We start from the raw sequence: 57,139 nt of genomic DNA on the forward strand, positions 1-57,139 counted from the left end.
CACCTTCTCGGCCAGCTCGACGCTCGTCGCGGTCACGGTGACGTCCGCGCCCCTGTTCCAGCGCGACACCAGAAGGGTCCAGCCGTCGCCCTCGGCGAGCGTCGCGCTGCGGTCGTCGTCCCGCGCGGAGCGCAGCACGCGGGCGCCGGGCGGGAGCAGGGTGGCTCCGGACCGTACACGGTCGATGTTCGCGGCGTGCGAGTGCGGCTGCTCGCCCGTCGCGAAGCGACCGAGGAACAGCGCGTCGACGACGTCCGACGGCGAGTCGCTGTCGTCGACGTTGAGCCTGATCGGCAGAGCGTCGTGTGGGTTCGCAGACATGCCGCCATGATCCGTCACCCGGGCGTCCCATGCACCCGGTTTCCGCAGTGCGTCGCGTGTGTCGCGTGGGTCCCGCTCTTCCGGTGTATCCCTTCCATCCTGTTACAGGGCTGTACGACGACAGACCTGTCGCGCGCCCGATTCCCCCCGTTACTGTTGCCCATGATGGGACGTCATGGGTGGAATTCGGGGGAACGACGGTGGCGCCTGACCGCGCTGCTCGGTGTGGGCGCGGCCGTACTCGCCCTGGTCGTGACACTGCTCAACACCCTTCCGGGGGACGGCGGGAGCACCGCCGGCACCACCCGCGACGGCGACAAGGTGCACGGCACGCCGGTCACCCCGCCGCAGACGCCCCGACCCGACGTGGGCTGGGGGTTCACCCACACCCAGTACAGCGCCGACGAGGGCGACGACGCGGCCACCGAGCGGGTCGAGGGACTGCTGGGCCGTGACGAGGTGTCGCTGCCGCAGAACCAGCACATCATGGGCTGGGGTGCGGGCAACCCCGAACCGTCCAAGGGGCGTTACGACTTCTCCGAGATGGACAGCCGCGTCGACTTCGTCCGCAGGTCCGGCGGCACCCCGGTCGTGACGCTGTGCTGCTCCCCGGACTGGATGAAAGGCGGCAGGGCCGGGGCGGACCGCACGAACTGGAGCCAGGCCTCCCTGGAGACGGCCCCGGAGCCCTCGCACTTCGCGGACTTCGCCGCGCTCGCCGCGACGGTCGCCCGCCGCTACCCCGACGTACGCCACTTCATCGTCTGGAACGAGTTCAAGGGCTTCTGGAACGACCGTGAGGGCCGCTGGGACTACGAGGGCTACACCAAGCTCTACAACCTGGTCTACAAGGCGCTGAAGAAGGTGGACAAGGACATCATGGTGGGCGGCCCCTACCTCGTGATGGACAGCTTCGACCCACGCCAGACGCAGGACGCGTCCACGACGGTGAAGGGAGCCTGGGGCGCGATGGACCAGCGGGTCCTCGACGCCTTCACCTACTGGAACGAGCACAAGGCGGGCGCCGACTTCGTCGTCGTGGACGGCTCCAGCTACACCAACGACGACGAGACGCTGCCCGACGAGTTCGCGGCCACCGACAAGTTCACGGCCGTCGGCAGATGGCTGCGCGGGCAGACGCACGGACTGCCGCTGTGGTGGGCCGAGTACTACGTCGAACCGGCCGACTCCAAGGACGAGCGCAAGGGCTGGTCCGAGACCCGCCGCGTCGCGGTCCAGGCGAGCGGCATGATCGCGATGGTGCGGGGCGGGGCCTCCTCCGGCTTCTACTGGAACCCGGAGAAGGAGAAGGGCGCCGGCTGCCCCGGCTGTCTCTGGACCCCGACCGGCACCGCCGGTGGCGGCCGGGACCTGCCCATGTACGACCTGATCTCCCGCTTCGGCAAGGCGTTCCCGCCGGGCACCGCCTACGCGAAGGTGTCCGTCGCCGCGGACGACGTGCCGAACGTGCGGGTCCTCGCCACCGACCGGACCGTCCTCGTCGTCAACACGCGGGACCGGTCGATCAGCGCGAAGGTCGACGGGAGGCGGTTCGAGCTGGGCGCCTACGGGGTGAAGTGGCTCACCCGCTGACCGCGCGGGCCGACGGCACCCGGACCTGGGGAAGTGGCCCGGCCGGCGTACCGACCCGGCCACTTCGGCCGCACGCACCGCTCCCGGGCCGCTACTTCATCGTCAGGAACCGCTGCACCAGCGAGGCCAGCAGGACCGCCAGCAGGGGCAGGGAGAACCAGAAGCTGCTCTGGACCCACCGCAGTTGCCGCACGCCGGGCCGCACCGCCACCCGTACGACCTCCCGTGCCGTCAGCAGCACGATGAGGGCGATCGCTGCGAGACCACCGACGACCGACCACGGTGTCCACGTCACCTGCGGTCCGATCGGCCCCGGCTCGGCCCGCGGGACCGTGCCCTCCGGCCGCACGCGCAGCGCGTACATCGTGACGTCGTCGTTGACCAGGACCTTCCGCAGCTCCGGCCGTTCGTCGAGATGGGTGATCAGCCGCGTCTCCCACGTCGCCGAATAGCCCACGTCCAGCTGCAGGTAGACCACCTGACTGCGGTTGATCATCAGGTACGAGTTCGGCCCCGCGTCCTTGAGCGCCTTGACGAGCCCGGACACCAGCACCGGGTCGGCGGGCGCGAGCGTGGGGACGTACTGCACCTTCTCCATGTCCTTGGCGCCCCAGGGCATCGCGGGCGTCACGTTGTCGACGGTGTCGTTGCTCAGCCACAGCAGCCGGGCCGTCGGATCGTCGTGCGCGTACACGTAGTCCATGGCCGTGACCTCGCCCGGCCGGATCCGCTCGAACGACTCGTTGCCCCAACGGGCCACCAGGAAACCGCCCATGAGGAGCAGGCCCGCCATCAGCGCGGCGACCGGGGCGAGACTCAGCCGGTCCTTCTCCCGTTCCTTCGCGGTGACCCCGGTGCGCGGGAAGAGGGCCAGTCCGGCGAGCAGCGCGGCACCCGGCACGGCGAACATGAAGACGCGCAGCGCCATCTCACCGCCGTAGGACTGCATGCCGAAGCCGAGGAACGGGACGAAGGTCAGGACGAGCAGGGACCGCTCGCGGTACCGGTGCTCACGCCGCCGCCACCAGCCCCAGCAGGCGAAGGCCATCATGCCGCCGGCGAGCAGGACCCGGGTGTACAGCACGAGCTTGTGCGTCGAACTGCCGCCCTGGATACGGCCGGAGACCGACGTCGACACATTGCTGCCGACGCCCCCGACCCCGCCGAACAGGTCGTCGAAGTGGCCCGACCAGTACGGCTCGGCCATGAAACCGACCCAGGCGGCGACCAGCACGGCGAACAGGATGGGCAGACCGCGCAGTTCGGAGCGGCCGACGAGGACGAGGACCGCGAGAACGCCCAGCATCACGAACGGGGTGAGCTGGTGCGCCGGCACGGTGGCCGCGAACAGCCCGATCAGCACCATCAGGAGCACGGCCCGCTGCCGCCGGTCCGTCGGCTCGACCTCCGCCTCGCCCGGCCGGCGCTTCGTCCACAGCACCCGCGGCGCCCGGAACCACACGAGCAGGATCGCCACGAACACCAGGTACAGCAGGTAGGTGAAGCCCTGCGGCGAGAAGTAGTCCTGGCCGACCCAGCCGCACAGCGTGAAGAACCAGATCCCCGTCCACTTGGCGCGCCAGCCGGCCCGCATCGACCGGACCAGCAGGAACATCGGTGCCAGATAGAGGAGTTGGATGGCCGTCGGCCACCAGCGGATGACCTCGGACAGATCGGAGACCCCGCACGCCTTCGCGACGAACGCGGCCACCGCGAAGAAGCCCGGCCAGCTCCAGCGGGCGTCCAGGTCCGGCACGGCGGACCCGGTGCGGTCGATGTAGTCGAGGAAGCCGAGGTGCTGCCAGGCGGTCGCGAACCGCGGCTCGGTCTCGATGACCGCCGGGAGCGCGTGCAGCGACACCACGGTGGCGAGCAGCGTGACCAGCAGCAGCCCCCGGTGCTCGCGTTTCATCCACAGCAGCGAGCTGAACACCGTGACCAGCAGGGCCGCGCCGATCAGCGTCGGCAGCGGGAGCACCGAGATCAGGCCCAGGCCGCCCATGTCCGTGAGCGACTCGTCGTCGAGGCCGAACGCGGGGACCCAGTAGAGCAGGAGCGCCGAGACCAGCAGGAAGCCGAGGACCACACCGGGTCTCGACGGACGCCGGACGCGCTCACGCCAGGACGGGGGAGGCGCGTCCGGTGGTTCCCGGTCCTCCGCCGTCCCGTCCGCCGCGACCGGTTCCGACGCCGGCGCGTCCTCCGCCGAAGCGGTCCGCACGTCGGACCCCCCGCCGTCGGATCCCTCCGTGTCGAACGGGGCGTCGACCTCCGGCACCTCCACCGGACCCAACGAGGCCTCCGAACCCGGCTCGCGCGCCTCCACGGGCAGCCCCACGGACGGCTGCCGCCGCGCCCAGGCGGGACGCCGCTCAACGCCCGTTCCGGTGCGCACCGCGGGGGTGCCGGTCGGCGGCGTGCCCGGCCCGGGGCGCACGTCCGGCCGGCGTTCCAGGTGGTCGAGGTCGATGTGCAGGCGCAGGGCCAGGGTGTCCGAGTCGAGCGCCCGGGCCGGGCCACGCGTCGGCTCGTGCGACGGGACGGCGTCGCGCGGCCCCAGGTCTGCGAGGTCCCCGTCCGGTGCGGCGTCCGCCGGCGGGGCGGCGGGCGGCGCGGTCCGCACGATCCGGAACAGCCTGGGCGCCGCGATCGTCACGATCACGGCGAGGCTGGAGATCTCCGCGACACCCGCGCCCGTCAGCCCCATGCGGGGCAGCAGGATCACCGTGAGGCCGAGCACCAGAAGACACAACAGGCCCTGGAGATAGGCGAGTCCGGACGTGCGGCTCTGTGCGCGCAGCACGGCGAAGTAGGTCTCCATGACCACCCGCAGCAGCGCGCCGACGGCGAACCAGCGCAGCAGCGGTGTCGCCGCGTGCGCGTACCCGGCGCCGAAGACGTGCAGGATGTACGGCGCGCCGAGGAACAGCAGGCCGCACACCGGCAGCATGATCCGGGCCATGCGCTTGAGCGCGGCCCGGGTGTTGGCGGCGAGCCGCGCCGGATCGTGCGACCCCTCCACCGTCAGCGAGGCGCCCATGTTGATGGCGAGCAGGTTGACCGTGCCGCCGATGGTCGTGGTGATGTAGAAGTACGCGTTGTCGGTGGAACTGACCTGCGAGGCCACGATCACCGGTACGAGATAGACGACCGCGAGCGAGAACAGCGACCCGGTGTAGTCACCGGCCAGGAACCGCCCGATCTCCCTCAGGGTGGGCGGCTTGGTGCTGGTCTCCGTCGCCTTCACATGCCGGGGCACCAGCCGGCGGAACACCAGGATTCCGAGCGGCACCACCGACAGGGCGATCGCGGCGACCCAGGAGACGAAGACGCCCGAGGTGGGGACCGCGGCGGCGAGACCGATGAGCAGGGCCAGCTTCACCGCGGAGAAGACGGTGTTGCCCACCGGCACCCACAGCGCGCTGCGCAGCCCGGTCAGCACCCCGTCCTGGAGTGTCAGCAACGACCAGGCGACCACCGCCAGCACGAAGAACGTGCCGTGCAGCGGGCCGTGCAGGAAGCGGTACGACGGCCCCCACAGGTTCAGGGTGAGCAGGAAGATCCCGGCGGCGAACGCCACGACCACCGAACTGCCCGCGTACGTACGGAAGATGAGGCGGGCGGTGGCGCGTCCCGCGACGGGGATGAAGCGGGCGAGGGCGCCGGTCAGTGTCACCGCGGTGACACCCGCGAGGAGTTTCATCGCGGCGATGGCGGCGGAGCCCTGGCCGACCGCCGACTCGGTGTAGTAGCGGGCGGCGATCAGCCAGTACCCGAGGCCCAGCACCGCGGAGATCCCGGTGTTGAGCATCAGGGCGTAGGCGTTGCGGAACAGCGGACTGCCGCCCCCGCCCGTGCGGCCGGTGCCGGGCAGACGGAGACGGCGGGCCGGCCGCCGCTCGGGGGCCTCGGGCGCGGTGGTCGAGGCCTGGGCTGTGGTGGTCGTGTCAGACACGGGAACGGATGGCCTTCCGGCGGACCTGTCGTGCTCTTCGGACCATGGCGTACCCCTTGGTGAGGGCCCGGTCCCGGGCGAAGGTGCGGGCGATCGAACGGCCTTCGATGAGCCGCTCGAACTCCTCGATACCGGTCGTGCGGCGCACGGTGACGCGTTGCAGGGCGTACGGGCCCTGGCGGCGGCGGGCGAGGCCGTTGCCGACGGCGAGCGACTGGGTGAAACCCGCCGCCCGCACCGAACGCCGCACCCGTGCGCTGGAGTAGCCGTAGGGGTACGCGAACGAGGCCGGGGGAGCACCCAGTTCGCCCGCGATGATCTCCCGGCAGCGCAGCAGCTCGAACCGGAGCGCGTCGTCCGTGATCTGGTCGAGCTGCGGATGGGTGTGGCTGTGCCCGCCGATCTCCGCCTGCTCCCCGGCGAGCGCGCGCACCTGGTCCCAGTCGAGCATGGTGTCGAGACCGCCCCCGGTGTCGTACGCGCCCCTGATCCACCCCGTGGACACGAAGAGGGTGGACGCGAAGCCGTACTTGGCGAGGGCGGGCAGCGCGTGCCGGTGCACGCCCTCGTAGCCGTCGTCGAAGGTGATCAGGACGGGGCGCGCGGGCAGCGGGACGCCCGAGCGCCAGGCCGCCGCAAGCCGGGCGGTGCCGACCGGGGTGAACCCGCGGTCGTCGAGCAGCGCCATCTGCTCGGCGAACGCCTCGGGCGCGACGGACAGCGCCCGGGTCGCGTCGTTCGGTGTCCGCGCGACCGAGTGGTACATCAGGATCGGTACCGGTCCGCTCATGCCGCCGCCCCCTCGTCGTCCGGGACCACCTCGACCGCCGCGACGGGGACGACCGAGAACACGGCGCCGCTCCGGCGGGCCCGGACGCTTCCCGCGACATACCCGCCGGCCGCCGTCAGTACCCCGGCGACGATGGCTCCCGCGCGGCCGGCGCCGCCGGGACGGGCCAGGGCCGCGTCCCGCAGCCCGCGCAGCACCCCGACGGGCAGGACCCGGGTGCTGTAGCGACGCTCCGATTCAAGTCCCTTGCCGGCGCCGACACTTCGGGCGACCAGGGCTTTGGAGAGGCCTTCGGCGTAGGCCCGGGTGCGGAAGTAGCCGAAGCGCTCGCGGACCGCGGGCACCCGGTGGTGGATGACCGCGCGGTCGTCGATCAGCAGGACGGCGTCCGGCCGGGCGCGGGTGAGCCGGATGCACAGCTCCGTCTCCTCGCAGCCCAGCGGACGCCTGTCGCCGTCGCGGCCGATCCCGGTCGCGAAGCCGCCCGCCGCGTCGAACGCCGTGCGGCGGAACGAGGCGTTGCCGCCGAGGACGTTGCGGACCCGGACCCGGCCCGGCGGCAGGCCCTTGTACGTGCAGCCCACCACCCAGTCGAACTCCTCGGGGAACCAGGCCGGCCGGCGGCCCGACGCCCAGACGGGCATCGTGCGGCCGCCGACGGCCATCACCCGCGGGTCGGTGTAGCCCTCGGCGAAATGCCGCAGCCAGTCCCGCTCGGCGACGGCGTCGTCGTCGAGGAAGGCGATGACACCGCCGTGCGAGGCCGCGATCCCGGTGTTGCGGCCGGCGGACAGACCGCGGGGGCCCGCGTTGGCGAGCACCCGCACCCCCTCCGTCTTCCTGTACTCCCCGGCCAGCCGCTCCAGCAGAACGGTGTTGTGGTCGACGACCAGCAGTGTCTCCAGGGCGGGCAGGGACTGCGCGCGCACCGAGGAGACCGCCGCGAGGATGTCCTCCCAGCGGTCCTCGGTGTACACGCAGATCACCACGGAGATGTCCCGCGTGCTCAAGACACCTCTCCCCGGCCGGAGTCGAGCTGGTGGGCGTGCGGCGTCCGGCGCAGCGCACGCCGGTTGGACCGCTCCTTGAGGATCACCTTGAGCACCCGGATCCCGTCCCGCACGGCCCGCAGATTGCTCGCGCCGTGGATGCGGAGGTACTCGTGGCTGGGTATCTCCTGCACCTTGAGGCCGGCCTTGACGACCCGGATGTTCATCAGGGTCTCGACCTCGAAACCGGTGCAGTCGAGCTCGATCTTGTCGAGGCAGTGCCGCCAGAACGCGTTGTAGCCGTAGCAGAGATCGGTGTAACGGGCGCCGAACTTGGCGTTGACGGTCGCGCAGAGCACACGGTTGCCGAGCTTGCGGATCGGCGTCATGTCGGACGTGCCGCCGCCGTTGGCGAACCGCGAGCCCTTGGCGAAGTCCGCCCCGGACACCAGCGCGGAGACGTACGAGACGATCTCGTGGCCGTCGGCCGAGCCGTCCGCGTCGACCATGACGATGATGTCGCCGGTGCACGCCGCGAAGCCGGTGATCAGCGCGTCGCCCTTGCCCCTGCCGAGCTGCTTGACGACCTTGACGTCCGGCCACAGCTCACGGGCGACCTCGACGGTGTCGTCGGTGGAGTTGCCGTCCACGAGAACCACTTCGTGGATCCAGGACGGCAGCGTCTTGAAGACGTACGGGAGATTCTCCGCCTCATTCATGGCGGGAATCACGACACTCACCGGTGGCGCGATGGCCAGGTGAGAGGAGATCGGCCGGTAGATCGCGGCCACTGACGGATCGTCGCCCGAGATGGCTGGGCGCAGGACTGAGCTCATGAGTCTGGTCCCTCTCGTCCGGTGGACCGCCCGCCCCTGGGCGGTCCGTCTCTTTGTCCGGTTCGAAAGGGGGGTTACTCACTGACGGCATGCCGGAATGGAACTCCGTCCATGCCGGGTGAGCTGGCAAAACGTGCCGGCTCCGCATTGAGGAGCAGGCTGCGCGGCCCGACTCGGCATACGTCTGGTCACCGAGAACGGCACCCCCCAACCGCGCCCCGCGCCGGCTTCCATCGCGGTCCTGAGCCCTCCCCTGGAGCCGCTGATGATGGACCGATGCGGGTGAGATGTACGACGGTATTGACGATTGCGCCCGTATGGCAAGACCTGAAACGAGGCCTCACCTTTTTGTTGGTTTGACCGTTACCTCGTATCTCGAACGGATTTTCCCCATCCGTTTGAGGGTCCGTGGGTGCGCCGTCGGCGCACCAGTGTGAGCAGCAGAATCAGCGAACTGAACGCCGTCACGGCGACGATGCCGCCGGGGACCGACCAGCGGTGCACGGCGAGCATGCCCTGCGCCACCAGCATGTTCAGGACGACGGCGCCGGCGACGGACGTGAGGACGCGGCCGAACGGGTCGAGTCCGCGCAGTGCGGCCCCGATCGCGGCCGACGGCGCGGCGAGCAGGAAGAAGAGCGTGAAAGGCCCGCGCAGCGGTGAGTTCGCGTCGGCGAGTGCGAGGAACGCGCCCACGGCCCCCACCGTGGTCGCGCCGCCCGCGAGCAACGCCGGCAGGTCCCTCCCCCTGGGCTGCCGCGGCCCCTTCGCGGTGTCGGATGAGGATGCCTTGATCCGTAAGGTCTGCATGGGCGACTTTGCCCCCTGAAGCGCCGGATGCCGGGTTTCAATGTGGCGCAGCCCGTCCGGGGCCGTCAAGGCGCAAAGGGGGCGCGTTCGCGGGTTTCCTGACGCAGTGGCACAGAAGTTTTGGCATGAACACTTCCTGTCAATGCGCGTAGCTGGTACCAAAGTTGTGGCAGAGATCCTGCTAAAGGGAGGTTCCATGAGACGTTCCCGAATTACGGCATACGTGACCTCACTCCTCCTCGCCGTCGGCGTCACCCTCACCGGGGCGGCCACGGCGCAGGCACGAACGGCCGCCGCCACCGGCTATGTGGCCCTTGGTGACTCCTACTCGTCCGGTGTCGGCGCCGACAGCTACATCAGCTCCAGCGGCGACTGCAAGCGCAGCACGAAGGCCTACCCCTACCTCTGGGCGGCCGCGCATTCACCCTCGTCGTTCGCCTTCACCGCCTGCTCGGGCGCTCGTACGGGTGATGTCACGGCGAACCAGCTCGGCCCCCTCACCTCCTCGACCGGCCTCGTCTCCATCAGCATCGGCGGCAACGACGCCGGCTTCTCGGACGTCATGACGACCTGCGTCCTGCAGTCCGAGAGCTCCTGCCTCTCGCGGATCGCCACCGCGAAGGCCTACGTCGCCTCCACCCTCCCCGGCAACCTCAACTCCGTGTACTCGGCGATCCGTGCGAAGGCTCCGTCCGCCCACGTCGTCGTCCTCGGCTATCCCCGCTTCTACAAGCTCAACGGCAGTTGCCTGACCGGACTCTCGGAGACCGAACGGTCCGCCATCAACGGCGCGGCCGACTACCTGGACAGCGCGATCGCGGCCCGCGCCGCCGCCTACGGATTCACCTTCGGTGACGTCCGGGGTACCTTCACGGGCCACGAGATCTGCTCCAGCAGCGTCTGGCTGCACAGCCTGAACTGGCTGGACATCGGCGAGTCCTACCACCCGACCGCGGCCGGACAGTCCGGCGGCTACCTCCCCGTCTTCGGCGGAGCGGTCTGAACTCTCCGGCCTTCCTAAGGTGATGCGGAAGCGGAGGCCCCGTCGCTCGGGGTCTCCGTCGCACAGGTGATCGTGAACGGCACCGCCTCGGACGTCGTCCGGACCGGGCTCCGGACCTCCACGCTGATCCTGTTGGCGAACTCGCCGCTCGTGTCGTAGGTCGTCGCCACCACCGTCGTCTGCCGGGTCCTGCCGCCGCCCGCGGGGAACGAGAGCGTCTTCCAGCTCTTGTCGGTCACCTCGCCGGTCTGCGTGACCCATCGGTACTGGACGTCCACCGGCACCCGCCCGACCGTGAAGGTCGCCGTGAACGAGGGTGCCTGGGTGCCGGGCGGCGGACACGCCCCCGTGTAGTCGGTGTGCCGGCCCGACACCGTCACCCGCACCGACTGGGCCGGCGGGGCGGTCGTCGCTCCTCCGCCCGTGGGGGCGCTCGCGGCGGAACTCCCGCTCGCGGTGGGACTGGTCGCGTCGCTCCCGCTGTGACGCGACCCGCCGTCCGAGGCGCCACTGTTGCCGCTGCCGCCCCCGTCGGTGGTGCTCTGTCCTTCGCTCCCGCCGGTACCGCCGTTCCCGCCGCCGTGGTCGCTCAGCGCGTACGTCAGTCCGCCGACGGCGAGCGCGAGCGCGGCCACACCGGCGATGAGGACGAAGGCCGCCGGGCGGCGACGGTGCGCCTCCGCGGTGGGGGCCGTCGAGGACGCCGTCACCGGAGGCGGACCGAATCCTCCCGAGGGTGTCGGTGGGCCCGGCGACGGCTGGTGGAACGCGGCGATCGTGGGGGTGGCGGAGGGCGGCAGCGGACCGACGGCTCGCGTGGGTGTCCTGCCGCCCTCGGCGACCGCGCGCAGTTCCGCCTCGGCCGCGGCGGCGCTCGTCCGCCCGGCGGGATCCTTGGCCAGCAGCCCCTCGATCACGGGGGTGAGCGGACCCGCCCGGCGGGGCGCCGGCAACGGCTCGTCCACGATGGCCCGCAAGGTGCTCAGCGGAGTGTTCTGCCGGAAGGGCGAGTTGCCCTCGACCGCCGCGTACAGCAGCACGCCGAGCGACCACAGGTCCGACTCCGGTCCCGGCGTCCGCCCCAACGCCCGCTCCGGAGCGAGGAATTCGGGCGATCCGATGACCTCGCCCGTCATGGTCAGCGCGGAGCTGCCCTCGACGGTGGCGATGCCGAAGTCCGTCAGCACGACCCGGCCGTCGTTCGACATCAGGACGTTGGCCGGTTTCACGTCGCGGTGCAGCACCCCCGCGGCGTGCGCGGCCCGCAGCGCGGACAGCACCTCGGCGCCGATGCCGGCCACCCGTCGCGGCGCCAACGGTCCCTCGGCGTCCAGCAGATCGGAGAGCGCGATGCCCCGGACCAGTTCCATCACGATCCAGGGCCGGCCGTCCTGGCTGGCCACGTCGTACACCGTGACCACGTTGTGGTTCGAGATACGGGCGGCCGCCCACGCCTCGCGTTCCAGGCGGGCGTACATCCGCTCGATCTCGGACCTGGCCAGTCCGGCCGGGGCGCGGACCTCCTTGACGGCCACCTCGCGCTGCAGCACCTCGTCGCGGGCGCGCCACACCGTGCCCATTCCGCCCTCGCCCAGGGGCGAGAGCAGGCGGTAGCGACCCGCGATCACCCGCTCACTGCCCGAATCTTCGGACACGTGCGTCCCCCCTTCGCATCCGCGCGATATCTCCCCAAAAGTAGCTCAACCGAGTGCGGATGCCGCCCCCTTGAGCACCAATCCGACCCCGAGCGCCACGACGACCGCCGCCGATCCCAGGGGCGCGGTCCGGCGGACGAACCGCACGGCCCGCCCCTCGGCCCAGCGTGGGCGCCTGGCCAGCGCCCGGTTCATCCCGCTGCCGAGCCGGACGACGGCGAAGCCCGCCGCCGTCAGCGTCAGGGCCAGCCCGACGCCGTACGCGAGGACGAGCAGGAGGCCGAACCAGGCCTGACCGAGGGCCGCGGCCCCGACGAGAACGACCACCGCGGACGGACTCGGTACGAGCCCGCCGGCGAAGCCGAGCAGGATCGTCCCGCGCACGGTCGGCGCGATCTCGTGGGTGTGGGTGAAACCGCCGTGGGTGTGTTCGAGAGCGGGGGAGGGGCGGCCGAGGGGTCGGGAGACCCGGGACCGAAGGGTGGCCGCGGAGGTGGGTGCGGACGGGTGTCGGTGCTCGTGCTCGTGCGGGTGGGCGTGCTCGTGGGGGTGGGCGTGGCCGGGGCTCACGTCCTGTGGGTGGGGGTGTGGGTGCGGTGCGGTCGTGACCAGGGCCTGTGCCCGGGGGGCCGCGGCGGCGTGTGCCAGGACCAGGGGCCGCTCGGGACGTCCGGCGGAGTGCCGGTCCACGGCAGCGGTGGCCATGTCCGGGGCGACCGGCTCCCGGTCGTGCCGACGGGGGCGGGAGGGGACGGCGGCCGGTCCGTGAGCGTGGTCGTGGTCGTGCGGATGGCCCGGCCCGGGCTCGTGGTCGTGGTCGTGACCGTCCGGGTGTTCCTGGTCGGCGGCGTGGTCGTGGTCGTGCCCGTCGGCGTGATCCCCGCCGTGCGGGTGCCCGTGGGAGTGGTCCCCGCCGTCCGGGTGCGTATGGGAGTGGTCCCCGCCGTGCGGGTGCCCGTGGGCGTGATCCCCGCCGTGCGGGTGCGCGTGGACGTGTTCGTCCGTGGGGCGATGGGGCAGGCCGGGTCCCGGCGCCCGGTGGTGCCAGGCCCGGCGCAGGAGCGTGACGCCCGCCAGGGTCACCAGGACGCCGCTGGACACACCCAGCCAGGCGATCACGGACGGAGCCGCCGCCGAACCCGCGGTGACCAGAAGACCGAGCGCGACGACCCCGAGGGTGTGCGTGACCGTCACCGACGCGGCCAGCGGCAGCACGTCCTTCAGCCGGGCCCGGCCGCCGCGCGCCGCCGCGGTCGCCGCCATCAACGTCTTGCCGTGGCCCGGCGCGAGGGCGTGCATCGCGCCCAGGCCGACGGCGATGAGCAGGGCCAGCGCGGCGAAGCCGACGGTGAGGTGGTGCCGGGCCACCAGGTTGTTCAGGGCCTCGGTCCAGCGGTCGGCGCCGCGCGGCAGTACGGAGGCGGCCGGCGCGTTCCGCCGGCCCTCGACGAGCGCGGGGCCGCCCGGCCGGATCCGCAGCGAGGCGGCGGCGGTGTCGGCCGGGGAGGACAGCAGCGCCTTCGGGTAGGTGGTCAGCTCCGCCGACACCGACGCGCGCGGTACGTCCGACGCGGTGAGCGTCATCCGGTCGCCCCGGGCGGTGATCTCCCGCCAGCCCGGCCCGTGGTCGGCACCCGCGCTGCGGAAGCCCACCGCGATGCCGGCGTCCTCGCCCCGGGGGAGCGGCGCCGTCAGCCGGCACTCCACGCGCAGGGTGTTCAGGCCGGCCTGTCCCGGCCGGGTGCGCGCGTGGCTCGCGCCCCGCGCGAGGGCGACCTCGTGCCCGCCGACGGTGACCCTGCTCCCGCGCGCGGCGCTCTCGCACCGTTGCCGGGCCCACTCGGCCATGCCGAGCCGCGTGATGTCCCGCTTCGCCTGGGTCGCGGGGATCTCCGCGAGGTCCTCGACGTGGTCGACGCGCAACTCCCCCGGGGCGGCGACGAGCCCGTCGTACCGGTTGACGGTGAAGTTCCCCAGGGGATGCGCGCCCGCCTGTCCCGCGGGGATCAGCACGAGCGCGCAGGCGGCGGTCAGGGCCGCACCGCACGCGGCGAGCAGCCGCCGCGCCCTCACCGTGCCGCCTTCAGCGCGGCGCGGGCCTCGCGGGCTCCCAGCGGAGAGAAGCCCGGGTTCAGTTCCAGGGCCGCCTTCAGCGAGGCGCGGGCCGCCTTCGTGTGTCCGGTGGCCCGTTCGATGACACCCCGGTGATAGAGGAAGGCCGCGTTGCGGTAGCCCGTCGCCGTGGCCTCGCGGGCGTGGGGGAGAGCCTCCTTGTCGCGGCCCGCCACATGCAGGGCCCAGGCGAGCGCGTCCGCGGTGTGCACGGTGTGCCGTCGCGCCCACTCGTCGCGGGCCGCCTTCAGCGCCGCCCGGTGGTCGCCGTGGTCGGCGGCGGCCAGCGCCGTGTCGAGGTCGGCGTCGACGCCGTTCGCGCGGGCGAGCGAGACCCAGGCGTTCACCAGCGCGTACTGGTCGCGGGCCTGTCGCGCGTCACCGGCCCGGCCGCGTGCCTCGTACAACTCGCCCAGCTCGACGAGAGGTTGCGGCAGCGGATAGCGCTGGACCACCTGTTCCATGCCCTTGATCGCCGCCGCGCGGTCGCCCAGCGCGGCCTGGGCACGGGCCCGGCCCTCCAGGGCGGGCAGATAGCTGTCGTCGGCCGCGAGGGCCCGTGCGTAGAAGGTGAGAGCCGAGCGGTAGTCGCCCTGGTTCCAGGCGAGTTGGCCGAGCGCGCCGGACACGTACGCGATGTCGCCGCGGCTCGTCGCCGTGGCGAGCGCCTGCTTCAGCACCCGTCGGGCCGTGGCCACGTCACCGCGCAGCTCGTGGACGTACGCGTACCGGGTGAAGACGGGGACGCCCGGGCGCCGGGAGTCGGCGAGGTCGGCCGCCTTCGACGCCTCGGCGTAGCGGCCGAGTTCCACGAGGGCGTCGATCCGGGAGCAGAGGGCGCGCTCGCTGAACGGGTTCTGCCCGAGGGCGAGGTCCGCGTACTTCAGGGCGCCGGTGAAGTCGTGCCGGGCGGCGGCGAGCGCGGCCCGGCCGGCGAGCGCCGGGTCGTAGTGGGGGCGCAGCTTCAGGGAACGGTCCAGCGCCTGCTGTGCCTGCGGATAGCGGGACGGGTCGCCCTTGGTGCGGGCCTGTTCCACGTAGGCGAGACCGAGGGTGGCCCAGCCGCCGAAGTCGCCCGGCTGCGTGCGGAGATGGGCCTGGAGCGAGGTGATGCTCGCGTCGAGATCGCCGTTCGCCGGGATCAGCGGTGACACCCCGGCCGCGGCGACGGCGGGCGTCGCGCCGCCGTCCCGGAGGGCGCCCACGACCACCGCGCCGGCCGTCATCGCGACAGCCAGCGCGGCCGCGCAGAAGACCAGCCGGGCCGACCGCAGGCGGTCGCGGGAGACACCGGTCCCGCCCGGCGCGGCCCCCACGATGCTCGCCTCGGGCGCGGCCCTGTCGGCTTCGGGCGTCGCGTCGTCGTTCGTACCCGGGGACATGCCCTCTCCTCAAAGTCCGTGATGGAACGGGTCGTTGCTGCAGAAGGGAAGGGGGGCGCGGCCCGCACCGTGGGGGGTTCGGTCCGTGCGGGCCGCGCCGGTCGGGAGGCCGGGTCAGTAGGCCCGGTCGTACCGGCGGCGCCACCAGCGCAGGCCGGTGCCGATGAGCAGGATTCCAGCGGCCCCCGCCGCCGCGGAGCCCGCGACGAGCACGGTGTCGGTCCCGCCGCCGTCGGCTCCGGCAGGCTGCAGCGCGTCGCCCAGCTGGCTGCGCACGTCGGTCCCGTCGGTGGTGCCCTTGGCGAGGGCGCCGCGCGAACCCGAGGTGGGCTCGGCCACGTACGGGAAGTACTTCTCGAACTTCTTGTCGTTCTTGTCGACCGCGTCGCCCAAGTCGTTCTTGGAACCGACGAGTTCACCCTCGACAACCTGGAGCGAGGCGTCGATCACGTCGTCGGTGAGCCGACGTCCGTTGGGGAAGCCCGCGTTGTCGCCGTCGAGCACGCCGAGCCGCTTGGGGTGCATGGCCGGCTTGACCGAGGTGTTGAGACGCAGTTCCTCCGCCGGACGCACGTGGGGCGGCTGGTTGAGGCCCTTGACGCCCTTCAGGAACACGTCGACCAGGTCGTTGCGGGGCTCGGCCGGGGCCTTGATCTTGTAGATCCCCTCGATGAGCTTCGGCAGCTCCGGGTTGGTCACGTTCTTCAGGAACTGGGCGTCGTTCCAGGGCGCGGACGCGTTGAACTTGTCCTTGTCCTTCTGCGGGTTGACGACCTCGTTCACCAGCGGCATACCGAGCCGGGAGACCTGCCGGTAGCCGCCGCGGGCGTCCTTGCGCTGCGTGGTGGACCAGATACCGACGACCGGCTGTCCCGCCGACTCGCGGATCATGTCGTTCGGCACCTGCAGGGCTATGGAGTTGACGTTGTAGCCCTTGAGCGTGTCCCGCCCGACCTCCGTCAGGTTCCCGCCGTACAGCAGGTCGAAGACGCGCAGGTCCAGGAAGAAGGGGTCGTCCGCCTGGCCGGCGAACGTCGTGGAGCCGCCCGCCAGCTTGTGCACGGCCTGCCCGCGCAGCTTCGCGTAGTCCGGCATCGACGCCTTGCCGACGTTCGACGGCGCGACCGGCACGTCGTCCGCGACCTTGGTCCGCGACACCAGCTTCTGGTCGTGCAGCCGCAGCAGGTCGATGTCGTACGTCTGCGTGATGTTCAGGTCGGGGTCGTCGAGACTGGTGACCGGACCCGTGTTGTACAGGAACGTGTCGCCGTTCTTGCGGTGCGTCCTGAAGGTGTAGCGGTAGATCAACTCGCCCTGCGCGTCACCGTTGTTGTCGATGTGCAGGTCGTACTGGGCGTCGTCGGCGAACGTATAGAAGTTCGGCCCGCCCGCGGGTTCCTCGAAGGGGATCCAGTTCGCCACGATGGTCGTCGTGTCGGGCTTGTCCGGGCTCACGAACGCGTACACGTCGGTGTTGTCGTACTGGGGAGTGCCCGAGATCAGCGGGGCCTCCCGGTGGCTGGAGGCGGAGGCCGCCCCCGGTTGCAGCGCGGTCACGCCGGCGGCTGCGAGCGCCCCGGCGGCCAGCGCACCGCATACGAGGGTCGCGAGAGTCCTGCGTCCCCCGCCGCTCCTGGAGATAGGTGTCATGCCGTCCGTCCTCATGTCCAACTTGCCTGACGCACGCCATTCGGAGCGGTGGTGGGGGCGGATTGGTCGAATCTCAAACGCGTTTGCGACGCCTGTTTCGCGGCGACGTCGAACTGCTCGGCGCCGGACTCGCGTTTTCGGCTTCCTGATCCGTAACCCATCCGGAGAGACGTTCGCTGCGAACAGGTAGGGGAGGGGGCGGACCGTGCACGTCCGGAGAGGGGGACGCGTGGAGGCTGACGAGCTGCTGATACGGGTGGCCGGAGGCGACCAGAGGGCGTTCGAGGATCTGTACGCACTGGTCTCCGGGCCGGTGTTCGGTCTGGTGCGCCGCGTCGTGCGGGATCCCGCGCAGTCGGAGGAGGTGTCGCAGGAGGTGCTGCTCGAACTCTGGCGCTCCGCCGCGCGGTTCGACCCGGGACGCGGCACCGCCCTGTCCTGGATCCTCACCCTCGCGCACCGCCGCGCGGTCGACCGCGTGCGCAGCGCCCGCGCGGCCACCGAGCGCGAGCAGCGCGAGGGCCGGCGCCATCACCACCCCGCGTTCGACCAGGTCGCCGAGGAGGTGGAGGCGGGACTCGAACGCGAGTGGGTCCGCCGCTGCCTCGACCGGCTCACCACCCTGCAGCGCCAGTCCGTCACCCTCGCCTACTACGACGGCTACACGTACCGGGAGGTCGCCGAACGGCTCTCGCTGCCCCTCGGCACCGTCAAGACCCGGATGCGCGACGGCCTGACCCGCCTGCGCAACTGCCTGGGAGGCGCCGCGTGAGTGTCCTCGACAGACTGCTGGGCCGTGACCTGCACTCCCTCGCCGCCCCCTACGCCCTCGACGCGCTGGAAGCCGACGAGCGGCGCCGATTCGAACGCCACCTCAGGAGCTGCGAGCGCTGCGCCGACGAGGTCCGGGCGCTGACCGAGGACGCCGTACGCCTCGCCTGGTCCACGGCGGCGGCCCCGCCGGCCGCACTGCGCGAGCGGGTGCTGTACGCCGTGCGCACGACCCCGCAGGAACCGGCGCCCCGCGAGCGCACCGCGCACGCGCGGACCGTCGAACCGCCCGCCCGGGCACGCGCACCCCGGTTCCGCCCGCTGCTCGCCCCCCTCGCCACGGCCACGGCCGCCGCGGCCCTCGTCGTCGCCTCCCTGTTCGCCGTGCAGACGGCGCGGACACAGGAGAGTCTGGACCAGCAGCGCGCCCAGGCACGTGAGATCGCCCACGTTCTCGCCGCACCCGACGCCCGGGCCACCGGTGAACGGGACGCGCGGGGGCGGGGGATCGGCGTCGTGGCCTCCGCCACGGAGCGGCGCGCCGTCGTGACACCGAGCGGACTCGGCACCCCCTCCGGAGGACGCGTCCACCAGCTGTGGCTCATGCGCCCCGAAGGGAAACCGCGCTCTCTCGGCCTCTTCGACGGCGACACGCCCCTGATCGCCGACGGACTGAACCCGGACGCGACGTCACTCGCTGTGACCGTCGAACCTCACGGAGGGTCAGCGCAGCCCACCAGCCAGCCGATTGTCCAACTCGCCCTGGAAACGCTCGGATTCGGAGAGTAACCGTCAACCCCCTTACAGAGATGGTGAATCCTGCGACCGCGATACACGAGTGCCACGAGGGAGCGATAGGGTTAGCCTGCCCGGGCCGGGTGGACTCGTACGGGTGGGGAGTGACATGGAACAGATAACAGTGCGCAGCAGGGCACGTGTCCCTGCGATCACGTGCGGGAGCAGCGCGACCAGTTCGCGCCTCGACCGCCATCTCGCGGTGCTGGGCGGTCCCGCCATACCGCAACGCGAGACGGTCGAGGCGACGTCGCTGATGCGCGAGCTCACGGCACGTGACACCGCGCACGACAGCGGCTCCAGGAGCGCACGCGTGCGGCGGGTCTCGCTGTTCGCGCCGCTCAGGCGGCTGCGTCGCTCGCTGTTCGGCGGCCACTGAGCGGCTGTCGGCACCGGCGTTCCCCGACCCGCGCTCCGGTGACCCACCGACCCGCGCAGCGCTGCCCTTCCGCGTCCGTCATCCCCACGGCAGGCAGCGGCGCCCGGTGGCCACCACGGCCGGAGCGCGGGTCACCCACGCCCTGAGCCGCGCGGTCAGCGCACCACTCCGTCCCGCCGCAACCCGGCGACGTCCGACTCCGTCATGCCCAGCCCCCGCAACACCACGCCCGTGTGCTCACCCAGCCGCGGGACGGCCCCCATGCGCGCCTCCTCCCCGCCCGGCAGCGTGATCGGAGGCAGCAGCGCCCGCAGCGGCCCGACCGGCGAGTCCACGTCCCGCCACCGGTTCCGTGCCGCCAGCTGCGGATGCTCCGCGACCTCCCGTACGTCCCGCAGCCGTGCGCACGCGATACCCGCCGCGTCCAGGCGGGCCACCGCCTCGTCGGCGCCCAGCGCGCTCAGCGCCTTCGACACCAGCGTGTCCACCCGCTCCCGGTTCGCCACCCGCGCCGGGTTCGTCGCGTACCCCGGATCATCCGCCAACTCTGATGTTCCCAGGACCTGTTGGGCGAGCCGGCGCCACTCCCGGTCGTTCTGCACCGACAACAGCACCCGACCGCCGTCCGCCGTCGAATAGACGTCGTAGGGAACGATGACGGAGTGCGCGAGACCCGTGCGTTCCGGCGGGGTGCCGTCGTGCATCGCGTGGTGCAGCGGATGGCCCATCCACTCCGCCAGCGCGTCCAGCATCGACACCTCCACGGGGCCGCCCCGCCCGGTCGTGCCGCGCCGCACCAGCGCCGCGAGGACGCCGGAGAACGCGTACATGGCCGCCGCGATGTCGGCCGCGGGGATGCCCGCCTTCACGGGCTGCTCGGGTGTCCCGGTCACGGACACGAGCCCCGCCTCGCACTGCACGAGCATGTCGTACGCGCGTTTGCCGGCGTACGGTCCGGACGGCCCGTATCCCGAGATGTCCACGGCGATCAGCCGCGGATGCTCGGCGCACAGGGTCGCCGCGTCCAGACCGAGCCGGGCGGCCGCCCCCTGGGCGAGGTTCTGCACGAACACGTCCGCGTCCGCGACGAGCCGGCGGACGACGTCGAGCCCGCGCGGGTCCTTCAGGTCGACGGCGAGGGACTCCTTGCCGCGGTTGCACCACACGAAGTGCGAGGCCAGACCCGAGGCCGCGGAGTCGTAGCCGCGGGCGAAGTCGCCGCCGTCGATCCGTTCGACCTTGATGACGCGGGCGCCGAGATCGGCGAGCTGACGCGTCGCGAAGGGAGCCGCGACCGCTTGTTCGACGGCGACGACGGTGATGCCTTCGAGGGGCAGAGGCTGTGACTGCATGCCGTGGATCATGGCTCCTCGGCGACACCTTTGTCATGCGTGGGCGGCGAGGGGACCGAACGGAGCGCGGGCCGTCCGTGTCCCGCGATGTCGGTCCGGGCGGGCGGGTGCGGTCAGAGGAGCGCGAACTGCCCCTCCGGGCCCTCTTCGTGATGGTCCAGGACGGACGCGGGGCGGCGGGCCGTGGCGGGGGCCGGGAGGACGCCCGCCGCGTCGAGTTCGGTCCGGGTGATCGGGGAGTGGAGGCGCAGGCCGGCCCGCAGGGGGAGCAGTTCGGCGAGCAGGGCGAGCACCGTGACGAGTTCGAGGAGTTCGGACGTCCAGCTCTGCGGCCAGGCGGTGGGGCCGATCGCCTCCAGGGTGCCCGGCTCGGCCACCCCGGTCCTGGCCGTGAACCACTGCTCCAGCACGCGCACCCCGCCCACCTCGAAGTCCCAGGCCTCGGGCGGCACCGGGGAGATCCTGCCCTCCCCGAGGAGCAGGGCCTCCTCGTCCCGGTCGTAGCGCGGGTCGAGGAGGAGCGGCCCTCCGGGGCGGTCCGTGTCGGCGTGAGGGAGGGCCGTGAGGGGGGCGCGGACGTACGGGCGCCTACCGCCGGGGAGCTTGGGACGCTCGCCCTCGCGGCACATGAGCCACAGCATCCGCCGCCCCGACTCGACGCCGTACGCCCACAGTTCGGGATCGGCGGTGAGCGGGACCCGACAGCCGTCCCGGCCCGGGCGGGCGACCGCGACCGTCCAGGCGAGCACGTCCCGAGGGTCGGGGGAGTGGCCGAGCCGGGTGGCGAGGTGCTCCAACAGGCCCGGCGTCAGGTTCGGTTCGACGCCTCCGGGACGCCGGTACAGAGGGCGCACCCGGCCGCCGCGGCCGGCGGCCAGCGGCAGTACGGAGGTGGCCAGCAGCGCCGGTCCCGGCGACTCCGGCACCACCGTCTGCTCGACGGCGAACACCTGGCCCTCGCCCGCCACCCGCCACAACTCGGGGCGCGCCGCGTCGATCAGCCGGTGGTCCGGGATCAGCCACTGCTCGTCGAAGGGCGCGGTCAGCACCCGCACCGGATCCGGGCACGGGCCCGAGGCGCGGGCCAGCCGGCCCGTCCCGCTCGACTGGCCCGGCAGCTGGGCGACCGCCGAGTGCGTCGTGCGCGAACGCGTCGGCCCGAACAGCGCCTCGCGGTCCGGCCCTTCGGCCTTCACGAGGGCGTCCCACCGCGCCTTCAGGGATGCCGCGTCGGGGGCCGTCGGCCACCCCCGGCCCAGCCTCGGCGGTGCGACGGACCACGGCATGAGGTCCGCGAGCAGCGGAGCGGCGTCGTGCGTCACGCTCGGCATCGTACGACGAGGGTGTCGCGCGGCGCCCTCGTACCGCGTGCTCAGTGGGCGTCGAGGGTGACCGTGAACGAGAAGCGGTCGCCCCGGTAGTGGATGACGGCCACGTCCAGCGCGCGCCCGTCCTGGCCGTAGGTGACGCCGGTGTAGCGCAGGATCGGGCTCAGCAGCGGGACCTGGAGCAGCCGGGCCGTCTCGGGATCCGCGAGCCGGGCCTCGACGGTGTCGGTGATCCTGCTGATGGCGACCCCGAGCACGTCGCGCAGTACCTTCGTCATGGGCCAGCGGATCAGGTCCTCCCGGTCGATGCGGTCGGCCAGGTCCGTCCTCAGGTAGTTGCGCGCGTGGTTCGTGGGCTCGCCGGTCGCCTCGTCCCCGCGCAGCCGGTGGTACGTCGCCACCTCGTCCACGTCCGGGAAGAACTCGACCAGTTCACCCGGTACGGGTCCCTTGCCCTCGTCCAGCAGCTCGGTCGACATGCCCGACTGCTGGGCGACGATCGCGTCCACCGAGCCGAGCAGCCGCACGGGCGCGCCGCGCTGCGCGCTCGGCTCGATGAACGTTCCCCGCCGGCGGTGCCGGGTGATGAGTCCCTCGTCCTCCAGCTCCTTGAGCGCCTGCCGCATGGTCAGCACACTCACCCCGTAGTGGCCCGCCAACTGCTCCTCGGTGGGCAGACGGAGGGGGTCCTGGGGGGCGCGGCCGAGTATCGAGGCGCGCAGGGACTGCGACACCTGATACCAGAGCGGCAGCTTGCGGTTCAGGACGATCGAGTCCGGAGCGAAGGAGGTCACGAGGGTATCCGTACCGGTCGCGGGCGGGGAAGGCAACGGCCGGTGGGCCTCAGTCGTCCGCGCGGAAGTGCCGCTGGAGGCCCTGCCACACGTCGTCGTACCCCCGCTGGAGGTGTTCCGCCCGGGCCGCCTGGGCCGTCGCGGTCACCGGCCAGCGTGTCTCGAACATGAACGCCAGCCCGTCGTCGATCTTCTGCGGCCTCAGCTCGGCCGCGCTCGCCCGATCGAACGTCTCCTGGTCGGGGCCGTGCGCCGACATCATGTTGTGCAGCGAACCGCCGCCCGGCACGAAGCCCTCCGCCTTCGCGTCGTACGCGCCCTCGATGAGCCCCATGTACTCGCTCATCACGTTCCGGTGGAAGTACGGAGGGCGGAACGTGTCCTCGCCCACCAGCCAGCGGGGCGCGAACACCACGAAGTCGACGCCCGCGAGGCCCGGGGTGTCGGACGGCGAGGTCAGCACCGTGAAGATCGAGGGGTCCGGGTGGTCGTAGCTGATGGAGCCGATCACGTTGAACCGGCGCAGGTCGTACACGTACGGCACGTGGTTGCCGTGCCAGGCGACCACGTCGAGCGGGGAGTGGTCGTACGTCGCCGTCCACAGGTTGCCGCAGAACTTGTTGACCACCTCGACCGGGCCCTCGACGTCCTCGTAGGCGGCGACCGGAGCCAGGAAGTCGCGGGCGTTGGCGAGGCCGTTGGCGCCGATCGGGCCGAGGTCGGGCAGCCGGAACGGCGCCCCGTAGTTCTCGCACACGTAGCCGCGGGCACCCGCCGCCGGTCCGTCCGCCGCGGCGGAGTCGCCGTCCAGCAGCTCCACCCGGAAGCGCACCCCGCGGGGAATCAGCGCGACATGACCCGGCTCCACCCGCAGCAGCCCGAACTCGGTGCGCAGCAGCAGACCGCCCCGCTCGGGGACGATGAGCAGCTCGCCGTCGGCGTCGCTGAACACCCGCTCCATCGAGGAATTGGCGTGATAGAGGTGCACCGCGACGCCGGTGCGCTGCGTCGCGTCGCCGTTGCCGCCGAGGGTCCACAGGCCCGCGAGGAAGTCGGTCCCCGCCGCAGGCTCGGGCAGCGGGTTCCAGCGCAGCCGGTTCGGGTCGGGCACCTCCTCCGTGAAGGGCGCCGTACGCAGCGCGCCGTTGCCCGTGCGGGTGAACGCGGGGTGCGCGGCCGACGGGCGGATCCGGTACAGCCACGAACGCCGGTTCGACGCCCTCGGCTCGGTGAACGCGGTGCCGCTGAGCTGCTCCGCGTACAGCCCGAGCGGTGCGCGCTGCGGCGCGTTGCGGCCGTGCGGCAGGGCCCCCGGGACCGCCTCCGAGCTGTGTTCGTTGCCGAATCCGGAGAGGTAGGCCAGCCCTTCGGCCGTCTTCCTCGCGTCCCCGCTCATGATCGCTCCCTCGCGCCTGATTCCTATGTATCACCGTAGGATTCGGTCTGCGCCCGCGCAAGAGGGCGGCGACGGACACCGAACGGGATCGGCCACCGGCGCGCTCCCTCGTGACGGCCGTGCCGAGGGCTTCCCCGGACGTAGTCCCCAGGACCTGCCCGCGGAGCCGAGAACCCGACTTCAGGGGGATCCGGCTGTCGGAGCCTTGTTCTACGCTCCCCGTCATGCGGTGGACGCGTGGACTGTTCGCCGCGCTCGCGGTCTGCGCCGTGCTGGGCGGACCCGCGGGTTGCGGCACCGGTGATGCGCACGGGCGGGAGGACGGAGTGTCGGCCTCCCCCGTGGGCACGTTGCTCGACGAGGCGGACGAGGAGGGACGGCTCTACCGTGACGTGGACGAGAAGGGCGCGCCAGAGGTCGGGATCGAGATCCAGCCGGACTCCGTCGACAGCTGGGACGTGCGCCTGACCGTCCACAACTTCCGCTTCTCGCCGAGGGGCGCGGGCACCGTGCCGGTCGGCGGACGGGGCATCGCCCGTCTCTACGTCGACGGCCGCTCCGTCGCCCGGCTGCGCACCGCCGAGTACCACCTGGCAGGCCGGCTGGTGCCGCACGGCACCCACCACGTCACCGCGCGGCTGTACGCGGACGACGGCACGGTGTGGGCCGTCCACGGCGAGGCCGTCGAGAGCACCGCCGACGTCACGGCGTCGACGCCCGGCTCCGCGTCCGCGACGGCGTCCTCGTCCCCGCCCGGGGGCCCGGGCGCGCGAATGAGTGGGCAGGGCACCGAGGTACGTAGTGAAGAGGGAGGTTCACCGGACCCCGGCGGAAAGGCATCATGAAGACCGTGCCCCATGCGACCTCGCTGCGCAGAGCGCCCGTACAGCGGCGCAGCGCAGAACGACTGACCCGGATCCTCGACGCCTGCGCCGACCTCCTCGACGAGGTGGGCTACGACGACCTCAGCACCCGCGCCGTGGCCCAGCGCGCCGGTGTGCCCATCGGCTCCGTCTACCGCTTCTTCGGCAACAAGCGCGCCATGGCCGACGCCCTCGCCCAGCGCAACCTGGAGCTCTACACCGAGCGCGTGACCCGGCGCCTGGAGGAGTCGGACGGACAGGGCTGGCGGGCCGCGATGGACGCGGTGCTCGACGAGTACCTCGCCATGAAGCGCACCGCCCCGGGCTTCTCCCTCGTCGACTTCGGGAACCAGATCCCGGTGGGCGCCTCCCACGCCGAGCCCAACACCCGGGTCGCCGACCGCCTGACCGAGCTGCTCTCCGGCTACCTCGGCCGCACCCCGGACGAGAACCTCCGCCGCTGCTTCCTGGTCGCCGTGGAGAGCGCCGACAGCCTCGTGCACCTGGCCTTCCGGGTCGCGCCCGAGGGCGACGAGGGGATCATCGCCGAGACGCGCGAACTGCTGCGCGCCTACCTGGGCCGCGTCCTCGACTGAGCCCGCCCGTCCCTCCCCACCGTGCGTACCGGTCGGTATGCTCGGCGGTGTCCGCGTGCCATCGACGTCACCGCCCTCCGGGAGGACCCGTGTCCCGCACCGCCGGCAGTACCCCCGACACCCGTACCGCCGTACGCGTCTGCCCCCTCTGCGAGGCCACCTGCGGGCTCACGCTGACGATCGAGGGCACCCGGGTCACCGGCGCCCGCGGCGACCGCGACGACGTGTTCAGCAAGGGGTTCATCTGCCCGAAGGGCGCCTCCTTCGGAGCGGCCGACGGCGACCCCGACCGGCTGCGCACCCCGCTCGTCCGCGAGGACGGCGAGCTGCGCGAGGCCACCTGGGAGGAGGCCTTCGACGCGGTCGCCGCCGGGCTGCGCCCCGTGATCGAGCGGTACGGGCCGGACGCGGTCGGTGTCGTCCTCGGCAACCCGAACGTGCACACCATGGCCGGCGCCCTCTATCCGCCGGTCCTGCTCGGAGCGCTGCGCACCCGCAGCGTGTTCACCGCCTCCACCGTCGACCAGATGCCCAAGCACGTGTCGAGCGGCCTGCTGTACGGCGACGCCAACGCGATCCCCGTCCCGGACCTGGACCACACCGACCACCTGCTCCTCATCGGCGCCAACCCGCTGGAGTCCAACGGGAGTCTGTGCACCGCCCCCGACTTCCCCGGCCGGCTCCGGGCACTGCGGGCCCGCGGCGGCACGCTCACCGTCATCGACCCGCGCCGGACCCGAACGGCCAAGCTCGCCGACCGCCACGTGGCCATCCGCCCCGGCACCGACGCGACCCTCCTCGCGGCGATGGCGTATGTCCTCTTCGAGGAGAAGCTCGTCGACCTCGGCGCACTCGCACCGCACGTCCAGGGGGTCGACGAACTCCCGGACGCGCTCCGGGACTTCACTCCCGAGGCGGCGAGCGCGGCCTGCGACGTGGACGCCGGCACCATCCGCGAACTGGCGCGCGAGCTGGCCGCCGCGCCCACCGCCGCCGTCTACGCCCGGATCGGCAGCTGCACCGTCCCGCACGGCACCCTCGCCAGCTGGCTCGTGGACGTGCTCAACATCCTCACCGGCAACCTCGACCGGCCCGGCGGTGCCCTCTTCCCGCTGGCCGCCACCGACCGGGCACCGCGCCCCGCGGGACCCGGCCACGGCTTCGCGCTCGGCCGCTGGCACAGCCGGGTCAGCCGGCACCCCGAGGCCAAGGGCGAACTGCCGCTGGCCTCCCTGGCGGAGGAGATCGACACCGCCACACCGGAGGGCAGTCCGGTCCGGGCCGTCATCGCCGTCGCCGCCAACCCCGTCCTCTCCGCGCCCGACGGCCTCCGGCTCGACAAGGCGCTCGGCTCCCTGGACTTCATGGTCAGCGTCGACCCCTACCTGAACGAGACCTCGCGCCACGCCCACGTCGTCCTGCCGCCGCCCCCGCCCTCCCAGGGCGCGCACCACGACTTCGCGTTCAACACCCTCGCGGTCCGCAACCAGGTCCGCTACAACAGGCCCGCCGTCCCGCTGGAGGAGGGCCGCATGGCGGAGACCGAGATCCTCGCCCGGCTCGTCCTCGCCGCGACCGGCATGCACGGCGCCGACCCGTCCGCCGTCGACACGATGGTCATCGACAGCACCCTGGGCAAGGCGGTCGGCGACACCGCCTCACCGGTGCACGGCCGCGACCCGCTGGAACTCGCCGCCGCGCTGACCGGCGAGAACGGCCCGGAACGCCGGCTCGACATGATGCTGCGCCTCGGCCCGTACGGCGACGGCTTCGGCGCGCGGGAGGACGGTCTGACCCTGGACAGGCTGCTCGCGCACCCGCACGGCATCGACCTCGGACCCCTCGCGCCCCGCGTGCCGCAGCGGCTGAAGACCCGCAGCGGAAGGATCGAGCTGCTGCCCGGACCGATCGCCGCCGACCTGCCGCGCCTGCGCGCGGCGCTCCGCGAACGTCCGGCCGGAATCGTGCTCGTCGGCCGCCGCCATCTGCGCTCCAACAACAGCTGGATGCACAACGTGCCCGCCCTGACCGGCGGTTCGAACCGCTGCACGCTGCACATCCACCCGGACGACGCCGCCCGGCTCGGACTGGCCGACGGCGCCGCGGTCCGCGTCAAGGGCGCCGGGGGAGAGGTGACCGCCCCCGCGGAGATCACCGACACGGTACGGCGCGGCGTCGTGAGCCTTCCGCACGGCTGGGGCCACGACCGGCCCGGCACCCGGATGAGCCACGCGGCCCTCGACCCCGGCGTGAACGTCAACCAGTTGCTCGACGGCTCGCTGCTCGACCCCCTGTCCGGCACGGCGGTGCTCAACGGCGTTCCCGTCGAACTCGCGGCCGGCCCATCGCTGTGACCTGGAGTTCTGCGCTTATTGCTCGCGTGTCAACATCTTGTTAACGCTTTCGGGCGCGACCTAACGTCGTCGGACCGCCGTCCCTGGTGGGAGTTCAAGGGCGAACGTTAGGTGTCCATTCCATGCTGACCATCCTCGGCTTCGGCATGATCGCGACCTTCCTGGTCCTGATCATGCTGAAGAAGATGTCGCCGATCGCGGCGCTCGTGCTGATCCCGGCACTCTTCTGTGTCTTCGTCGGGAAGGGCGCCCACCTCGGCGACTACGTCCTCGACGGCGTCACCGACCTCGCGCCCACCGCGGCGATGCTGATGTTCGCGATCGTCTACTTCGGCGTGATGATCGACGTCGGCCTCTTCGACCCGATCGTCCGGGGAATCCTCAGGTTCTGCAGGGCGGACCCGCTGCGCATCGTGATCGGCACCGCGCTCCTCGCCGCCATCGTCTCGCTGGACGGCGACGGCTCCACCACCTTCATGATCACCGTCTCGGCGATGTACCCGCTCTACAAGCGGCTGAAGATGAGCCTCGTCGTGATGACCGGCGTCGCGGCCATGGCCAACGGCGTGATGAACACGCTGCCCTGGGGCGGCCCGACCGCCCGCGCCGCGACCGCGCTCAAGGTCGACGCGAGCGACATCTTCGTCCCCATGATCCCCGCCCTCGCCACCGGACTCCTGGGCGTCCTCGTGCTGGCGTACGTCCTCGGCCGCCGCGAGCGCACCCGGCTCGGCGTGCTGACGCTGGACGAGGTGCTGGAGCCCCACGCGGCGCGCACCGGGACGGTGCTCGTCGCGACGGCGGGCTCCGACACCGTGCCGGGCGCGGCGAAGGGCCGCTCCGGAACAGGCAAGGGAGCCGTACGCGGCGGGAGTTCGGGCCTCGGAGGCGACAAGGCGGGCGTGCACGAGGGAGACACCGGCACGCGGACCGGCGAAGACGCCGAACACCCCGACGAGGACGACGACTTCCAGGGGCTCGACCCCCACCGTGCCACCCTGCGGCCCCGGCTCTACTGGTTCAACGCGCTGCTGACGATCGTCCTGCTCACCGCCATGATCATGGAGTTGCTGCCGATCCCGGTCCTGTTCCTGCTCGGCGCGGCCCTCGCCCTCACCGTCAACTTCCCCCACATGCCCGACCAGAAGGCCCGCGTCGGCGCGCACGCCGAGAACGTCCTCAACGTCTCCGGCATGGTCTTCGCCGCCGCCGTCTTCACCGGCGTCCTCCAGGGCACCGGCATGGTCGACCACATGGCGTCCTGGCTGGTCGACAACATCCCCGACGGCATGGGCCCCCACATGGCGCTGGTCACCGGCGTCCTGAGCATTCCGCTCACGTACTTCATGTCCAACGACGGGTTCTACTTCGGCATCCTCCCGGTGCTCGCCGAGGCCGGCCACGCCCACGGCGTCACCACCCTGGAGATCGCCCGCGCCTCGATCGTCGGGCAGCCCCTGCACATGTCGAGCCCGCTCGTGCCCGCCGTGTACGTCCTGGTCGGCATGGCCAAGGTCGAGTTCGGCGACCACACCCGCTTCGTGGTCAAGTGGGCGGCGCTCGTCTCGCTCGTGGTGCTCGGCGCCGGAATCCTCTTCGGCACCATCTGACCCACCCGCACACCACGGCCTCCCGCGCGCTCCCGCGAGGCCCGGAAGGACGTCACCATGAGGCCCGGCGGGAACCGCGGCTGGCTGCTCCGCCTCGTCATCGCCTTCGCCTTCACCCAGGGCGCGGTGTCGATGGCGCGGCCCGCCGTCTCCTACCGGGCCCTCGCGCTCGGCGCCGACGAGCGGGCGGTCGGCGTCATCGCGGGCGCCTTCGCGCTGCTGCCGCTGTTCGCGGCGGTACCCCTCGGACGCCGTACCGATCACGGTCGGTGCGCGCCCCTCCTCCCCGCCGGAGTCGTCCTCATCGTCGCCGGCTGCGCCCTGAGCGGCACCGCGGACGGCCTGACGGCGATGGCCGCCTGGAGCGGCGTGATGGGCCTCGGCCACCTCTGCTTCGTCATCGGCGGGCAGTCGATCGTCGCCCGCCAGTCCGCCCCGCACGAACAGGACCGCAACTTCGGGCACTTCACCATCGGTGTCTCGCTCGGCCAGCTGATCGGACCGGTCGCCGCGGGCGCGCTGATCGGCGGTCACGACCGCTCGGACGGCAGCGCCGTCGCCCTGCTCGTCGCCGGCGCGGTGGCCGCCGTCTCCTTCACCGCGCTGTGGCGCATCGAGCACCGTACGGGGGAGACGGTCCCCGAGGCGGGCGGCGACCGTGTGCCCGTGCACCGCATCCTGCGCACCCGAGGCGTCCCGGCGGGCATCTTCGTCAGCGCCGCCGTCCTGTCCGCCACCGACATCCTCACCGCCTACCTGCCGGTCGTCGGCGAACACCGGGGCATCGCCCCCGCGGCGATCGGCGTGCTGCTGAGCCTGCGCGCCGCGGCGACCGTCGCCTGCCGGCTGGTGATGACGCCCATGCTGCGGCTGCTCGGCCGGACCGCGCTGCTCACCGTGACCTGCCTGCTGGGCGGCGTGCTGTGCGCGGGCATCGCGCTGCCCGTGCCCGTGTGGGGGCTCGCCCTGCTGCTCGTCGTCCTCGGCTTCTGCCTCGGCGTGGGCCAGCCGCTCTCGATGACCACGGTCGTCCGGGCCGCCCCCGGCGACGCCCGCTCGACGGCGCTCGCGCTGCGGCTGACCGGCAACCGGCTCGGCCAGGTCGCCGCACCCGCCGCCGCGGGCCTGGTCGCGGGAGCGGCGGGGGCCGCGGCGCCGTTCGTGATGCTGGGCGGGCTGCTGCTGGTGTCGTCGGGCATCGCGCTGCGCGCACCCGCGAGCGCCGAACCGGAATACGGACCAGCGCGGCTGCGGCGACGTCCCGCACGCCGCCGCAGCGGCATCTGAGTGGCCGATACGGACGGGACCGGCGGCCCCGCGCGGACCTGGCCCGGTGGCCGCGGCGGCGGCGGAAGACGCTCCCGCCCCGGACCCGACCAGCGGTCCCGCACCGAGCGCGGCCGTTCGCCCGGTGCCGTAAGCGCGCATCCGGTGGCCCCGGAGAGGGTGTCCGGATCCGACCGGTAGACGATCGTCCGTTTCCGCCCGTACCGAACCGGCCCGTCCGATACCGGTAGGTGTCTTCCCTCAGGCATGCGCGGTCCGTTAGCTTCCGTGACTCATACGTCCCGTACGACTCCGGCGGGACGACCGACCGCGGAGCACCAGCGCCTTGCACGCCCCCGGGGGCACCTGCCATGACACGCGCCATCTCCCTGCACCACGTCAGTAAGTCGTACACGCGCGGCGTCCGCGTGGTGGAACGGCTCTCGCTGGACATCCGGCCCGGCGAGTTCCTCGTCCTGCTCGGCCCCTCCGGCTGCGGCAAGTCGACCGTGCTGCGGATGATCGCCGGCCTGGAGGAGGTCACCGAGGGCGAGATCCGGCTCGACGGGGAGTACGCCAACGAACTCGCCCCGTCCGGACGCGACATGGCGATGGTGTTCCAGAACTTCGCGCTCTACCCGAGCATGACGAGCCGCGACAACATCGGCTTCCCGCTGCGCATCGAGTCGCCCGGCGAGGACCCCCGGGCCCGCGTGGACGCCACGGCCCGCATGCTCGGCATCCAGGACCTCCTCCACCGCTTCCCCAGCCAGCTCTCCGGCGGCGAGCGGCAGCGCGTCGCGATGGGACGGGCCATCGCACGGCACCCCTCCGCCTTCCTGATGGACGAGCCGCTGTCCAACCTCGACGCCAAGCTCCGCAACCACCTGCGCGCCGAGATCGCCCGGCTCACCCGGGAGTTGGGCGCCACCACCGTGTACGTCACGCACGACCAGGCCGAGGCGATGTCGCTCGGCGACCGGGTCGCCGTGCTGCGCGGCGGGGTCCTCCAGCAGGTCGGCACGCCCCGCACGGTCTACGGACTGCCCGCCAACGTCTTCGTCGCCGCCTTCATCGGCACCCCCCGGATCAACCTGCTGCGCGGTGTCGTCCGGGCCCCGCTCGACGGGGCGATGACGATCAGCCTCGGCAAGCAGTTCCTCCGGCTGCCCGAACCCCTCTCCCTCGACCACCAGTTGCTCCGGGTGCAGCAGGGCCGCGAGGTGATCGTCGGGCTGCGCTCCGAGGCCATCCGGCTCGCCAGGGCGTCCGACGCGCGGGCGGGAGAGGTGGCGATCACCGGCCTGGTCGAGCACGTGGAGTTCCAGGGGCACGAGGTCCTGGTCCACTTCAACACCGGGTCGCGGCCCGCCCTCGTACCGGATCTGGAGTCGCCGCGCCCGGCCCGCGGAGCCCGGAGGCGACGCCGCGACGGCACCGTACTGGACCGGCTGCGGGAACGCGCCGGTGCCCTGCGGGCCGGACCGGTCGTGGTCCTCGACCCGCCCGGCGAGGGGGACGCGGACCCCGACCTGCCGGGGACCCCGCCCGAGGGACGGCTCCCCGGCGACCTCGTCGTGCGCACCACACCCGACATCGACCTCCGGTACGGGATGCAGGTCCCGCTCCTCGTCGACCTCGCCCATCTCTTCGTCTTCGACCAGGGTGGCGAGCGGATCTGCCCGGCACCGGCGCGCCTGCCGGATCTGGACGAGTGAGACGCGTGCGGCGGCCGCCGACGAGCCGCGTCGCACCCCGCCCGGACCGGAGGACCGCCGTGTTCGTGGCCGTTTCGGAGTGATGCCCCGGCCTTCCGGGTGCCTCCTCGCCGCGGGTCCCCCTGGCGCCCCAAAACTATCATCGCTAGTTTAGGGCGCGGACGACGCTGCCCCGCCCGGGAGGAACACGATGAAGGCACACGACGGCATGTACATCGAAGGGGCGTGGCGCCCCGCCGCCGGACGGGACACGATCGAGGTCGTGAACCCGGTCGACGAGCAGGTGATCGGCCACGTCCCGGCCGGCACGGTCGAGGACGTCGACGCCGCCGTGCGCGCCGCCCGCGCGGCGTTCCCCGGCTGGGCCGCGACCCCGCCCGCCGAGCGGGCCGCCCGGCTGGCAGCCCTGCGGGACGTCCTGGCCGCCCGCAAGGACGAGATCGCCGAGACGGTCACCGCGGAGCTCGGCTCACCGCTCGCGTTCTCGCAGGCCGTGCACGCGGCCGTGCCCGTCCTGGTCGCCGGTTCCTACGCCGAGCTGGCGGCGACGTACGCCTTCGAGGAGAAGGTCGGCAACTCGACCGTCCACCAGGAGCCCGTCGGTGTCGTGGGCGCGATCACGCCCTGGAACTACCCGCTCCACCAGATCGTCGCCAAGGTCGCCCCGGCGCTCGCCGCGGGCTGCACGGTGGTGCTGAAGCCCGCCGAGGACACCCCGCTGACCGCCCAGCTCTTCGCCGAGGCCGTCGCCGAGGCGGGCATTCCGGCCGGTGTCTTCAACCTCGTCACCGGCCTCGGCCCCGTCGCGGGACAGGCCCTCGCCGAGCACCCGGACGTGGACCTGGTCTCCTTCACCGGCTCGACGGCGGTCGGCCGGCGGATCGGCGCCACCGCGGGCGCCGCCGTCAAGCGCGTCGCCCTGGAACTCGGCGGCAAGTCCGCCAACGTCATCCTGCCGAGCGCCGACCTCGCGAAGGCCGTCAACGTCGGTGTCGCCAACGTGATGTCCAACTCCGGCCAGACGTGCAGCGCCTGGACCCGCATGCTGGTGCCCGCCGAGCGCTACGACGAGGCGGTCGAACTGGCGGCGGCCGCCGCCGCGAAGTACGGCGAGCGCATCGGCCCCGTCGTCAACGCCAAGCAGCAGGAGCGGGTGCGGGGGTACATCGAGAAGGGCGTCGCCGAGGGGGCCCGGCTCGTCGCGGGAGGCCCCGAATCCCCGCGCGACCGCGGCTACTTCGTCAGCCCCACCGTCTTCGCCGACGTGACGCCGCAGATGACGATCGCGCAGGAGGAGATCTTCGGCCCGGTCCTGTCGATCCTCCGGTACGAGGACGAGGAGGACGCGCTGCGGATCGCCAACGGCACCGTGTACGGGCTCGCGGGCGCGGTGTGGGCGGGCGAGGAGGCCGAGGCCGTCGCCTTCGCGCGCAGGCTCGACACCGGCCAGGTCGACATCAACGGCGGCCGCTTCAATCCGCTGGCCCCCTTCGGGGGGTACAAGCAGTCGGGCGTGGGACGCGAACTCGGCGCCCACGGCCTCTCCGAGTACCTCCAGACCAAGTCCCTCCAGTTCTAGGAGCGTTCACGTGGTTCGCGCCGCAGTCCTTTCCGCCGTGGGTGCCCCGCTGGAGATCGCCGAGATCGAACTCCCGGAGCCCGGGCCGGGTCAGGTCCGGGTCCGGCTGGCCGCCGCCGGTGTCTGCCACTCCGACCTCTCCCTCTCCAACGGCACCATGCGGGTGCCGGTGCCCGCCGTCCTCGGCCACGAGGGCGCCGGTACGGTCGTCGCCGTCGGGGAGGGCGTCACCGAGGTCGCACCCGGCGCCGAGGTCGTCCTCAACTGGGCTCCCTCGTGCGGCCGTTGCCACGCCTGCTCGCTGGGCGAGGTGTGGCTGTGCGCCGACGCGCTCACCGGCGCCGGGAACGTCTACGCCCGTCGCGCCTCCGACGGCAGCGACCTGCACCCCGGTCTGAACGTCGCCGCCTTCGCCGAGGAGACCGTGGTCCCGGTGTCCTGCCTGCTGCCGGTCCCCGAGGGCATCCCCCTCACCGACGCGGCCCTGCTCGGCTGCGCCGTCCTCACCGGATACGGCGCCGTCCACCACTCCGCCCGGGTCCGCGCGGGGGAGACCGTCGCCGTGTTCGGGGTCGGCGGGGTCGGGCTCGTCGCGCTCCAGGCCGCCCGGATCGCGGGCGCCTCGAAGATCGTCGCCGTGGACGTCTCGCCCGAGAAGGAGGCGCTCGCGCGCGCGGCGGGCGCCACCGACTACGTCGTGGCCTCCGAGACCACCGCCCGCGAGATCCGCGCCCTCACCGGCAAGCAGGGTGTCGACGTCGCCGTCGAGTGCGTCGGCCGGGCGGTCGCCATCCGCACCGCCTGGGAGTCCACCCGGCGCGGCGGCCGCACCACCGTCGTCGGCATCGGCGGCAAGGACCAGCAGGTCACCTTCAACGCGCTGGAGATCTTCCACTGGGGCAGGACCCTCGCGGGCTGCGTGTACGGCAACTCCGACCCGGCACGCGACCTCCCGGTGCTCGCCGACCACGTCCGCGCGGGCCGCCTGGACCTCGCGGGTCTGGTCACCGACCGCATCGCCCTGGACGGCATCCCGGCGGCCTTCGACAACATGATCGCCGGCAAGGGCGGCCGGGCCCTGGTCGTCTTCTAGACGGCGCCCCACCACGCTCCGTTGAATCGCCGGAGGGGCTGGATTCAGCCCGTCCGGCGTTTGAGGACGAGGCCGTTCAGGCCGAACGGGGGGTCCGGGGGCAGCGCCCCCGGGAACGGGACGGGAAGGGGCGGAGGGGGCGAAGAACGACCTGCGGTGCGCCGGGGTGTCACGCCTCGTCGGCGTGGCACTCCTCCGCCCGCTTCCCGCCCGACGGGCCGGCCGGCGCGGGCCCCGACACCGCGGCCCCTTCCCGCACGGCCGCCGCGGCCGCCGCCGTCCGCGGACGGGACCGGGACACCGCCACGCCCGCGAGGCACAGCACGCCACCCGCCAGCGTCAGCAGCCCCGGCACCTCGTCGAGGAGCAGCCAGGACATCAGCACCACGAGGGCGGGCACCGCGTACGTGGTCGCGCCCATCCGGCTCGCGCTCGTGCGGGCCAGTGCGTACGCCCAGGTCGTGAAGGCCAGGGCGGTCGGGAAGACGCCCAGGTAGACCATGTTGAGCGTCGCCGAGACGGGCGCGTCCGCCGCGTCGTGGACCAGCTGACCGGCGAACGGCAGACACACCACGGCCCCGATCAGACAGCCGTACGTCGTCACCTGGAGCGCGCTCGCCCGCCCCAGCGCCGGCTTCTGCGCGACCACCCCGCCCGCGTAGGCGACGGCGGCGAGCAGACACAGCACGACACCGAGCACCGAGGAACCCCCGCCGCCCGACATCGACAGGCCCACCGCGACCGCGCCCGCGAACGACACCGCCATGCCCGCCAGCAGCCGGGGCGGCATCGCGTCCCCCAGCAGCCGCGAGCCGAGCAGCGCGATCAGGATCGGGCCGACGTTCACCACGAGAGCGGCCGTGCCCGCGTCCACCTGCTGCTCGCCCCAGTTCAGGGCCACCATGTAGAAGCCGAACCACAGCACGCCGGACACCGCGATCCCGCGCCAGGCGCCGCGCGGCGGCAGTCCCTCGCGCCGCACCGCGCAGACCGCCCCGAGCACCAGCACCCCCGAGAGCAGCCGCCCGAGCGCCAGCGCGCCCGGTGCGTACGCGGCGCCCGCGCTGCGGATGGAGACGAAGGCGGAGGCCCACAGCCCGACGGTGACGACCGCCGCGGCCGCGGCGAGCAGCCCCTCACGGCGGTGGTTCGCGCCGGACGATCCGGCGGGGGAGTCGTTCATCATGCTCCTGAGACTAGGGGCGGCGCGGCCGTCGGGCTCGCGGATATCGGACGGGGAGGCCGGTGAGGACAGCCGGTTCCAGTGGTACGCCGGACGGAACGAGCCGCCGGGGACCGGTGCAGCTCAGTGGAGTGCGGTGGCCTCGATGCCGAGGAGGTCGGCGAAGGCGCGCTCGCCGACCGGTGTCACCCTGACCGCCCGGTCCGAGCCGATCCGGACGCACCAGCCGGCGTCCAGGGCGTGCCGGCACAGCGCCGCGCCCGCGGTGCCCGCGAGATGCGGCCGGCGCTCCGTCCAGTCGAGGCAGGCGCGGGCCAGGGGCCGTCGGCCGGTGCGTTCGAGGGAGATGCCCGCGCCGCCGAACCAGCGCACGCCGGCGTCGGTGAGTGCGAACCCCGTGTCCTGGCGCAGCAGTCCGCGCCCGGTCAGCGCGTCGGTGAGGGCGATGCCGAGCCGCCCCGCCAGATGGTCGTAGCACGTACGGCCGCGGGCCATCGCCGAGCCGGTGCCCGACTCCCGCAGCGTGCGCGGCCGTTCGGCGGGGCGCGGCCCCACGTGCGCCGCGAGGTCCTCGACGAGCTGGGCGACGCGGGCGTCGGCCAGCCGCACGTAGCGGTGGCGCCCCTGCCGTTCCTCGGTGAGGAGGCCGCCCGCGACCAGCTTGCCGAGGTGTTCGCTCGCGGTCGACGCCGCGACGCCCGCGTGCCGCGCCAGTTCACCGGCGGTCCACGCCCGCCCGTCGAGCAGCGCCAGCAGGAACGCGGCCCGTGTCTCGTCCGCCAGCAGCCCGGCCAGTGCCGCGAGCCCCGGGCCCACCGGATCCTTCGTTCTCGTCATGCGGTCCAGCATGCGGCAGGGACCGTTCGGTGGCGGCCGAAAGGTCGCGGGAGCCGGTGCGGGAACGGCGGCGCACCGCTCGGAGCGGGCCACGGAGGCGCCCCGGCGCGGTGTCCGGTCAGGAGTCCTGCGTCCGTCGCGCGTACTGCACCGCGAGGCCGTCCAGCAGCGCCCCGAGCCCGGTCTCGAAGGCCCGCTCGTCGATCTTGTCCTGCTGGTCGGCGAGGAGGTGCGCCTGACCGAGGTGCGGGTAGTCGGCGGGGTCGTACGCGCTCTCGTCGTCGACGAAGCCCCCGGCGAACGACCCCAGCGCGGAGCCCATGATGAAGTACCGCATCAGCGCGCCGATCGAGGTGGCCTGCGCGGGCGGCCACCCGGCGTCGACCATCGCCCCGAAGACGGCGTCGGCGAGCCGGAGTCCGGCGGGACGCCGGCCGGGCCCGCGCGCGAGCACGGGGACGATGTTCGGATGGTCGCGCAGGGCCGTCCGGTAGGAGACGGCCCAGTCGTGCAGCGCCGTCCGCCAGTCCCGGCCGTCCTCGAACATCGACAGGTCGACCTGGGCGCTCACCGAGTCCGCGACCGCCTCCAGGATCTGGTCCTTGGTGCGGAAGTGGTTGTAGAGCGAGGGACCGCTGACCCCCAGCTCCGCGGCGAGCCGGCGCGTCGAGACGGCCGCCAGGCCCTCGGCGTCCACCAGGGCCCGTGCCGTCTCGACGATGCGGTCGGTGCTGAGGAGGGGCTTGCGCGGTCGGGCCATGGCGCACATAGTAGGGCTGCGTCAGGAAACTAGCAGTGCTAATTTAAATGTACGGCTTTCACGGGCCGCTATCTGTGGGGTGACTCGGCATGAACCTAGGTCTCAGCGAGGAGCAGACCGCCGTCCGGCAGCTCGCCAGGGACTTCGTGCAGCGCGAGATCGCCCCGCACGTCGTCGCGTGGGACCGCGCCGAGGAGGTCGACCGCTCGATCGTCAAGAAGCTCGGCGACGTCGGCTTCCTCGGCCTGACGGTCGACGAGGAGTACGGCGGCAGCGGCGGTGACCATCTCGCGTACTGCCTGGTCACCGAGGAGCTGGGGCGCGGCGACTCCTCCGTGCGCGGCATCGTCTCCGTCTCGCTCGGGCTCGTCGCCAAGACGATCGCGCACTGGGGGGACGAGGAGCAGAAGCGGCGGTGGCTGCCGGGACTCACCTCCGGCGAGTTCGTCGGCTGCTTCGGCCTCACCGAGCCGGGCACCGGTTCCGACGCCGGACAGCTGTCGACCCGGGCCGTGCGCGACGGGGACGACTACGTCATCAACGGCAGCAAGATGTTCATCACGAACGGCACCTGGGCCGACGTGGTGCTGCTGTTCGCCCGATCCACCGACGCCCCCGGCCACAAGGGCGTCTCCGCCTTCCTGGTGCCGACCGACACCCCCGGTCTGACCCGCCGCACGATCCACGGCAAGCTCGGGCTGCGCGGCCAGGCCACCGCCGAACTCGCGTTCGAGGACGTGCGGGTGCCGGCGAGCGCCATGCTGGCGCCCGAGGGCAAGGGCTTCGCGGTCGCCATGTCGGCGCTGGCCAAGGGCCGGATGTCGGTGGCCGCGGGCTGCGTCGGGATCGCCCAGGCCGCTCTGGACGCGGCGGTGACGTACGCGACCGAGCGCGAGCAGTTCGGCAAGACCATCGCGCATCACCAGCTCGTCCAGGAACTGCTCAGCGACATCGCCGTCGACGTGGACGCGGCACGCCTGCTGACCTGGCGGGTCGCCGATCTCATCGACCGCGGGCAGCCCTTCGCGACCGAGTCCTCGAAGGCCAAGCTCTTCGCCTCCGAGGCCGCCGTGCGCGCCGCCAACAACGCCCTCCAGGTCTTCGGGGGCTACGGCTACATCGACGAGTACCCGGCGGGCAAACTCCTGCGCGACGCCCGCGTGATGACCCTCTACGAGGGCACCAGCCAGATCCAGAAACTGGTCATCGGACGTGCTCTGACCGGAGTCTCCGCCTTCTGACCCCGCCCCGGCCCGCCCTCGGTCCTGCGACGGCGGGCCGTCGCCGTCCCGGGTCTGAGTACGCCTCTGAGTACGACGGCGGATGTGGCCCCGGCCGCGTCCGCGGATCCTTCTCCCATGAGTGAGACACCGGTCAAACAGCAGAACACCGCCGCCTTCTACGGGCAGGCCGTGGCGTCCTTCTCCGTCGCCATGGCCGCCACCGCCCTCGGCATCTTCAAGCTCCAGGTCGACGCCTGGGTGCGGGCCTTCCTGGCCATCGCCGTCCTCTACCTCGTGACGTCCGCCTTCACCCTCGCCAAGGTCATCCGGGACCGCCAGGACGGCCAGCGCGCGGGCGGCCGGGTGTACGACCCCTTCGAGAAGCTCTGACCTCCCAGGTCCGGGACGGGGCGCAGGTACTAAGCGCTCGCTCAGGTTCGGGGGTATGGTGTTCACCCTGGCAGTGGAGAAGGGGCGAACAGCGATGAGTACGGCGCAGGAGACGCCCGGCGGCGAGACACAGCCGTGGGCCGAGGTCACCCCGGACGCGGCACGGCGGCTGCTCGTCGCCGCCGTGGAGGCCTTCGCCGAGCGCGGGTACCACGCGACGACGACCCGCGACATCGCGGGCCGCGCCGGAATGAGCCCGGCCGCGCTCTACATCCACTACAAGACCAAGGAAGAGCTGCTCCACCGGATCAGCCGGATCGGCCACGACAAGGCGCTCGACATCGTGCGCTCCGCGGCCGAGGGGCGGGGCACCGCCGCCGAACGGCTCTCCGACGCCGTGCGGTCCTTCGTGCGCTGGCACGCCGGCCAGCACACGACGGCGCGCGTCGTGCAGTACGAGCTGGACGCCCTCGGGCCCGACGCGCGCGCCGAGATCATCGCGCTGCGCCGCCAGGTGGACGCCGAGGTCCGCGGCATCATCGAGGACGGTGTCGCCGCGGGCGACTTCGACGTCCCGGACGTGCCCGGCACCACGCTCGCGGTGCTGTCCCTGTGCATCGACGTGGCGCGCTGGTTCAGCGTCGACGGGCCCCGGACACCGGACGAGGTCGGCGCGCTCTACGCCGACCTGGTCCTGCGGATGGTCGGGGCCAAGGAGTAGGGCCCGGCGGACGTGTGTCCACCGGGCCCGAGTTCGTTCCTCCGCCCGCGGTGACCGGCACTTTCCGCGGGCCGGTCCCTTCCGGGGCGCGGACCGTCCTCCCGGATCCGGGACGGTCCGGCGGTCTCAGAGGTAGTAGCGCGAGACGGACTCCGCCACGCAGACCGGCTTGTCGCCGCCCTCGCGCTCGACGGTGAACGCCACGGTCACCTGGACGCCACCGGGCACGTCGTCCACACCGGTGATCGTCGCGGTGGAGCGCAGCCGCGAGCCGACCGGCACGGGAGCGGGGAAACGGACCTTGTTCGTCCCGTAGTTGACGCCCATCTTCACGCCCTCGACCGCGATCAGCTGCGGGCCGAAGAGCGGCAGCAGCGACAGGGTGAGGTAGCCGTGCGCGATCGTGGTGCCGAACGGACCCGACGCGGCCTTCTCGGGGTCGATATGGATCCACTGGTGGTCGCCGGTCGCCTCCGCGAAGAGGTCGATCCGCTTCTGCTCGATCTCGACCCAGTCGGTGTATCCCAGCTGTTCGCCCACCGCGCTGCGCAGTTCGTCGACCGTCGCGAACGTCCTCGGCTCTGCCATGTCCCTGGCCTCCCGCATCTCATAGTCTAAGCGACTGCTTAGCATGCTCGGGCGGGCGGCGCATGTCAACGGACCCGGCGGGTGACGCGGTGGGTAGGTTGGGAGCGTGCCCCAGATCCCTGAGAAGATCCACGAGCTGACCGTCGGCCAGTTGTCGGCCCGCAGCGGCGCCGCCGTCTCCGCCCTGCACTTCTACGAGGCGAAGGGCCTGATCAGCAGCCGCCGGACCTCGGGAAACCAACGCCGCTACCATCGCGACGCGCTCCGCCGGGTCGCCTTCGTGCGGGCCGCCCAGCGGGTCGGCATCCCGCTCGCCACCATCCGCGAGGCGCTCGCCGAACTGCCCGAGGAGCGCACCCCGACGCGGGAGGACTGGGCCCGCCTCTCCGAGGCCTGGCGCTCCGAACTCGACGAGCGCATCAAACAGCTCGGCCGGCTGCGCGACCACCTCACCGACTGCATCGGCTGCGGCTGCCTCTCGCTGGAGAACTGCGTGCTCTCCAACCCCGACGACGTCTTCGGCGAGCGCGGGACCGGCTCGCGCCTGATGGTGGAGCGCCCCGACGGCCAGGAGGCGGTGAGGACGCGCGACCGGGCGGCGGACGGCGGGTCCGGGCAGCGGGAGGAGCCGGTGGGGGACTGCCGCTGAACGCGCGTCCCCCACCTCGGTCCGCCTCGCCTACTCGTACTCCGTCCCGCCCTTGCGGGTCAGGTAGGCCGGGCTGACGGCCTTCGCCACCGCCCGGCCGCCGGTCACCGGGCTGTACCGCTCGACGGCCGGGCGGATCACGACCCCCTCGCGCAGGTGCAGCCCACGGCCGGACACCGTCTCCCGGCCGGAGGCGATCTCCAGGACGCGTCCGATGGCGTACGGGCCCTCGTACAGCCGGGGTACGAGCGGGAGTTCACCGGTGAGCAGCTCCGCCGCGTCCAGCCAGCGGACCTCGCCGTCGATCTCCGCCGACACGTCGAACACGGCGTAACCGATGGCCTCGCGGCGGCCGTCGGCACCGTACGTCAGGTCCTGGACCCCCGCCCCGTACACCTCGCCGAAGATGCCGACCCGGCGCGCGCCGAGGCGTTCGGCGAGCCGGGCGGCGGCCTCCGGGACACCGTGAGCGTGTACGGCGCGCCAGTACAGGTTGCGCGGATTCTCCTTCAGGGCGAGGGACTTGGCGCCGAAGCCCTTCGAGGAGACGTGCACGCGGTCCCCGTCCGCGAGGTGGGTGAGCAGGCAGGCGGAGCCGTGCAGCTTCTCCGTCAGGACGACGGGCTCGCCCTCGGTGAAGATGTCCGGGTACCGCTGGATGTTCTCGATGTCGACCCAGGGCAGCAGACCGGGTGCCGACTCGACGTCGCCGTCCATGGTGGGCGGGATCGGGGGCACCCATTTCACGATGCCGAGCGTCTCCGCGAAGTCCGTGCCCTCCCCGGCGGCGCGCACCAGGTCCACGTCCGCCAGTGCCTTGGGACGGCACACGATGCCCTGGGACAGCTCGCCCCGCAGCCGGACCGCCCTGACCCGGTCCGCGGCGGACCCCGCGAGCCGCCCGGTCAGCCCCAGTTCCTCGATCAGGGGAGCGGGCAGCACGGACTGCTCCGGGATGTAGACGGCGTGCTCGCCGGTGCGGAACGCGCCCTTCGCGACGACGGCCCGGTACAGGCCCACCTGGGCCAGTTCGAGCGCGTCGGCGTTCGGGTGGTCGTGCACGGTCAGCATTTCGGCGGTGACGCGCAGCGTCGACATCGGGGCTCCTCGGATCGCTCAGCCGGGTCTCATCGCCCCCAACTGTCCGCGGGGGAAAGGGCTGGAACCACCGAATTCACGGCTGCTACGGTCGACCGCCGCTCCCTTCGTGACGACCCCTCCGTCTCCCGGGCGGGCCGCGGCCGAGGGCCGCCTACCGTCGCACTCGGGCCGCCTCGTACTGCCGGAGCCCCTCCGCCACGAGCCGGCCGTTGGACTCCGCCCGCTCCCCGTCGGGGAGTTCGAGGGTGTCCTCCAGGCCGATCCGGGTCGCGAGCCCCAGGCGCCCCGCCAGCCGCAGCACCGGCCAGGCGCCGCCGTCCTCGCCGTGCAGCAGGACGGGCCGTTCGGGCGCGCCGAGCGTCGCGAGCAGTTCACGGGCCGACGCCTCGGCCGTGTGCCCGGACGTGTCCGTCACCTCGGCCAGCACCCGCAGGACCCGGGGCGCGAGCGGCGACGCGGCGAACCGGGCGGCGCCGTCCGTGCCGGACCAGATCCCCGCCTCCACGCCGATCCCGCGGCCCAGGAGGGCCGCGGCGATCTCCTCGGCGCCCGGCTCGTGCCAGTTGACCGACGCGTGGTCGGGCAGCACCGTCCATGAGCGGATCCGCGCGGCGCGGTCCGCGGGGTCGGGCTCTGCCCAGGCCCCGGTGGTCACGCCGACGGTGACGCCGACCCGGGACCGGATCGCGTCGAGTGTCATCGCCAGCACCCTCGGGGACAACGTGTCCTGCCCGCACGGGGTCTTGGGATGGACATGGATGTCGCGGGCGCCGGCCGCCACCGCCTCGGCGGCCGAGCGGGCCATGGCCTCCGGGTACAGGGGCACGACGGCACCGGCGGCGGGACCGCGTGCTCCGTTCAGACAGACCTGCACCATGCGTCCGATGATGCCGGACGGTACGGGCCGGCGGCGGATCGTGCGGCGGAGTCCGGTGACACCGGTGATATCCGGACACCGGTGCCCCGGGGGCACCGGGCGCCTCACCGCCGGCACCGGACACGGCGGCGCACCGGCCGACAGCACGGCCGATGTCCGCGGCGGCGGACCCGGCCGGGCGTCGTCACCGGTGAACGGTCACCGGGGTCGCGGACGATGGCGTTGTCAGGACAGGGGGGTGCCCGGGACGTGCGGCGGCCGGCTCTCCCGGCGCCGGGAACTGCGCGCCCGGCCACGGACCGTCCGCGGCCGTCGGCTCACCCGCAGTCCCCGCACCCGCCGTTCAGCCCGGCGGCGTCCCGGCCGCCCGGCCCGGCAAGGGACTCACGCCGACACGAGCAGCCGGCCGCGCCGGGCGCCGGCCAGGGCTTCCGGGGTCAGGACGGGCCGGGGCACCACGATGCCGCAGCTCGTGCAGACGGGGCCCGACGAGGGTTCGTGGGCCAGGTCGTACATCCACTGGAGGTTGCCTCCGGCGCACACCGGGCACACGGCGCCCGGCTCGCGCTCCAGCGCGGCGATCAGCCGGCGCAGCACCTCGGCGAGGGATTCATGAGGGTGGACACGGGGGTTGTCGCACCAGGCGACTCCGAACCCGCCCCAGGTCAGCCGGTGCCAGTCGTCGACACTGCCCGGCCTGCGCAGCCCGTCGTGCTTCTCCTTCTTGCGACGCTGCGCGAACTCGACCTCGTAGGCGAGCCAGACGGACCGGGCCTCCTCCAGCTCTTCCAGTGCGGCCACGAGCCGCACCGGGTCGGGGGAGCGGTCCTCGGGACCGAAACCGGCCCGGGAACTCAGATGGTCCCAGGTCGCCCGATGCCCGTAGGGGGCGAACCTTTCCAGACACTTGCGCAGTGAGTACCGCCGCAGTGCCAGATCACACCTCGGATCTCGCACCTGTCTCGCCAGACTCCGGAAACCGGCCATCGTCCTGCACCTCCGTCACACCTGCACCTGTACTCCGGTCACTTCGGCGCCGTCTCGTACGGACGTCGCCGAATAGACGTATCGACACGCGATTCGGCTCCATCCGTTTTTCGATGACTGCCATAAGCCACCGGCCGAGGGCCCTCGGCCTGCCTCCCGTTGCCGTCAACCGCCCGTGGGCGGCGTCCAGGGTCGCGATGAATCCTCAAAACTGACGCATGTTCACCTTCACTCCCGGGGATACCGGCGGTAACGTCCGGCCCACCCCAGTCGGTAGGAGCTGACATGCCACCGAGCACCCCACGCACCACCCTGGACAGACTGAGAACTCCCCGCAGATTCCCCAAGTTCCTCAAGGCCGCTTCCCTATGCGTGCTCATTGCCGGTCTTTTGTCGCCGCTTTCCCCGGCGGTCGCCGCCGACACCTCGGCGGCCGCGACGAACGACTACTGCGGCGGTCAGTGTTCGGACATCCTGCCGCCGGGCGAGAACGGGAACGCGACCCTGGCGCAGATCCTGCTCAACCAGGCCTTCGGCACCCAGCCCGGCCACGCGGAGGACCAGCTCACCCCGTACGGCAACCTGGCCTCCGGCTACCCCGCACTCACCGACACGAAGATCAACGACTTCTTCAACGACGCGTCCTTCGGCGTCGCCCCGGGCCAGGTCGCCTCGACCACGAAGCCCGGCGGACGCAGTGACGTGACGATCGTGCGGGACAAGAAAACGGGCGTTCCGCACATCACGGGCACCACGCGGTACGGCACCGAGTACGGCGCCGGGTTCGCCGCCGCCCAGGACCGGCTGTGGCTGATGGACGTCTTCCGCCATGTCGGACGCGGCCAGCTGACCGGCTTCGCCGGCGGCGCCCCCTCCAACCAGGGTCTGGAGCAGGAGTTCTGGCGCAACGCGCCTTACACCGAGGCCGACCTGCAGGCCCAGATCGACAGCGCGACCAGCAACGCCGGAGCGCGCGGCGTCCAGGCCCTCGCCGACGCCAAGGCCTATCTCGACGGCATCAACGCGTACATCGACGCCTCCGACAGCGGCCGCTACTTCCCCGGTGAGTACGTCCTGACCGGCCACAAGGACGCCATCACCAACGCCGGCACCATCGACCACTTCCAGCTCACCGACCTGGTGGCGCTGGCCTCCGTCATCGGTTCGCTGTTCGGCTCCGGAGGCGGCGGCGAGGTCAACAACGCCCTCTCGCTGCTCGCCGCCCAGTCCAAGTACGGCGTCACCGAGGGCACCAAGGTCTGGGAGTCCTTCCGCGAGCGCAACGACCCGGAGGCGGCCCTCACCGTGCACAACGGCGAGAGCTTCCCGTACGGCGGCAAGCCGGACAGCGCGCAGGGCCAGGCCCTGCCCGATCCCGGCTCGGTCACCCAGGAGCAGCTCGTCTACGACCGCACCGGCAGCGCGACGGCCGCGAGCGCGACCGGTGCCTCCGCCACCGCGGCGAAGACCTCGCTCACCTCGGCGAAGCGCGGGATGTCCAACGCCCTGGTGGTCAGCGGCAAGCACACCGCGAGCGGGCACCCGATCGCCGTCTTCGGACCCCAGACCGGCTACTTCGCGCCACAGCTGCTCATGCTCCAGGAGATACAGGGCCCGGGCCTGAGCGCTCGCGGCGCCTCCTTCGCGGGCCTGAGCATGTACGTCGAACTGGGCCGGGGCCAGGACTACTCCTGGAGCGCGACGACCTCCGGCCAGGACATCATCGACACCTACGCCGTCGAGCTGTGCCAGGACGACTACCACTACCTCTACCACGGCACCTGCACGGCGATGGACAAGGTCGAGCGGACCAACTCCTGGAAGCCGACCGTCGCGGACGGCACGGCGGCCGGCTCCTACCGGATGCAGGTCTACCGGACCAAGTACGGCCCCGTGGAGTACCGCGCGACCGTCGGCGGCAAGAAGGTCGCGTACACCACCCTGCGCTCGTCCTTCCTGCACGAGGCCGACTCGATCATCGGGTTCCAGATGCTCAACGACCCGGACTACGTGAAGAGTCCGGCGACCTTCCAGAGCGCGGTGCAGCACATCAACTACACCTTCAACTGGTTCTACGCCGACTCCGCGCACACCGCGTACTACAACAGCGGGGACAACCCGGTGCGGGCCGGCGGGGTCGACGCCGAGTTCCCGGTGTGGGCGCGGGCCGCCTACGACTGGCAGGGCTGGGACCCGGCCACCAACACCGCGGCCTACACCCCGGCCTCCCAGCACCCCAACTCCGTGGACCAGGACTACTACATCTCCTGGAACAACAAACAGGCCAAGGACTACACCACGGCCTCCTGGGGCGACGGCTCGGTGCACCGCGGCGACCTGCTGGACGACCGGGTCTCGAAGCTGGTCCAGGCGGGCGGGGTGACCCGGACCGCGCTGGTGAAGGCCATGGCCGACGCGGCCCTCGCCGACCTGCGGGCCGAGGACGTGCTCCCCGACCTGCTGAAGGTCGTCAACAGTTCCCCGGTCACCGACCCCACGGCCGCAGCGGCGGTGGGAAAGCTGAACGCCTGGCTGACCGCGGGCGCCCGGCGCACGGAGAGCTCGGCCGGCTCGCACACCTACGCCGACGCCGACGCGATCCGCATCCTGGACGCCTGGTGGCCGCTGCTGGTCAAGGCGGAGTTCCAGCCGGGGCTCGGCAACGACCTGTACGCCGCCTTCGGCAACAACCTGCCCATCGACGAGGCCCCGTCCGCCGGGCACGGGCCGACCGGCTCGCATGCCGGAAGCTCCTTCCAGTACGGCTGGTGGAGCTATGTCGACAAGGACATCCGGGCGGTGCTGGGGGAGTCCGTGCAGGGCGGTCTGTCGCAGAAGTACTGCGGCGGCGGCAGCCTCAGCGCCTGCCGGGACGCGCTCGTCGGCTCGCTGAAGGAGGCGGCGGGCAAGGCCGCGGCCACCGTCTACCCCGGCGACGACCAGTGCTCCGCCGGCGACCAGTGGTGTGCCGACTCGATCGTCCAGCGGGCGCTCGGCGGCATCAAGCACGGCAGGATCACCTGGCAGAACCGGCCGACCTACCAGCAGGTCGTCGAGTTCACCGGACACCGGTGAGCACCCGGCCGCGCCCGTAGGCGCGGCCGCACCGGACCGGGGGCGGGCCGTGGACGCGGCCCGCCCCCGGGCGCCGTGCCGCATCCGTCGCCGGATCGGCACGGCGGTCGGATCGGCACGGCTCGACCGTCCGGGCTGCGGACGCGGTCACCTGTAGAGCAGGTACTCCTTGCGCGTCCGGCGGAACGCGCCGAGTTCGTCCTGCCAGGCCGCCACGACCTCGTCCGTGCCCGCGCCCGCGTCGATCATCGTGCGCACCTGTGTGGAGCCCGTCAGCTTGTCGATCCAGTCGTCGGAACGCCAGGCGAAACCGGTCCACACCTTCCGGGCGGTCACCAGGAGCGCGATCCCCGTGCGGACCGGGTCGTACGCCGCCCGGTCGTGCACATGGATCTGCACGCCCCCGACGGTCTTCCCCTCGAACTTGGAGAACGTCGGCGCGAAGTACGCCTCTCTGAAGTACACGCCGGGCAGCCCCAGTCCGTTCGCCGCCGCGGCCCACCGCCCGTCGACGCCCTCCGCGCCCAGCAACTCGAAGGGCCGGGTCGTGCCGCGCCCCTCCGACAGGTTCGTCCCCTCGAAGAGGCACGTCCCGGAGTACACGAGGGCGGTGTCGGCCGTCGGCATGTTCGGGCTCGGCGGCACCCAGGGCAGCCCCGAGGCGTCGTAGAAGTCGCTCCGCCGCCAGCCCGACATCAGCACGGTGTCCAGCTCGACGGGCCGGGTGAGGAACTCCCCGTTGAACAGCCGGGCCAGCTCCGCCACCGTCATCCCGTGCGCCTGCGCGATCGGCTGCCGGCCGACGAAGGTCGCGAACTCCTTGTGCAGGACCGGCCCGAGGGCCGCCCGGCCGGTGACCGGGTTCGGCCGGTCGAGCACCACGAACCGCTTCCCGGCGAGCCGGGCCGCCTCCATGCAGTCGTACAGCGTCCAGATGTACGTGTAGAACCGGGCCCCCGCGTCCTGGATGTCGAACACGACGGTGTCCACGCCGGAGGCCGTGAAGACGTCGGCGAGGGGCTGCCCGCTCTTCAAGTACGTGTCGTAGACGGGAAGTCCGGTCGCCGGGTCGTCGTAGCGGCCCTCGGACCCGCCGGCCTGCGCGGTGCCCCGGAAGCCGTGCTCCGGACCGAAGACGGCGGTCAGATCCACCCGTTCGTCGGCGTGCATGACGTCCACGATGTGCCGGACGTCCCGCGTGACGCCGGTCGGGTTGGTGACCACGCCGACGCGGCCGCCGCGCAGCGAGGCGTACCCCGAGGCGGCGAGCCGCTCGAACCCGGTGCGGAGCCGGTGGCCGGAGCCGGCGGCCGGCACCGCCGCCGCGGGCAGCGGGGTCAGGGCCGCGGCGGCGGTGCCGGCCGCGAGCAGTGACCGTCGGGACATGCGCATGGTGTGACCTCCGTGATCGCGGAAGGTTGGCACGTGCACGCTAAGGGCTCACGGCGGAAGTTCGTAGACCGCCGTTCCGTTTCTTCTGTCGTGGCTCGTCACGCGGCCCCCGGCGCGCGCCCGGGCCCCTTCCCTCGGCACATACCGACTGGTTAGTCTGGCGTGGCAGCAGAGCCGTGTCGCGTCGAAGGAGACCGATGGTGGGAGCCGTGCAGAGTGCGGGAGTGGTCGTCACCGGAGCGGGAGGTGGCATCGGAGCCGCGCTGGCCCGACGCTTCGCCGCCGAGGGGGCGCGGGTCGTCGTCAACGACCTCGACGCCGCGAAGGCGAAGGCCGTCGCGGACGAGATCGGCGGGATCGCGGTCCCCGGGGACGCGTCCCTGATCATCGAGGAGGCGCGCGACGCCCTCGACGGCACCGTGGACGTCTACTGCGCGAACGCCGGTGTCGGCTCGGGCGGTTCCGAAGCGGCCGGCGAGGACGTCTGGGCCCTCGCGTGGGACGTCAACGTCATGGCGCACGTGCGCGCCGCCCACGCCCTCCTGCCGGACTGGCTGGAGCGCGGCAGCGGCCGGTTCGTCTCCACCGTCTCCGCCGCGGGCCTGCTCACCATGATCGGCGCCGCGCCCTACAGCGTCACCAAGCACGGCGCGTACGCCTTCGCCGAGTGGCTCTCCCTCACCTACCGCCACCGCGGGGTGAACGTGCACGCGATCTGCCCGCAGGGTGTGCGCACCGACATGCTCGCCGCCACCGGCAGCGCGGGCGACCTGGTGCTCCGGCCGACCGCCATCGACCCCGAGGACGTCGCCGACGCACTGATGAAGGGGATCGAGGAGAACCGCTTCCTCATCCTTCCGCACCCCGAGGTCGCCGGGTACTACCAGGCCCGCGCCGCGGACCCCGACCGCTGGATGACGAACATGAACCACCTCCAGCAGAAGTGGGAGACCACCGAGTGACCAGCTATGCCGACCGGCCCTGGGTGGCCCTGCTCAGCGACGCCCAGCGCGCGCCGGTGCACCCCGCCGACACCCTGGTGCACGCGCTCCGGGACGCCGTCGCGCACACCCCGGACCGCACCGCCCTCGCCTACTTCGACGGGAGGCTGAGCTACCGCGAGGTCGACGAGCTGAGCGACTCCGTCGCCGGGCACCTCGCCGGGCGCGGCCTCGGACGGGGCGACCGGGTGGCCGTCCTGCTCCAGAACTCCCCGCAGTTCGTCCTCGCCCTGCTCGGCGCCTGGAAGGCCGGCGCGACGGTCGTACCGGTCAACCCGATGTACAAGGCGGGAGAGGTCCGGCACGTCCTGCACGACGCCGAGGTGACCGCCCTCGTCTGCTCCGACCGCGCGTGGGACGGCTATCTGCGCGAGACGGCCGCCGACTCCCCCGTACGGATCGTGCTGACCGCCTGCGAACTGGACCTCCAGACACGGGGCGACACCCGGGTGCTGTCCTTCGAGCGGATGCCGCTCGACGCGGGCGCCGACGATCTCGTGGCCGTCGCCCGGCAGGGGCACACCGCCCCGGAGGACCGCGACCTCGGGCCGTCCGACATCGCCCTCATCAGCTACACCTCGGGCACCAGCGGCACCCCCAAGGGAGCCACCAACACGCACGGCAACATCATGTACAACGCGGAGCGGCAGCGGACCGGGCTCGCCCTGCCGGAGGCGCCCGTGTACTTCGCGATGGCGCCGCTGTTCCACATCACCGGCATGGTCTGCCAGCTCGCGGCCTGTCTCAACAGCGAGGGCACGCTGGTCCTGGCCTACCGCTTCGAGGCGGGGGTCGTCCTCGACGCGTTCGCCGAGCACCGGCCGCTCTACACCGTCGGGCCCTCCACCGCCTTCATGGCACTGGCCGCCCATCCGGCGGTCACCCCGGACCACTTCTCCTCGTTCGTGAACATCTCCTCCGGCGGCGCGCCGCTGCCGCCCGCCCTCGTCGAGAAGTTCCGCGCCGGCTTCGGCCCGTACATCCGCAACGGCTACGGGCTCACCGAGTGCACCGCGCCCTGCGCCTCCGTGCCGCCCGAACTGGAGGCGCCGGTCGACCCGGTCTCCGGAACGCTCGCGGTCGGCGTGCCGGGCCCCGACTCGGTCGTGCGCATCGTCGACGACCTGGGCCAGGACGTCCCCTTCGGGGAACAGGGCGAGATCCTCGTGCGCGGCCCGCAGGTCGTGCCGGGCTACTGGCGACGCCCCGAGGCCACCGCCGAGACCTTCCCGGACGGCGAACTGCGCACCGGAGACATCGGCTTCATGGACACCGCCGGCTGGCTCTACGTCGTCGACCGCAAGAAGGACATGATCAACGCCTCCGGGTTCAAGGTCTGGCCGCGCGAGGTGGAGGACGTCCTCTACACCCACCCCTCGGTCCGTGAGGCCGCCGTCGTCGGGATACCCGACGGCTACCGCGGCGAGACCGTCAAGGCCTACATCAGCCTGCGGCCGGGCACCTCCGAGGACCCCGACGCGCTCGCCGCCTGGTGCAAGGAGAGACTGGCCGCCTACAAATATCCGCGGCAGGTGGTGATCCTGCCCGAACTGCCGAAGACGGCGAGTGGGAAGATCCTGCGGCGGGAACTGCGTTCCCGCACGGAGGACTCCCCGTAGTTCCCGGGGCCGACGGTTCCCGGGGAACACGGTGCTCCCCGGGAACACCCCGAGAGCGACAACGATCGATGTGAACGCACGGAAGGCAGGTGGCGGCAGTGCCCAGGACGACGGACGGTGACGGTACGCCCGTCCCGCAGCGGCTGCTGGCCGCCGCCACCCGGCTCTTCGCCGAGCAGGGCTACGACCGGACCTCCGTGCAGGAGATCGTCGAGGCGGCGGGCGTCACCAAGGGGGCGCTGTACCACTACTTCGGCTCCAAGGACGACCTGCTGCACGAGGTCTACGCGCGCGTGCTGCGCCTCCAGCAGGAGCGGCTGGACGCCTTCGCCGACTCGGACGCGCCGGTGGAGGAGCGGCTGCGGGGCGCGGCGGCCGACGTGGTCGTCACCACCATCGACAACCTCGACGACGCCTCGATCTTCTTCCGCTCCATGCATCAACTCGGCCCCGAGAAGCTCAAGCAGGTGCGTTCGGAGCGGCGGCGCTATCACGAGCGGTTCCGCGCGCTGATCGAGGAGGGCCAGAAGAAGGGCGTCTTCTCCACGGCGACCCCGGCCGACCTCGTCGTCGACTACCACTTCGGCTCGGTCCACCACCTGTCCACGTGGTACCGCCCGGACGGCCCCCTCGCCCGCCAGGAGGTCGCCGACCACCTGGCCGACCTCCTGCTGCGCGCACTGCGCCCGTAACCGGCCTCTCAGCCGCCGGACGGGCCAAATAAATACAGCCCCTCCGGCGATGGAGGAGCTGGGGTCCGGGGGCAGCGCCCCCGGTTACGGGACGGGTAGGGGCGGAGGGGGCGAGACACCCCCCCCCGGCCCCCGGCGTCACCCGTACTTCTTGATCTCCCGGTACGCCAGCGACCGCTGGTGGACCTCGTCGGGCCCGTCGGCGAGCTTCAGCGTCCGCGCACTCGCCCAGAGCTCGGCCAGCGGGAAGTCCTGGCTCACCCCACCCGCACCGTGCAGCTGCACGGCCTTGTCGAGGATGTCGACGACCGTGCGCGGTGTGGCGATCTTGATGGCCTGGATCTCCGTGTGGGCCCCCTTGTTGCCGACGGTGTCCATCATCCAGGCGGTCTTCAGGACCAGCAGCCGGAGCTGCTCGACGGCGACCCGCGCGTCGGCGATCCAGTTCTGCACGACACCCTGCTGGGCCAGCGGCTTGCCGAACGCCGTACGGGCCACCGCCCGCCTGCACATCAGCTCGATGGCCCGCTCGGCCATGCCGATCAGCCGCATGCAGTGGTGGATCCGGCCCGGACCGAGCCGCGCCTGCGCGATGGCGAACCCGCCGCCCTCCTCGCCCACCAGGTTGGTCACCGGCACCCGGACGTGGTCGAAGACGACCTCGGCGTGCCCGCCGTGCGAGTGGTCCTCGTAGCCGTACACCTGCATGGCCCGGCGGACCTCCAGGCCCGGTGTGTCCCGGGGGACCAGGACCATCGACTGCTGGCGGCGGATGTCCGGGCCGTCCGGGTCCGTCTTGCCCATCACGATGAAGATCCTGCAGTCGGGGTTCATCGCCCCGGAGATGTACCACTTGCGGCCGGTGATGACGTACTCGTCGCCGTCCCGCTCGATCAGCGTGGTGATGTTCGTGGCGTCGGAGGACGCGACCTCGGGCTCGGTCATCGCGAACGCGGAGCGGATCTCGCCGGCCAGCAGCGGCTCCAGCCACTGCTTCCGCTGCTGCTCGTCACCGAACTGGGTGAGCACCTCCATGTTGCCGGTGTCCGGCGCGGCGCAGTTCAGCGCCGTGGGCGCCAGGTGCGGGCTGCGGCCCGTGATCTCCGCGAGCGGCGCGTACTGCAGGTTGGTGAGACCCGCGCCGTACTCGGAGTCCGGCAGGAAGAGGTTCCACAGGCCCTGCCTGCGGGCCTCGGCCTTCAACTCGCCGACCACGGCGGGGGTGTCCCACGGCGAGGCCAGCAGGGCGCGCTGCTCCTCGGCGACGGCCTCCGCCGGATAGACGTGCTCGTCCATGAAGGCGAGCAGCTTCTGGCGCAGCTCTTCGGTGCGCGCGTCGAATCCGAAGTCCATGGCGGATCAGCCTTCCTGAAGGGTGGTCAGGCCGTGCTCGATGAAGACGGGCGTCAGCTCGCCGATGCGGTCGAAGCCCGCGCCGACGGTCTGGCCCTTCGTGTAGCGGTAGTGGATGCCTTCGAGGATCACCGCGAGCTTGAACCAGGCGAACGCCGTGTACCAGGAGACCGCGGACACGTCGCGCCCCGAGCGCGCGGCGTACCGCTCGACGATCTCGGCGGCCTCCGGGTGACCGGCGGCCGAAGCCGTGGTGCTGATGGGGGAGTTCGGAAGGTCCAGGCGCGTGCTGTACATGACGAGCAGGCCCAGGTCGGTCAGCGGATCGCCGAGGGTGGACATCTCCCAGTCCAGGATCGCCCTGATCCGGTCGTCGGGGCCGATGAGCACGTTGTCGAGCCGGTAGTCGCCGTGCACGACCGTGGCCGCGGGGGAGTGGGGCAGTTCGCGCCCGAGGGCGGCGTGCAGTTCGTCGATGCCCGGCAGCTCGCGGTTGCGGGACGCGTCCAACTGCTTCCCCCAGCGCCGCAGTTGCCGGTCGAGGAAGCCCTCGGGCCGGCCGAAGTCCGCGAGGCCCACCTCGGCCGGGTCCACCGCGTGCAGTTCCACCAGGGTGTCCACCAGGCCGAGCACCGCCTCGCGCGTGCGCTCCGGGCCGAGCGGGGCGAGCTGGTCGGCGGTGCGGAAGGGCGTGCCCTCCACGAACTCCATGACGTAGAACGGTGCGCCGAGCACGGAGTCGTCCTCGCAGAGCAGCACGGGGTCCGGGACCGGTACGGCCGTCGGGTGCAGCGCGCTGATCACCCGGTGCTCGCGCTTCATGTCGTGCGCGGTCGCCAGCACATGGCCGAGCGGGGGCCGCCGCACGACCCATCGCGCGGCACCGTCGGAGACCGCGTAGGTGAGATTGGACCGTCCGCCCTCGATCAGCCGGCCGGTCAGCGGGCCGTTCACCAGCCCGGGCCGCTCGCGGTCGAGCAGGTCACGCAACCGGTCGAGATCGAGACCTGGCGGGTGATCCGGACTCATCTTCGCTCCTCAGCACACGGAAACAGGTGGTGACCATGATGCCGACCAGTCGGTATGTCGTCCAGCGACTGTGCGAAACGTGATCGGCGTCTCCCCCGGTGAGTCCGTGACCGGGGGAGACGCCGAGACGCCTGCGGAGCATGGAAGGTCAGTGGTCGTCCCAGTGCCCCTCGTGCTCGGCGTGCCGGTGCCCCTCGTGCAGGTAGTCGACGTGGTCGCCGTGCGGGACCGCGGGGTGTCCGCAGCCCTCGCCGTGCTGGTGGGAGTGGGCTTCGTGCGCGACGTGGCCGCTCTGCTCGCACTCGTCCCAGTGACCCGCGTGCTCGCGGTGCAGGTGCCCGTCGTGCGCGTAGTCGACGTGGTCCCCGTGCCGCACCTGGGCGTGACCGCAGTCCGGGCCGTGGGTGTGCTGGTGGGTGGGGTGCTCCTGGTGAAGGGTGGTCATCGTGCTCACCTTCGGGCGGCGTGAAGTGGACGGTCCGTCCGCCTCCGGAGCGGGGCGGAACGCCACCTCAGGCTAGCGCCGTGAACAGGTGGATATCGGGTCATTCATCAGCAATTCGCCCTGCATGGCGTCCGGGGAAGGCAGGAACACCAGCGCCCCATCGCCCACGGCCGTCGTCCGGTGTGCGCGTACCGCCCGCGGGACGGGAGACCGCCCCACGGGCTCGGAGAGCGCGCGGACCGGGGGCCGGAGACCGCGTACGCCCCGGGCCCGATCCGGACCGGCAGGCCCCTAGAACACCAAGGCGACCGCGCACACCGCCAGGACGAGCGTGCACGCCGCGGTGGCCACCGCGTGCCGGAGGCTGAGGACGGCGGGACCGGCCGGACCCGCGAGGGCCAGCGCGCGGATGCGCTGGTGGGCGAGCGCGAGGAAGCACAGCCACAGCACGCAGGCGACCGCGCACGCCGCGACCCCCGCCACCGAGTCCCCGTCCTGCAGCGCCGCCTTCGCGGCGAGCACGGCGACGACGGTGCTGGAGAGGGTCGTGCGCCGCCAGGCGAGCCGGGTGCGCTCCGGCTGGAGGCCGGGATCCCGCTCCTCGCGTGCCGGCGGGGTCATCCGGCCCAGCCGGCGAGGACCACCACGATCATCGCGACCGCGACGACCGCCACGGCGATGCTCAGCACCGCCGGGAACCCCGACACGGGCAGGTCCTCGCCGCGCCGCATCGCCCGCTCGCAGCGCACCCAGTGGTTGACGGCCCGCAGGGAGCAGAGCACACCCGCGGCCAGCAGCGCGAGGGCGAGGCCGGCACGCCAGGCCCAGCGCAGGTCCGGCAGGAACTGGTCCACCGCGAAGCCCCCGCCGATCAGCGCGAGCGCGGTGCGCAGCCAGGCCAGGAAGGTCCGCTCGTTGGCCAGGGAGAACCGGTAGTCCGGCGTCCCGCCCTCCTCGCGGATCTGCCGGGGCGCGAACCACAGCCGGACATTACGCACGAGTTCGATCACGTCCAGGACCCTACCGGGAGCCCGCCACGCGCCGGTGTCCGTGCCGCCCGCTACCGTCCGGGGCCATGGACGATTCCGCGCCGCCCCCCGACCTCGCGCCGCCCGGGTTCAGCATCGCCCCGGCCGAGCAGCTGCTGCGCCTGCCGGGATTCTGGCCCGCCTACTACGTGCCCACCTGGGACGACTTCGCGGACGAGCCGGAGCTGTTCGGGGCGGACGGCGCCGATGTCGACGCGGCCGTGGACGCTCTGTACGGACCGGTGGACCCGTGGCCGGCGTACCGGCTCCCCCTGGCGGGGGGCCACGTCCTGTGGATCGTCCACAGCAACCATCCGGAGGACTCCGGCACGGACTACGTGATCACCCATCCCGCGTGGTCCCGCTCCGGCCGGCTGGCCTCGATCGAGGGGCACTTCAGCGGCCCCGGGCTGTCCTGGCCCGAGCTGCTGGCGGTCGCCGGCTCCGCCCCGCCGGGCGCCGAGGGCGTGCTCGACCCGGGCACGCGCCTGCTGCTGTTGCTCCCGGCGTTCGGCGACGCCGACGTGCCGACCGAGGAGGCGGTGCGGCGGATCGGCGACGCGCTCACCGCGGCCGGAATGGCCGCCGAGGCGGCACCGGGCGCCGCCGAGCGCTTCCTGGACCATCCCTTCTGGGACGGCCCCACCTGGACACCCCAGGGCCCGAGCCCGCTCAGCGGCACCACCAGGGAGCCGAGCCCGCTCCCGCTGTGCGACGGGCCGTACAGCCCGCGCACCGTCCGGCTGGCCCAGGGCATCACCGCGGACCAGGAGCGCGCACTGGCCGCCGCGCTCACCGTCCGGCACCCCGGGGCCGGTCCCGGACGGGCGGAACGTCAGCCCATCGCCCGGTAGTCCCTGAGCCGCTCGTGGGCCGCGAGGCCGTCGGGGACCCAGGTCCAGTCGGCGAGCCTGGCCTCCACCTCCTCGTCGGTGAGGAAGTCGTGCCAGGCGACCTCCTCCACCTGCGGGTCCACCGGAAGGTCGCAGCGCACCTCGTAGACCGCGGACCACCACGTCCGGCCGGCCCCGTCGTCGTACAGGAAGCGGAAGAGGGGGGTCGGCCGGGGAAGCCCGGAGACGCCGAGTTCCTCCTCGGCCTCGCGCAGCGCGGCGTCGTCGTAGGACTCGCCGGTGCCGACGACCCCGCCGACGAACATGTCGTAGAAGGAGGGGAACACCAGCTTGGTCGCGGTACGC

50 protein-coding genes (2 of these 50 running past the window's edge) are annotated in these 57,139 nt (G+C 72.5%); 22 read left to right on the forward strand and 28 right to left on the reverse strand.

Annotation, left to right across the window (positions count from 1 at the left end; translation table 11 throughout):
• Positions 1-321 carry the 5' end (the start) of a DUF5925 domain-containing protein gene (locus tag OG406_RS31045; protein ID WP_081223577.1) on the reverse strand. 774 nt of this gene lie to the left of the window's left edge, so the window shows 321 of its 1,095 coding nt (coding positions 1-321); its start codon is at positions 319-321; the stop codon falls past the left edge of the window.
• Positions 322-486: 165 nt separating this feature from the next.
• Here OG406_RS31045 and OG406_RS31050 point away from each other — a divergent pair, with 165 nt between their 5' ends.
• A complete protein-coding gene (locus OG406_RS31050; protein WP_329191044.1) occupies positions 487-1,914 on the forward strand; it encodes a GH39 family glycosyl hydrolase in 1,428 nt (475 codons plus the stop codon).
• Positions 1,915-2,005: 91 nt separating this feature from the next.
• Here OG406_RS31050 and OG406_RS31055 read toward each other — a convergent pair whose 3' ends face one another.
• The 5 genes from OG406_RS31055 to OG406_RS31075 all read right to left on the reverse strand — a co-directional run bounded on the left by OG406_RS31055 (position 2,006) and on the right by OG406_RS31075 (position 9,180).
• Complete coding sequence (locus tag OG406_RS31055; RefSeq protein ID WP_329188934.1) at positions 2,006-5,869, reverse strand: lipopolysaccharide biosynthesis protein; 3,864 nt, start codon at positions 5,867-5,869, stop codon at positions 2,006-2,008.
• On the reverse strand, positions 5,862-6,659 hold the full coding sequence (locus OG406_RS31060) for a polysaccharide deacetylase family protein (protein ID WP_329188936.1): 798 nt from the start codon (positions 6,657-6,659) through the stop codon (positions 5,862-5,864). Before OG406_RS31060 ends, OG406_RS31055 begins: the two co-directional genes overlap by 8 nt.
• Positions 6,656-7,669 carry a glycosyltransferase family 2 protein gene (locus OG406_RS31065; RefSeq protein ID WP_327410164.1) on the reverse strand — a complete coding sequence of 338 codons (1,014 nt, stop codon included), beginning with the start codon at positions 7,667-7,669 and terminating at the stop codon, positions 6,656-6,658. The genes OG406_RS31060 and OG406_RS31065 overlap by 4 nt, the downstream gene beginning before the upstream one ends.
• On the reverse strand, positions 7,666-8,484 hold the full coding sequence (locus OG406_RS31070) for a glycosyltransferase family 2 protein (protein ID WP_164372551.1): 819 nt from the start codon (positions 8,482-8,484) through the stop codon (positions 7,666-7,668). Before OG406_RS31070 ends, OG406_RS31065 begins: the two co-directional genes overlap by 4 nt.
• A 363-nt stretch (positions 8,485-8,847) precedes the next feature.
• Entirely contained in the window at positions 8,848-9,180 is a 333-nt protein-coding gene (locus OG406_RS31075) for a hypothetical protein (RefSeq protein WP_267050364.1), read from the reverse strand.
• A 310-nt stretch (positions 9,181-9,490) separates the two neighbouring features.
• Here OG406_RS31075 and OG406_RS31080 point away from each other — a divergent pair, with 310 nt between their 5' ends.
• Entirely contained in the window at positions 9,491-10,297 is an 807-nt protein-coding gene (locus OG406_RS31080; protein WP_266612448.1) for an SGNH/GDSL hydrolase family protein, read from the forward strand.
• A gap of 14 nt (positions 10,298-10,311) precedes the next feature.
• Here OG406_RS31080 and OG406_RS31085 read toward each other — a convergent pair whose 3' ends face one another.
• From OG406_RS31085 to OG406_RS31100, 4 genes are all read right to left on the reverse strand, one after another.
• A complete protein-coding gene (locus OG406_RS31085) occupies positions 10,312-11,952 on the reverse strand; it encodes a serine/threonine-protein kinase (RefSeq protein WP_329188941.1) in 1,641 nt (546 codons plus the stop codon).
• 45 nt (positions 11,953-11,997) lie between these two features.
• On the reverse strand, positions 11,998-14,025 hold the full coding sequence (locus OG406_RS31090) for an urease accessory protein UreH domain-containing protein (RefSeq protein ID WP_329188943.1): 2,028 nt from the start codon (positions 14,023-14,025) through the stop codon (positions 11,998-12,000).
• Entirely contained in the window at positions 14,022-15,446 is a 1,425-nt protein-coding gene (locus tag OG406_RS31095; protein ID WP_327410167.1) for a tetratricopeptide repeat protein, read from the reverse strand. The genes OG406_RS31090 and OG406_RS31095 overlap by 4 nt, the downstream gene beginning before the upstream one ends.
• A 114-nt stretch (positions 15,447-15,560) precedes the next feature.
• Positions 15,561-17,096: a DUF4331 domain-containing protein gene (locus OG406_RS31100; RefSeq protein ID WP_164372546.1), complete on the reverse strand. Its 1,536-nt coding sequence runs from the start codon at positions 17,094-17,096 to the stop codon at positions 15,561-15,563.
• A 229-nt stretch (positions 17,097-17,325) separates the two neighbouring features.
• On the opposite strand from OG406_RS31100, the gene OG406_RS31105 reads away from it, so the two are divergent.
• The 3 genes from OG406_RS31105 to OG406_RS31115 all read left to right on the forward strand — a co-directional run bounded on the left by OG406_RS31105 (position 17,326) and on the right by OG406_RS31115 (position 19,041).
• Complete coding sequence (locus OG406_RS31105; RefSeq protein WP_081223566.1) at positions 17,326-17,868, forward strand: sigma-70 family RNA polymerase sigma factor; 543 nt, start codon at positions 17,326-17,328, stop codon at positions 17,866-17,868.
• Complete coding sequence (locus OG406_RS31110) at positions 17,865-18,656, forward strand: anti-sigma factor (RefSeq protein WP_164372545.1); 792 nt, start codon at positions 17,865-17,867, stop codon at positions 18,654-18,656. The genes OG406_RS31105 and OG406_RS31110 overlap by 4 nt, the downstream gene beginning before the upstream one ends.
• A gap of 115 nt (positions 18,657-18,771) precedes the next feature.
• A complete protein-coding gene (locus OG406_RS31115) occupies positions 18,772-19,041 on the forward strand; it encodes a hypothetical protein (RefSeq protein ID WP_081223564.1) in 270 nt (89 codons plus the stop codon).
• 155 nt (positions 19,042-19,196) lie between these two features.
• Here the strand turns inward: OG406_RS31115 and OG406_RS31120 are convergent, their stop codons facing one another.
• From OG406_RS31120 to hmgA, 4 genes are all read right to left on the reverse strand, one after another.
• Positions 19,197-20,393 carry a CaiB/BaiF CoA transferase family protein gene (locus OG406_RS31120; protein WP_329188946.1) on the reverse strand — a complete coding sequence of 399 codons (1,197 nt, stop codon included), beginning with the start codon at positions 20,391-20,393 and terminating at the stop codon, positions 19,197-19,199.
• Positions 20,394-20,506: 113 nt separating this feature from the next.
• Positions 20,507-21,724: a type ISP restriction/modification enzyme gene (locus tag OG406_RS31125; protein WP_329188947.1), complete on the reverse strand. Its 1,218-nt coding sequence runs from the start codon at positions 21,722-21,724 to the stop codon at positions 20,507-20,509.
• A gap of 41 nt (positions 21,725-21,765) precedes the next feature.
• A complete protein-coding gene (locus OG406_RS31130; protein ID WP_164372542.1) occupies positions 21,766-22,515 on the reverse strand; it encodes a GntR family transcriptional regulator in 750 nt (249 codons plus the stop codon).
• Positions 22,516-22,564: 49 nt separating this feature from the next.
• Positions 22,565-23,911 carry a homogentisate 1,2-dioxygenase gene (hmgA, locus tag OG406_RS31135; protein WP_266854636.1) on the reverse strand — a complete coding sequence of 449 codons (1,347 nt, stop codon included), beginning with the start codon at positions 23,909-23,911 and terminating at the stop codon, positions 22,565-22,567.
• 224 nt (positions 23,912-24,135) lie between these two features.
• Between hmgA and OG406_RS31140 the strand changes: the two genes are divergently transcribed.
• From OG406_RS31140 to OG406_RS31175, 8 genes are all read left to right on the forward strand, one after another.
• Entirely contained in the window at positions 24,136-24,756 is a 621-nt protein-coding gene (locus OG406_RS31140; protein WP_329188948.1) for a nuclear transport factor 2 family protein, read from the forward strand.
• Positions 24,753-25,370 carry a TetR/AcrR family transcriptional regulator gene (locus tag OG406_RS31145; protein WP_081223559.1) on the forward strand — a complete coding sequence of 206 codons (618 nt, stop codon included), beginning with the start codon at positions 24,753-24,755 and terminating at the stop codon, positions 25,368-25,370. Before OG406_RS31140 ends, OG406_RS31145 begins: the two co-directional genes overlap by 4 nt.
• A gap of 89 nt (positions 25,371-25,459) precedes the next feature.
• A complete protein-coding gene (locus OG406_RS31150) occupies positions 25,460-27,724 on the forward strand; it encodes a molybdopterin oxidoreductase family protein (protein WP_329188949.1) in 2,265 nt (754 codons plus the stop codon).
• Positions 27,725-27,846: 122 nt separating this feature from the next.
• Positions 27,847-29,334 (forward strand): CitMHS family transporter, encoded by a 1,488-nt coding sequence (locus OG406_RS31155; protein ID WP_164372537.1) that lies wholly within the window; start codon positions 27,847-27,849, stop codon positions 29,332-29,334.
• A gap of 57 nt (positions 29,335-29,391) precedes the next feature.
• Complete coding sequence (locus tag OG406_RS31160; RefSeq protein ID WP_329188951.1) at positions 29,392-30,621, forward strand: MFS transporter; 1,230 nt, start codon at positions 29,392-29,394, stop codon at positions 30,619-30,621.
• A gap of 350 nt (positions 30,622-30,971) precedes the next feature.
• Positions 30,972-32,318, forward strand: a complete 1,347-nt coding sequence (locus OG406_RS31165) for an ABC transporter ATP-binding protein (RefSeq protein ID WP_164372535.1) — start codon at positions 30,972-30,974, stop codon at positions 32,316-32,318.
• A 190-nt stretch (positions 32,319-32,508) separates the two neighbouring features.
• Complete coding sequence (locus tag OG406_RS31170) at positions 32,509-33,897, forward strand: aldehyde dehydrogenase family protein (protein ID WP_329188952.1); 1,389 nt, start codon at positions 32,509-32,511, stop codon at positions 33,895-33,897.
• A gap of 10 nt (positions 33,898-33,907) precedes the next feature.
• The gene (locus OG406_RS31175) at positions 33,908-34,990 is read left to right on the forward strand and encodes a Zn-dependent alcohol dehydrogenase (RefSeq protein ID WP_267050355.1); all 1,083 of its coding nucleotides are present in this window, start codon (positions 33,908-33,910) and stop codon (positions 34,988-34,990) included.
• A 169-nt stretch (positions 34,991-35,159) separates the two neighbouring features.
• Here OG406_RS31175 and OG406_RS31180 read toward each other — a convergent pair whose 3' ends face one another.
• The 3 genes from OG406_RS31180 to OG406_RS31190 form a co-directional block, all read right to left on the reverse strand.
• The gene (locus OG406_RS31180; RefSeq protein ID WP_267050354.1) at positions 35,160-36,176 is read right to left on the reverse strand and encodes a DMT family transporter; all 1,017 of its coding nucleotides are present in this window, start codon (positions 36,174-36,176) and stop codon (positions 35,160-35,162) included.
• Between the two features lie 120 nt (positions 36,177-36,296).
• The gene (locus OG406_RS31185; RefSeq protein WP_329188954.1) at positions 36,297-37,022 is read right to left on the reverse strand and encodes an ArsR/SmtB family transcription factor; all 726 of its coding nucleotides are present in this window, start codon (positions 37,020-37,022) and stop codon (positions 36,297-36,299) included.
• Between the two features lie 106 nt (positions 37,023-37,128).
• Positions 37,129-37,770 (reverse strand): TetR/AcrR family transcriptional regulator, encoded by a 642-nt coding sequence (locus OG406_RS31190; protein ID WP_081223551.1) that lies wholly within the window; start codon positions 37,768-37,770, stop codon positions 37,129-37,131.
• A gap of 89 nt (positions 37,771-37,859) precedes the next feature.
• Between OG406_RS31190 and OG406_RS31195 the strand changes: the two genes are divergently transcribed.
• From OG406_RS31195 to OG406_RS31205, 3 genes are all read left to right on the forward strand, one after another.
• Positions 37,860-39,011, forward strand: coding sequence for an acyl-CoA dehydrogenase family protein (locus OG406_RS31195; protein WP_267050352.1), 1,152 nt, complete (start codon positions 37,860-37,862; stop codon positions 39,009-39,011).
• Between the two features lie 117 nt (positions 39,012-39,128).
• A complete protein-coding gene (locus OG406_RS31200; RefSeq protein ID WP_267050351.1) occupies positions 39,129-39,383 on the forward strand; it encodes a YiaA/YiaB family inner membrane protein in 255 nt (84 codons plus the stop codon).
• A 94-nt stretch (positions 39,384-39,477) separates the two neighbouring features.
• The gene (locus OG406_RS31205; protein WP_164372529.1) at positions 39,478-40,104 is read left to right on the forward strand and encodes a TetR/AcrR family transcriptional regulator; all 627 of its coding nucleotides are present in this window, start codon (positions 39,478-39,480) and stop codon (positions 40,102-40,104) included.
• Between the two features lie 126 nt (positions 40,105-40,230).
• Here the strand turns inward: OG406_RS31205 and OG406_RS31210 are convergent, their stop codons facing one another.
• Positions 40,231-40,692, reverse strand: a complete 462-nt coding sequence (locus OG406_RS31210; protein ID WP_267050350.1) for a MaoC family dehydratase — start codon at positions 40,690-40,692, stop codon at positions 40,231-40,233.
• A 106-nt stretch (positions 40,693-40,798) separates the two neighbouring features.
• Here OG406_RS31210 and soxR point away from each other — a divergent pair, with 106 nt between their 5' ends.
• The gene (gene soxR, locus OG406_RS31215) at positions 40,799-41,341 is read left to right on the forward strand and encodes a redox-sensitive transcriptional activator SoxR (protein ID WP_267050349.1); all 543 of its coding nucleotides are present in this window, start codon (positions 40,799-40,801) and stop codon (positions 41,339-41,341) included.
• Positions 41,342-41,371: 30 nt separating this feature from the next.
• On the opposite strand, the gene OG406_RS31220 is transcribed toward soxR, so the two are convergent.
• From OG406_RS31220 to OG406_RS31230, 3 genes are all read right to left on the reverse strand, one after another.
• Positions 41,372-42,439 carry an RNA ligase (ATP) gene (locus OG406_RS31220; RefSeq protein WP_329188958.1) on the reverse strand — a complete coding sequence of 356 codons (1,068 nt, stop codon included), beginning with the start codon at positions 42,437-42,439 and terminating at the stop codon, positions 41,372-41,374.
• 154 nt (positions 42,440-42,593) lie between these two features.
• Entirely contained in the window at positions 42,594-43,319 is a 726-nt protein-coding gene (locus OG406_RS31225; protein WP_329188960.1) for a 3-keto-5-aminohexanoate cleavage protein, read from the reverse strand.
• Positions 43,320-43,703: 384 nt separating this feature from the next.
• Positions 43,704-44,306, reverse strand: a complete 603-nt coding sequence (locus tag OG406_RS31230; protein WP_081223545.1) for a hypothetical protein — start codon at positions 44,304-44,306, stop codon at positions 43,704-43,706.
• Between the two features lie 285 nt (positions 44,307-44,591).
• On the opposite strand from OG406_RS31230, the gene OG406_RS31235 reads away from it, so the two are divergent.
• Positions 44,592-47,381: a penicillin acylase family protein gene (locus tag OG406_RS31235; RefSeq protein WP_267050346.1), complete on the forward strand. Its 2,790-nt coding sequence runs from the start codon at positions 44,592-44,594 to the stop codon at positions 47,379-47,381.
• 147 nt (positions 47,382-47,528) lie between these two features.
• Here OG406_RS31235 and OG406_RS31240 read toward each other — a convergent pair whose 3' ends face one another.
• Positions 47,529-48,773, reverse strand: a complete 1,245-nt coding sequence (locus OG406_RS31240; RefSeq protein WP_329188963.1) for an exo-beta-N-acetylmuramidase NamZ family protein — start codon at positions 48,771-48,773, stop codon at positions 47,529-47,531.
• A gap of 197 nt (positions 48,774-48,970) precedes the next feature.
• Here OG406_RS31240 and OG406_RS31245 point away from each other — a divergent pair, with 197 nt between their 5' ends.
• The 3 genes from OG406_RS31245 (at position 48,971) to OG406_RS31255 (ending at position 52,085) form a co-directional block, all read left to right on the forward strand.
• A complete protein-coding gene (locus tag OG406_RS31245; protein WP_267050344.1) occupies positions 48,971-49,735 on the forward strand; it encodes an SDR family oxidoreductase in 765 nt (254 codons plus the stop codon).
• A complete protein-coding gene (locus OG406_RS31250) occupies positions 49,732-51,393 on the forward strand; it encodes a class I adenylate-forming enzyme family protein (RefSeq protein WP_267050343.1) in 1,662 nt (553 codons plus the stop codon). Before OG406_RS31245 ends, OG406_RS31250 begins: the two co-directional genes overlap by 4 nt.
• Positions 51,394-51,491: 98 nt before the next feature.
• Positions 51,492-52,085 (forward strand): TetR/AcrR family transcriptional regulator, encoded by a 594-nt coding sequence (locus OG406_RS31255; protein ID WP_081223540.1) that lies wholly within the window; start codon positions 51,492-51,494, stop codon positions 52,083-52,085.
• Positions 52,086-52,223: 138 nt separating this feature from the next.
• Here OG406_RS31255 and OG406_RS31260 read toward each other — a convergent pair whose 3' ends face one another.
• From OG406_RS31260 to OG406_RS31280, 5 genes are all read right to left on the reverse strand, one after another.
• The gene (locus OG406_RS31260; protein ID WP_266612405.1) at positions 52,224-53,438 is read right to left on the reverse strand and encodes an acyl-CoA dehydrogenase family protein; all 1,215 of its coding nucleotides are present in this window, start codon (positions 53,436-53,438) and stop codon (positions 52,224-52,226) included.
• A 6-nt stretch (positions 53,439-53,444) separates the two neighbouring features.
• Entirely contained in the window at positions 53,445-54,467 is a 1,023-nt protein-coding gene (locus tag OG406_RS31265; protein ID WP_164372519.1) for a phosphotransferase family protein, read from the reverse strand.
• 148 nt (positions 54,468-54,615) lie between these two features.
• A complete protein-coding gene (locus tag OG406_RS31270) occupies positions 54,616-54,912 on the reverse strand; it encodes a hypothetical protein (RefSeq protein WP_081223537.1) in 297 nt (98 codons plus the stop codon).
• 291 nt (positions 54,913-55,203) lie between these two features.
• Positions 55,204-55,533, reverse strand: coding sequence for a DUF202 domain-containing protein (locus OG406_RS31275; protein WP_327410182.1), 330 nt, complete (start codon positions 55,531-55,533; stop codon positions 55,204-55,206).
• Complete coding sequence (locus OG406_RS31280; protein ID WP_081224047.1) at positions 55,530-55,922, reverse strand: YidH family protein; 393 nt, start codon at positions 55,920-55,922, stop codon at positions 55,530-55,532. Before OG406_RS31280 ends, OG406_RS31275 begins: the two co-directional genes overlap by 4 nt.
• Positions 55,923-55,987: 65 nt before the next feature.
• Here OG406_RS31280 and OG406_RS31285 point away from each other — a divergent pair, with 65 nt between their 5' ends.
• On the forward strand, positions 55,988-56,794 hold the full coding sequence (locus tag OG406_RS31285) for a hypothetical protein (RefSeq protein WP_329188967.1): 807 nt from the start codon (positions 55,988-55,990) through the stop codon (positions 56,792-56,794).
• On the opposite strand, the gene OG406_RS31290 is transcribed toward OG406_RS31285, so the two are convergent.
• Positions 56,776-57,139 carry the 3' portion of an NUDIX hydrolase gene (locus tag OG406_RS31290; protein WP_081223535.1) on the reverse strand. Its footprint extends 152 nt past the window's final position, so 364 of the gene's 516 nt are visible here — the last part of the coding sequence; its start codon lies off the right edge, out of view; it ends in the stop codon at positions 56,776-56,778. The genes OG406_RS31285 and OG406_RS31290 overlap by 19 nt on opposite strands.

The organism is Streptomyces sp. NBC_01428 (assembly GCF_036231965.1).
GTDB lineage: Bacteria > Actinomycetota > Actinomycetes > Streptomycetales > Streptomycetaceae > Streptomyces.

Excerpts from the sequence above, each read along its gene's own strand:
- OG406_RS31050 (WP_329191044.1), top strand. The coding sequence starts at position 487 with ATGGGACGTCATGGGTGGAATTCGGGGGAACGACGGTGGCGCCTGACC.
- OG406_RS31060 (WP_329188936.1), bottom strand. The coding sequence starts at position 6,659 with ATGAGCGGACCGGTACCGATCCTGATGTACCACTCGGTCGCGCGGACA.
- OG406_RS31070 (WP_164372551.1), bottom strand. The coding sequence starts at position 8,484 with ATGAGCTCAGTCCTGCGCCCAGCCATCTCGGGCGACGATCCGTCAGTG.
- OG406_RS31080 (WP_266612448.1), top strand. The coding sequence starts at position 9,491 with ATGAGACGTTCCCGAATTACGGCATACGTGACCTCACTCCTCCTCGCC.
- OG406_RS31095 (WP_327410167.1), bottom strand. The coding sequence starts at position 15,446 with ATGTCCCCGGGTACGAACGACGACGCGACGCCCGAAGCCGACAGGGCC.
- OG406_RS31100 (WP_164372546.1), bottom strand. The coding sequence starts at position 17,096 with ATGACACCTATCTCCAGGAGCGGCGGGGGACGCAGGACTCTCGCGACC.
- OG406_RS31115 (WP_081223564.1), top strand. The coding sequence starts at position 18,772 with ATGGAACAGATAACAGTGCGCAGCAGGGCACGTGTCCCTGCGATCACG.
- OG406_RS31120 (WP_329188946.1), bottom strand. The coding sequence starts at position 20,393 with ATGCAGTCACAGCCTCTGCCCCTCGAAGGCATCACCGTCGTCGCCGTC.
- OG406_RS31125 (WP_329188947.1), bottom strand. The coding sequence starts at position 21,724 with ATGCCGAGCGTGACGCACGACGCCGCTCCGCTGCTCGCGGACCTCATG.
- hmgA (WP_266854636.1), bottom strand. The coding sequence starts at position 23,911 with ATGAGCGGGGACGCGAGGAAGACGGCCGAAGGGCTGGCCTACCTCTCC.
- OG406_RS31140 (WP_329188948.1), top strand. The coding sequence starts at position 24,136 with ATGCGGTGGACGCGTGGACTGTTCGCCGCGCTCGCGGTCTGCGCCGTG.
- OG406_RS31145 (WP_081223559.1), top strand. The coding sequence starts at position 24,753 with ATGAAGACCGTGCCCCATGCGACCTCGCTGCGCAGAGCGCCCGTACAG.
- OG406_RS31155 (WP_164372537.1), top strand. The coding sequence starts at position 27,847 with ATGCTGACCATCCTCGGCTTCGGCATGATCGCGACCTTCCTGGTCCTG.
- OG406_RS31160 (WP_329188951.1), top strand. The coding sequence starts at position 29,392 with ATGAGGCCCGGCGGGAACCGCGGCTGGCTGCTCCGCCTCGTCATCGCC.
- OG406_RS31165 (WP_164372535.1), top strand. The coding sequence starts at position 30,972 with ATGACACGCGCCATCTCCCTGCACCACGTCAGTAAGTCGTACACGCGC.
- OG406_RS31170 (WP_329188952.1), top strand. The coding sequence starts at position 32,509 with ATGAAGGCACACGACGGCATGTACATCGAAGGGGCGTGGCGCCCCGCC.
- OG406_RS31180 (WP_267050354.1), bottom strand. The coding sequence starts at position 36,176 with ATGATGAACGACTCCCCCGCCGGATCGTCCGGCGCGAACCACCGCCGT.
- OG406_RS31185 (WP_329188954.1), bottom strand. The coding sequence starts at position 37,022 with ATGCTGGACCGCATGACGAGAACGAAGGATCCGGTGGGCCCGGGGCTC.
- OG406_RS31190 (WP_081223551.1), bottom strand. The coding sequence starts at position 37,770 with ATGGCCCGACCGCGCAAGCCCCTCCTCAGCACCGACCGCATCGTCGAG.
- OG406_RS31195 (WP_267050352.1), top strand. The coding sequence starts at position 37,860 with ATGAACCTAGGTCTCAGCGAGGAGCAGACCGCCGTCCGGCAGCTCGCC.
- OG406_RS31200 (WP_267050351.1), top strand. The coding sequence starts at position 39,129 with ATGAGTGAGACACCGGTCAAACAGCAGAACACCGCCGCCTTCTACGGG.
- OG406_RS31205 (WP_164372529.1), top strand. The coding sequence starts at position 39,478 with ATGAGTACGGCGCAGGAGACGCCCGGCGGCGAGACACAGCCGTGGGCC.
- OG406_RS31210 (WP_267050350.1), bottom strand. The coding sequence starts at position 40,692 with ATGGCAGAGCCGAGGACGTTCGCGACGGTCGACGAACTGCGCAGCGCG.
- OG406_RS31220 (WP_329188958.1), bottom strand. The coding sequence starts at position 42,439 with ATGTCGACGCTGCGCGTCACCGCCGAAATGCTGACCGTGCACGACCAC.
- OG406_RS31225 (WP_329188960.1), bottom strand. The coding sequence starts at position 43,319 with ATGGTGCAGGTCTGTCTGAACGGAGCACGCGGTCCCGCCGCCGGTGCC.
- OG406_RS31230 (WP_081223545.1), bottom strand. The coding sequence starts at position 44,306 with ATGGCCGGTTTCCGGAGTCTGGCGAGACAGGTGCGAGATCCGAGGTGT.
- OG406_RS31235 (WP_267050346.1), top strand. The coding sequence starts at position 44,592 with ATGCCACCGAGCACCCCACGCACCACCCTGGACAGACTGAGAACTCCC.
- OG406_RS31240 (WP_329188963.1), bottom strand. The coding sequence starts at position 48,773 with ATGCGCATGTCCCGACGGTCACTGCTCGCGGCCGGCACCGCCGCCGCG.
- OG406_RS31245 (WP_267050344.1), top strand. The coding sequence starts at position 48,971 with ATGGTGGGAGCCGTGCAGAGTGCGGGAGTGGTCGTCACCGGAGCGGGA.
- OG406_RS31260 (WP_266612405.1), bottom strand. The coding sequence starts at position 53,438 with ATGGACTTCGGATTCGACGCGCGCACCGAAGAGCTGCGCCAGAAGCTG.
- OG406_RS31265 (WP_164372519.1), bottom strand. The coding sequence starts at position 54,467 with ATGAGTCCGGATCACCCGCCAGGTCTCGATCTCGACCGGTTGCGTGAC.
- OG406_RS31270 (WP_081223537.1), bottom strand. The coding sequence starts at position 54,912 with ATGACCACCCTTCACCAGGAGCACCCCACCCACCAGCACACCCACGGC.
- OG406_RS31275 (WP_327410182.1), bottom strand. The coding sequence starts at position 55,533 with ATGACCCCGCCGGCACGCGAGGAGCGGGATCCCGGCCTCCAGCCGGAG.
- OG406_RS31285 (WP_329188967.1), top strand. The coding sequence starts at position 55,988 with ATGGACGATTCCGCGCCGCCCCCCGACCTCGCGCCGCCCGGGTTCAGC.